Origin of the sequence: Kluyvera genomosp. 3, assembly GCF_011765685.1 — a bacterium.
Lineage (GTDB): Bacteria > Pseudomonadota > Gammaproteobacteria > Enterobacterales > Enterobacteriaceae > Kluyvera > Kluyvera georgiana_A.
Window position 1 is genome coordinate 1 of record NZ_CP050321.1, and the last position, 57,671, is coordinate 57,671.

The 57,671-nt window shown below is 53.7% G+C and carries 52 protein-coding genes (1 of these 52 running past the window's edge); 32 read left to right on the forward strand and 20 right to left on the reverse strand.

Annotation, left to right across the window (positions count from 1 at the left end; translation table 11 throughout):
- Positions 1-304: 304 nt before the first annotated feature.
- Together GY169_RS00005 and mdtD are read left to right on the forward strand one after the other, a co-directional pair.
- The gene (locus tag GY169_RS00005; RefSeq protein ID WP_167574673.1) at positions 305-1,009 is read left to right on the forward strand and encodes a FadR/GntR family transcriptional regulator; all 705 of its coding nucleotides are present in this window, start codon (positions 305-307) and stop codon (positions 1,007-1,009) included.
- 10 nt (positions 1,010-1,019) lie between these two features.
- The gene (mdtD, locus tag GY169_RS00010; RefSeq protein ID WP_064540545.1) at positions 1,020-2,408 is read left to right on the forward strand and encodes a multidrug transporter subunit MdtD; all 1,389 of its coding nucleotides are present in this window, start codon (positions 1,020-1,022) and stop codon (positions 2,406-2,408) included.
- A gap of 2 nt (positions 2,409-2,410) precedes the next feature.
- Here mdtD and rbsR read toward each other — a convergent pair whose 3' ends face one another.
- From rbsR to kup, 7 genes are all read right to left on the reverse strand, one after another.
- Entirely contained in the window at positions 2,411-3,403 is a 993-nt protein-coding gene (gene rbsR, locus GY169_RS00015) for a ribose operon transcriptional repressor RbsR (RefSeq protein WP_163449491.1), read from the reverse strand.
- Positions 3,404-3,406: 3 nt separating this feature from the next.
- On the reverse strand, positions 3,407-4,336 hold the full coding sequence (gene rbsK, locus GY169_RS00020) for a ribokinase (protein ID WP_167574674.1): 930 nt from the start codon (positions 4,334-4,336) through the stop codon (positions 3,407-3,409).
- A gap of 110 nt (positions 4,337-4,446) precedes the next feature.
- Positions 4,447-5,337: a ribose ABC transporter substrate-binding protein RbsB gene (rbsB, locus tag GY169_RS00025; protein ID WP_106930081.1), complete on the reverse strand. Its 891-nt coding sequence runs from the start codon at positions 5,335-5,337 to the stop codon at positions 4,447-4,449.
- 27 nt (positions 5,338-5,364) lie between these two features.
- Entirely contained in the window at positions 5,365-6,330 is a 966-nt protein-coding gene (gene rbsC, locus GY169_RS00030; protein WP_065357329.1) for a ribose ABC transporter permease, read from the reverse strand.
- Positions 6,331-6,335: 5 nt separating this feature from the next.
- Positions 6,336-7,841: a ribose ABC transporter ATP-binding protein RbsA gene (gene rbsA, locus GY169_RS00035; RefSeq protein ID WP_163449489.1), complete on the reverse strand. Its 1,506-nt coding sequence runs from the start codon at positions 7,839-7,841 to the stop codon at positions 6,336-6,338.
- 7 nt (positions 7,842-7,848) lie between these two features.
- Entirely contained in the window at positions 7,849-8,268 is a 420-nt protein-coding gene (rbsD, locus tag GY169_RS00040; protein WP_163449488.1) for a D-ribose pyranase, read from the reverse strand.
- A 174-nt stretch (positions 8,269-8,442) separates the two neighbouring features.
- On the reverse strand, positions 8,443-10,311 hold the full coding sequence (gene kup / locus GY169_RS00045; RefSeq protein WP_163449487.1) for a low affinity potassium transporter Kup: 1,869 nt from the start codon (positions 10,309-10,311) through the stop codon (positions 8,443-8,445).
- A gap of 219 nt (positions 10,312-10,530) precedes the next feature.
- Here kup and ravA point away from each other — a divergent pair, with 219 nt between their 5' ends.
- Both ravA and viaA read left to right on the forward strand, forming a co-directional pair.
- Positions 10,531-12,027, forward strand: a complete 1,497-nt coding sequence (gene ravA / locus GY169_RS00050) for an ATPase RavA (protein ID WP_064540571.1) — start codon at positions 10,531-10,533, stop codon at positions 12,025-12,027.
- Entirely contained in the window at positions 12,027-13,478 is a 1,452-nt protein-coding gene (gene viaA, locus GY169_RS00055; RefSeq protein ID WP_167574675.1) for an ATPase RavA stimulator ViaA, read from the forward strand. Before ravA ends, viaA begins: the two co-directional genes overlap by 1 nt.
- A 6-nt stretch (positions 13,479-13,484) precedes the next feature.
- Here viaA and asnA read toward each other — a convergent pair whose 3' ends face one another.
- Positions 13,485-14,477, reverse strand: coding sequence for an aspartate--ammonia ligase (gene asnA / locus GY169_RS00060; protein ID WP_167574676.1), 993 nt, complete (start codon positions 14,475-14,477; stop codon positions 13,485-13,487).
- A gap of 151 nt (positions 14,478-14,628) precedes the next feature.
- Here asnA and asnC point away from each other — a divergent pair, with 151 nt between their 5' ends.
- From asnC to GY169_RS00125, 13 genes are all read left to right on the forward strand, one after another.
- A complete protein-coding gene (gene asnC / locus GY169_RS00065; RefSeq protein ID WP_035893632.1) occupies positions 14,629-15,087 on the forward strand; it encodes a transcriptional regulator AsnC in 459 nt (152 codons plus the stop codon).
- Between the two features lie 88 nt (positions 15,088-15,175).
- Positions 15,176-15,625 (forward strand): FMN-binding protein MioC, encoded by a 450-nt coding sequence (gene mioC / locus GY169_RS00070; RefSeq protein WP_163449343.1) that lies wholly within the window; start codon positions 15,176-15,178, stop codon positions 15,623-15,625.
- A gap of 372 nt (positions 15,626-15,997) precedes the next feature.
- The gene (gene mnmG, locus GY169_RS00075) at positions 15,998-17,887 is read left to right on the forward strand and encodes a tRNA uridine-5-carboxymethylaminomethyl(34) synthesis enzyme MnmG (RefSeq protein ID WP_163449342.1); all 1,890 of its coding nucleotides are present in this window, start codon (positions 15,998-16,000) and stop codon (positions 17,885-17,887) included.
- A 109-nt stretch (positions 17,888-17,996) separates the two neighbouring features.
- Complete coding sequence (gene rsmG, locus GY169_RS00080; protein WP_163449341.1) at positions 17,997-18,620, forward strand: 16S rRNA (guanine(527)-N(7))-methyltransferase RsmG; 624 nt, start codon at positions 17,997-17,999, stop codon at positions 18,618-18,620.
- Positions 18,621-19,234: 614 nt separating this feature from the next.
- Complete coding sequence (gene atpI, locus GY169_RS00085; RefSeq protein WP_163449340.1) at positions 19,235-19,615, forward strand: F0F1 ATP synthase subunit I; 381 nt, start codon at positions 19,235-19,237, stop codon at positions 19,613-19,615.
- Between the two features lie 8 nt (positions 19,616-19,623).
- The gene (gene atpB / locus GY169_RS00090; protein WP_005121454.1) at positions 19,624-20,439 is read left to right on the forward strand and encodes a F0F1 ATP synthase subunit A; all 816 of its coding nucleotides are present in this window, start codon (positions 19,624-19,626) and stop codon (positions 20,437-20,439) included.
- Between the two features lie 46 nt (positions 20,440-20,485).
- Entirely contained in the window at positions 20,486-20,725 is a 240-nt protein-coding gene (gene atpE, locus GY169_RS00095; RefSeq protein ID WP_000429386.1) for a F0F1 ATP synthase subunit C, read from the forward strand.
- Positions 20,726-20,790: 65 nt separating this feature from the next.
- The gene (atpF, locus tag GY169_RS00100; RefSeq protein WP_064540589.1) at positions 20,791-21,261 is read left to right on the forward strand and encodes a F0F1 ATP synthase subunit B; all 471 of its coding nucleotides are present in this window, start codon (positions 20,791-20,793) and stop codon (positions 21,259-21,261) included.
- Between the two features lie 14 nt (positions 21,262-21,275).
- Complete coding sequence (gene atpH / locus GY169_RS00105; RefSeq protein ID WP_064540592.1) at positions 21,276-21,809, forward strand: F0F1 ATP synthase subunit delta; 534 nt, start codon at positions 21,276-21,278, stop codon at positions 21,807-21,809.
- Between the two features lie 12 nt (positions 21,810-21,821).
- On the forward strand, positions 21,822-23,363 hold the full coding sequence (gene atpA / locus GY169_RS00110) for a F0F1 ATP synthase subunit alpha (RefSeq protein WP_064540595.1): 1,542 nt from the start codon (positions 21,822-21,824) through the stop codon (positions 23,361-23,363).
- A 49-nt stretch (positions 23,364-23,412) separates the two neighbouring features.
- A complete protein-coding gene (gene atpG, locus GY169_RS00115; RefSeq protein WP_035893615.1) occupies positions 23,413-24,276 on the forward strand; it encodes a F0F1 ATP synthase subunit gamma in 864 nt (287 codons plus the stop codon).
- A 26-nt stretch (positions 24,277-24,302) separates the two neighbouring features.
- The gene (gene atpD, locus GY169_RS00120; protein WP_064540598.1) at positions 24,303-25,685 is read left to right on the forward strand and encodes a F0F1 ATP synthase subunit beta; all 1,383 of its coding nucleotides are present in this window, start codon (positions 24,303-24,305) and stop codon (positions 25,683-25,685) included.
- A gap of 20 nt (positions 25,686-25,705) precedes the next feature.
- Entirely contained in the window at positions 25,706-26,125 is a 420-nt protein-coding gene (locus tag GY169_RS00125; RefSeq protein WP_064540602.1) for a F0F1 ATP synthase subunit epsilon, read from the forward strand.
- A gap of 440 nt (positions 26,126-26,565) precedes the next feature.
- Here GY169_RS00125 and GY169_RS00130 read toward each other — a convergent pair whose 3' ends face one another.
- On the reverse strand, positions 26,566-28,743 hold the full coding sequence (locus tag GY169_RS00130; RefSeq protein WP_167574677.1) for a right-handed parallel beta-helix repeat-containing protein: 2,178 nt from the start codon (positions 28,741-28,743) through the stop codon (positions 26,566-26,568).
- Between the two features lie 344 nt (positions 28,744-29,087).
- Between GY169_RS00130 and glmU the strand changes: the two genes are divergently transcribed.
- The 12 genes from glmU (at position 29,088) to GY169_RS00190 (ending at position 44,039) form a co-directional block, all read left to right on the forward strand.
- Positions 29,088-30,461: a bifunctional UDP-N-acetylglucosamine diphosphorylase/glucosamine-1-phosphate N-acetyltransferase GlmU gene (gene glmU / locus GY169_RS00135; RefSeq protein WP_167574678.1), complete on the forward strand. Its 1,374-nt coding sequence runs from the start codon at positions 29,088-29,090 to the stop codon at positions 30,459-30,461.
- 168 nt (positions 30,462-30,629) lie between these two features.
- Positions 30,630-32,459, forward strand: coding sequence for a glutamine--fructose-6-phosphate transaminase (isomerizing) (glmS, locus tag GY169_RS00140; RefSeq protein WP_167574679.1), 1,830 nt, complete (start codon positions 30,630-30,632; stop codon positions 32,457-32,459).
- A gap of 451 nt (positions 32,460-32,910) precedes the next feature.
- The gene (locus GY169_RS00145; RefSeq protein ID WP_167574680.1) at positions 32,911-33,486 is read left to right on the forward strand and encodes a chaperone-usher fimbrial major subunit; all 576 of its coding nucleotides are present in this window, start codon (positions 32,911-32,913) and stop codon (positions 33,484-33,486) included.
- 118 nt (positions 33,487-33,604) lie between these two features.
- Complete coding sequence (locus tag GY169_RS00150; RefSeq protein ID WP_411908133.1) at positions 33,605-34,288, forward strand: fimbrial chaperone; 684 nt, start codon at positions 33,605-33,607, stop codon at positions 34,286-34,288.
- 21 nt (positions 34,289-34,309) lie between these two features.
- Positions 34,310-36,850 (forward strand): fimbria/pilus outer membrane usher protein, encoded by a 2,541-nt coding sequence (locus GY169_RS00155; RefSeq protein ID WP_167574681.1) that lies wholly within the window; start codon positions 34,310-34,312, stop codon positions 36,848-36,850.
- Positions 36,851-36,863: 13 nt separating this feature from the next.
- Positions 36,864-37,946: a fimbrial protein gene (locus GY169_RS00160; RefSeq protein ID WP_167574682.1), complete on the forward strand. Its 1,083-nt coding sequence runs from the start codon at positions 36,864-36,866 to the stop codon at positions 37,944-37,946.
- A 214-nt stretch (positions 37,947-38,160) separates the two neighbouring features.
- Positions 38,161-39,201, forward strand: a complete 1,041-nt coding sequence (pstS, locus tag GY169_RS00165; RefSeq protein ID WP_167574683.1) for a phosphate ABC transporter substrate-binding protein PstS — start codon at positions 38,161-38,163, stop codon at positions 39,199-39,201.
- Between the two features lie 72 nt (positions 39,202-39,273).
- Positions 39,274-40,233: a phosphate ABC transporter permease PstC gene (gene pstC / locus GY169_RS00170; RefSeq protein WP_064540617.1), complete on the forward strand. Its 960-nt coding sequence runs from the start codon at positions 39,274-39,276 to the stop codon at positions 40,231-40,233.
- Complete coding sequence (pstA, locus tag GY169_RS00175) at positions 40,233-41,123, forward strand: phosphate ABC transporter permease PstA (RefSeq protein WP_106930134.1); 891 nt, start codon at positions 40,233-40,235, stop codon at positions 41,121-41,123. Before pstC ends, pstA begins: the two co-directional genes overlap by 1 nt.
- Positions 41,124-41,174: 51 nt before the next feature.
- Positions 41,175-41,948, forward strand: coding sequence for a phosphate ABC transporter ATP-binding protein PstB (pstB, locus tag GY169_RS00180; RefSeq protein WP_035893601.1), 774 nt, complete (start codon positions 41,175-41,177; stop codon positions 41,946-41,948).
- 14 nt (positions 41,949-41,962) lie between these two features.
- Positions 41,963-42,688 carry a phosphate signaling complex protein PhoU gene (phoU, locus tag GY169_RS00185; protein ID WP_008500182.1) on the forward strand — a complete coding sequence of 242 codons (726 nt, stop codon included), beginning with the start codon at positions 41,963-41,965 and terminating at the stop codon, positions 42,686-42,688.
- Between the two features lie 184 nt (positions 42,689-42,872).
- Positions 42,873-44,039 (forward strand): esterase, encoded by a 1,167-nt coding sequence (locus GY169_RS00190; RefSeq protein ID WP_167577222.1) that lies wholly within the window; start codon positions 42,873-42,875, stop codon positions 44,037-44,039.
- Positions 44,040-44,172: 133 nt separating this feature from the next.
- Here GY169_RS00190 and yieH read toward each other — a convergent pair whose 3' ends face one another.
- Positions 44,173-44,838: a 6-phosphogluconate phosphatase gene (yieH, locus tag GY169_RS00195; protein ID WP_167574684.1), complete on the reverse strand. Its 666-nt coding sequence runs from the start codon at positions 44,836-44,838 to the stop codon at positions 44,173-44,175.
- A 169-nt stretch (positions 44,839-45,007) separates the two neighbouring features.
- Here yieH and adeP point away from each other — a divergent pair, with 169 nt between their 5' ends.
- Positions 45,008-46,345, forward strand: coding sequence for an adenine permease AdeP (adeP, locus tag GY169_RS00200; RefSeq protein ID WP_163447634.1), 1,338 nt, complete (start codon positions 45,008-45,010; stop codon positions 46,343-46,345).
- A gap of 44 nt (positions 46,346-46,389) precedes the next feature.
- Here the strand turns inward: adeP and GY169_RS00205 are convergent, their stop codons facing one another.
- The 10 genes from GY169_RS00205 to rpmH form a co-directional block, all read right to left on the reverse strand.
- On the reverse strand, positions 46,390-46,956 hold the full coding sequence (locus tag GY169_RS00205) for an NADPH-dependent FMN reductase (protein ID WP_167574685.1): 567 nt from the start codon (positions 46,954-46,956) through the stop codon (positions 46,390-46,392).
- Positions 46,957-46,995: 39 nt separating this feature from the next.
- Positions 46,996-47,745, reverse strand: a complete 750-nt coding sequence (locus tag GY169_RS00210) for a 4'-phosphopantetheinyl transferase family protein (RefSeq protein ID WP_167574686.1) — start codon at positions 47,743-47,745, stop codon at positions 46,996-46,998.
- 157 nt (positions 47,746-47,902) lie between these two features.
- Positions 47,903-48,862 carry an HTH-type transcriptional regulator YidZ gene (yidZ, locus tag GY169_RS00215; RefSeq protein ID WP_163447637.1) on the reverse strand — a complete coding sequence of 320 codons (960 nt, stop codon included), beginning with the start codon at positions 48,860-48,862 and terminating at the stop codon, positions 47,903-47,905.
- Positions 48,831-50,012 carry an MFS transporter gene (locus GY169_RS00220; protein WP_163447638.1) on the reverse strand — a complete coding sequence of 394 codons (1,182 nt, stop codon included), beginning with the start codon at positions 50,010-50,012 and terminating at the stop codon, positions 48,831-48,833. The genes yidZ and GY169_RS00220 overlap by 32 nt, the downstream gene beginning before the upstream one ends.
- 94 nt (positions 50,013-50,106) lie before the next feature.
- The gene (locus GY169_RS00225; protein WP_163447639.1) at positions 50,107-50,514 is read right to left on the reverse strand and encodes a GNAT family N-acetyltransferase; all 408 of its coding nucleotides are present in this window, start codon (positions 50,512-50,514) and stop codon (positions 50,107-50,109) included.
- Between the two features lie 96 nt (positions 50,515-50,610).
- Positions 50,611-51,975, reverse strand: a complete 1,365-nt coding sequence (gene mnmE / locus GY169_RS00230) for a tRNA uridine-5-carboxymethylaminomethyl(34) synthesis GTPase MnmE (RefSeq protein ID WP_167574687.1) — start codon at positions 51,973-51,975, stop codon at positions 50,611-50,613.
- Between the two features lie 78 nt (positions 51,976-52,053).
- A complete protein-coding gene (gene yidC / locus GY169_RS00235) occupies positions 52,054-53,700 on the reverse strand; it encodes a membrane protein insertase YidC (RefSeq protein ID WP_167574688.1) in 1,647 nt (548 codons plus the stop codon).
- A gap of 2 nt (positions 53,701-53,702) precedes the next feature.
- Entirely contained in the window at positions 53,703-53,960 is a 258-nt protein-coding gene (gene yidD / locus GY169_RS00240) for a membrane protein insertion efficiency factor YidD (protein ID WP_074398703.1), read from the reverse strand.
- On the reverse strand, positions 53,924-54,283 hold the full coding sequence (gene rnpA, locus GY169_RS00245; RefSeq protein ID WP_064540669.1) for a ribonuclease P protein component: 360 nt from the start codon (positions 54,281-54,283) through the stop codon (positions 53,924-53,926). The genes yidD and rnpA overlap by 37 nt, the downstream gene beginning before the upstream one ends.
- A gap of 17 nt (positions 54,284-54,300) precedes the next feature.
- On the reverse strand, positions 54,301-54,441 hold the full coding sequence (gene rpmH, locus GY169_RS00250) for a 50S ribosomal protein L34 (RefSeq protein WP_003849659.1): 141 nt from the start codon (positions 54,439-54,441) through the stop codon (positions 54,301-54,303).
- Positions 54,442-55,218: 777 nt separating this feature from the next.
- Between rpmH and dnaA the strand changes: the two genes are divergently transcribed.
- The gene (gene dnaA, locus GY169_RS00255) at positions 55,219-56,616 is read left to right on the forward strand and encodes a chromosomal replication initiator protein DnaA (RefSeq protein ID WP_167574689.1); all 1,398 of its coding nucleotides are present in this window, start codon (positions 55,219-55,221) and stop codon (positions 56,614-56,616) included.
- A 4-nt stretch (positions 56,617-56,620) separates the two neighbouring features.
- Positions 56,621-57,671, forward strand: partial view of a DNA polymerase III subunit beta gene (gene dnaN, locus GY169_RS00260; RefSeq protein ID WP_064540673.1) — the 5' portion only. The gene runs 50 nt beyond the window's last position; only the first 1,051 of its 1,101 coding nucleotides appear in the window; the start codon lies at positions 56,621-56,623; its stop codon lies off the right edge, out of view.

The window sequence follows — 57,671 nt, forward strand, 5'->3', positions numbered from 1 at the left end:
GGTGGCGTATATTACGCTTTCCTCTTTCAGAGTCAAGCGTTTAATTTCGCTTTTCTCTGTCGAGATTCTCAGGAGAATCTCGCTGACCCGGCGGCTTGTTTGCCGTTGTTCCGTGTCAGTGGGAGCGCATTATAGGGAGTTTATTCTGCCTGACAAGGGGAAATTTGAATTATTTTATCGCTCGCTATTTTTTTCATCAAATTGCTTATGAATACGCCGTAAAATGCCCAAACTGCTGTTTTTAACACCGATTCAGCACGTCAAATGGCATACTAAAGAAAGATAAATAATAGGAATGGCATTTATGTCTCTAAGCGCACAGCAACTAGCCGCTCAAAAGAACATCTCCTGGGTCCTGGCTGAGAAAATAGCCCAGAAGATATTAACCGGTGAGTATCCCCCGGAAAGCATCCTCCCCGGCGAGATGGAGCTGGGTGAAATCTTCGGCGTGAGCCGAACCGCCGTTCGCGAAGCGGTAAAAACGCTGTCAGCGAAAGGGATGCTGCTTCCTCGCCCGCGTATTGGTACCCGTGTGATGCCTCAGGCCCACTGGAACTTCCTCGATACCGAGCTGATCTCCTGGTGGCTAACGACAGATAACTTCCAGGCCGTCATGAAACACTTCCTGGTGTTGCGTCGCAGTCTGGAACCGCAGGCCTGCATGCTGGCCGCCACGCTCGGTACCGCCGAGCAGAAAGCCCAGCTCAATACCTTAATGGAAGAGATGGCGACGCTGGAGAAAACATTTGACCGCGAGCGTTGGATCGATATCGACACCTCCTGGCATGAACACATCTATGAAATGAGTGCTAACCCGTTTCTGACATCATTCGCCAAACTGTTCCACTCGGTGTACCACATCTATTTCACCTCGATTACCGAAGATGAGGTGATTGAACTGGCGAGCCACCAGGCCATTGTTGATGCGATACAAGAAGGCGATGGCCCACGGGCATACCAGGCCTGCCAGGCTTTATTAAACGCGCCACATATTCTGGCCGCAGTATAAAGGACAGCGAATGACTGAGAAGAAAGCGCGGAGTATGGCCGGGCTACCGTGGATAGCCGCGATGGCCTTCTTTATGCAGGCGCTAGACGCCACCATTCTGAATACAGCGCTGCCCGCTATCGCGCACAGCCTCAACCGGTCGCCGCTGGCGATGCAATCGGCCATTATCAGCTACACCCTTACGGTGGCCATGCTGATCCCGGTAAGCGGCTGGCTTGCTGACCGCTTCGGTACCCGACGCATCTTTATGCTGGCGGTCAGCCTGTTTACCCTTGGGTCATTGGCGTGCGCGCTTTCGACTTCGCTCGGCGAACTGGTGATCTTCCGTATTATTCAGGGGATTGGCGGCGCCATGATGATGCCCGTCGCCCGTCTGGCACTGCTGCGCGCCTACCCGCGTAGCGAACTGCTACCGGTGCTTAATTTTGTCACCATGCCGGGGCTGATAGGGCCTATTCTGGGCCCGGTGCTGGGTGGCGTTTTTGTCACCTGGGCTACCTGGCACTGGATTTTCCTCATCAACATACCGATCGGCGTTATTGGCATGCTGTACGCACGAAAATACATGCCGAACTTCACGACGCCGCGGCGACGCTTCGATCTCTCAGGATTCCTGCTGTTTGGGTTAAGCCTGGTGCTGTTCTCCATCGGCATGGAGCTGCTCGGCGAGCAGATTGTGTCAGGTTGGGTCGCTCTGATGGTGGTGCTGTTCAGTATTATTTTGCTGCTGGCCTATATCCGCCACGCGCGCAAGCATCCAACACCGCTGATCTCTCTGGGCTTATTCAGAACGCGAACGTTCTCAGTCGGTATTGCTGGTAACCTGGCGACACGCCTGGGCACCGGCTGCGTGCCGTTCCTGATGCCGCTAATGCTGCAGGTTGGCTTTGGCTATCCGGCGCTGATTGCGGGCATCATGATGGCGCCCACGGCAATCGGCTCTATCGTGGCAAAATCAACCGTCACCCAAGTGCTACGCCGGTTGGGCTATCGGAAAACGCTGGTCGGCGTCACGCTGTTTATCGGCTTAATGATCGCGCAGTTCTCATTACAATCGCCGTCAATGCCGGTGTGGATGCTGATTCTGCCGCTGTTCGTGTTGGGGATGGCCATGTCGACGCAGTTCACTTCGATGAACACCATTACGCTTGCCGATCTCTCCGACGATAACGCCAGCGGCGGCAACAGCCTGCTGGCCGTTACACAGCAATTGTCGATTAGCCTGGGGGTGGCTATCAGCGCCGCGGTACTACGCTCGTATCAAAGTATTGTCGGCTCGACGATTGAGCAGTTCCACTACACCTTTATCACCATGGGGGTGATAACGGCAGTGTCAGCGCTGATGTTTATGCTGCTGCGGCCGAAAGATGGCCGCAATCTGATAAAAGAAAAGCACTAACCTTAGACGGACCCACGCACCACCAGCTCGGGCGTCAGCTGCATACGCTGCTGTTTTTGCCCGGGCTGCGCAATACGGTGAATCAACACATCAATAGCCAGCTCGCCCAGTTCATCTTTTGGTTGGTGAATGGTCGTGAGCGGCGGCGTCATATAGCGCGCCAGTTCGATATCATCATAGCCAATCACCGCCATATCCTGCGGAATACGTAGCCCGGCCTGATACAACGCCTGATAAACCCCTACCGCCATCGCATCGTTACCAACGAAAACGGCATCCGGACGTTCAGGATGCGCCAGCAGTTTCTGCATGGCATCTAATCCGCCGCCAAACTCAAAGTTGCTGGTAATTTCATAGCCGTCCGGAATCGGCAACTGCGCATTATGCATGGCTTCCCGATAGCCCTCGAGACGCAGCCGCGCCGGGGTTTTATCCAGCGGACCTGAAATACAGGCAATGCGCGTATAGCCACGCTCGATCAAATAGCGAGTCGCCATATCGCCGCCCAACAGCGAGTTATCCTGAATCAGGTCGCTGTCGCCGTCGAATGGCGCCCAGTCCATCATCACGGAGGGAATAGACGGATAGCGCTGCATAATTTCCAGCGACGGCTGGTGCGTTTCGGTGCACAGCAGTAGCAGCCCGTCGACACGCTTCTGCATCAGCGTTTCCAGGTTGCGGTTCATCCGCTGTTCGTCGCCTTCGGTATTGCATAGCACCAGACTGTAACCACGCTCGAAACAGCTGCGCTCCACGCCGCGCACCAGCTCTGAATAAAAGGGGTTGGTACTGGCGGTAATCAGCATACCGATGGTGTGAGTCTGATTCAGCTTGAGACTACGCGCCAGCGCTGACGGGGCGTAGTTCAGCGCTTTGATGGCCGCATCAACCTTCTCGGTTATTGCATCGCTGACAAACCGGTCTTTGTTGATGACATGAGATACCGTGGAGGTGGAAACGCCCGCCAGGCGAGCAACATCCTTCATTGTGGCCAAGCATTACCCCTGCTGACGTAAAAATTCGTCGATCTCTTCACGCCAGGGCACAGAGGGCTGCGCGCCTTTGCGTGTCACGGCAATAGCGGCGGCGGCGTGCGCAAAGCGCAGCGCGTCGGCCAACGGCGTATTCTCCAGCAACGCAGTCATCAGCGCGCCGTTAAAGGTATCGCCTGCGGCGATGGTGTCGATAGCCTGCACTTTAAAGCCCGGTACGCGACGCCCTTCGCCCTTAACGCTGGCCCATACGCCGCGGCTGCCAAGAGTAATAATCACCGTGTCGATGCCTTTCGCGTGCAGTACCTGTGCGGCTTTCGCGGCGTCGTCATCGTTTTCCACCCGAACACCGGTCAGCTTCTCAGCCTCGGTCTCATTTGGGGTAATGATATCCACCAGCGACAGCAGTGTATCCGGCAGCTCGCGAGCGGGGGCCGGGTTCAATACCACGGTGGTTTGATTCTGATGGGCAATCTGAGCCGCCAGCAATACGCTATCCAGCGGGGATTCAAGCTGCATCAGCAGCGCATCTGCCTCGGCAATGCGTTCACGCTGTGCCTCGACCAGCCCAGTAGATAGTGCGGCGTTAGCGCCCGCGTGAATGCCAATCACATTCTCGCCTTCGCCGTTGACGAAGATCAGCGCTACGCCGGTCGACTCACCGGCTACCGCGCTCACGGGCGCGATATCAATGCGGTCAACCTGCAACTGTTTACGGATACGCTCACCGATATCGTCATCGCCAGTGCAGGCAATAAACGCGATATCCGCGCCGCTGCGCCCGGCAGCAACCGCCTGGTTCGCGCCTTTGCCGCCAAATGCGACCTGATAATGGCTACCGGTGACGGTTTCGCCTGGCGTCGGGAAAGATTCAAGATTGAGAATGTGATCGGCATTGATGCTGCCAAGGACGACGAGTTTGCCTGCGGTTTTCATTTTCAGAGTGTCCGGTAAGATGCGCCACCGGTATCCCGGTGGCGCGTGCCCTACTTTTCTTTATAGATATTGTCCCTCAGGCTGCAACAGCCTGAATCGCATTCGCGTTATTACTGCTTAATTACCAGCTTCAGGTCAACAGGATATTTTGCCTGTACCTTTTCGCCTTTCAGCACTTTGTCGGCGGTTTCCACGCCTTTTGCACCGATCTGATCCGGCAACTGGGCAATAGTCGCCGCCAGTTTGCCGTCATTCACCGCTTTTTCGCCATCCGGCGTACCGTCGAAGCCTACGACCATGACATCGGATTTACCGGCGGTTTGCAGCGCACGCAGCGCGCCCAGCGCCATTTCGTCGTTCTGAGCGAAGACAGCCTTCACGTCCGGATGCGCGGTCAGCAGGTTCTGCATCACGTTCAGACCTTTAGTACGGTCGAAGTCGGCAGGCTGGCTTGCCAGCACGTTGAATTTATGTGCCGCGACAGCCTGCTGGAAGCCTTCACCACGCTCGCGCGCGGCAGAAGTCCCGGCGATACCCTGCAGTTCGATGACTTTAGCGCCTTCACCGGCTTTCTTCGCAATATAGTCACCGGCGATTTTACCGCCCAGCACGTTATCAGACGCGATATGGCTCACAACCTCACCTTTAGAGGCCACGCGGTCGAGGGTAATCACCGGGATTTTAGCCTGGTTTGCCATCTTGATGGCGTTACCCACCGCGTCGGAGTCCGTCGGGTTGATCAGCAGAATTTTGGTGCCACGAACCGTTAAATCCTGAACGTTAGCCAGCTCTTTCGCCGGGTTGTTCTGTGAGTCCAGAACCACCAGGTTATAGCCCAGTTTGTCCGCTTCTTTCTGCGCGCCGTCCTTCAGGGAGACAAAGAACGGGTTATTCAGGGTAGAGATAACCAGTGCAATGGTATCTTTCGCCATCGCGTTCGCACTGACGGTGGCGCTCAGCGCAACCGCGGAAACCAGGGTAGCCAGTTTTTTCATGTTCATATCTAAGATGTCCTGTAGTGTCGTTTGTTACTGCTTTTTGTTGTCCACCAGCACCGCCAGCAAAATGACGACTGCTTTAACGATCATCTGGTAATAAGAAGAAACGCCTAACAAGTTCAAACCGTTGTTCAAGAACCCAAGAATCAGCGCACCGATAAGCGTGCCGACGATACGACCCTTACCGCCCGCCAGGCTGGTACCGCCCAGTACTACCGCCGCGATAGCATCCAGCTCATAGCCGGTACCCGCAGTCGGTTGTGCCGAGGAGAGGCGCGCCACTTCAATAATACCCGCCAGCGCCGACAGTAACCCGCACAAAGAGTAGACGATAATTTTGACTTTATTGACGCTAATACCGGAAAGACGCGTTGCCGCTTCGTTACCGCCCAGCGCATAGATATAACGACCCAGACGCGTGTGGTGCAGCATGTACCACGCCGCGAGGAAGACAATCGCCATGATCCACACCGGCGTTGGGATACCCAGCGGGCGGCCAATACCGAACCAGCCAAACACGTCAGCGTTGTCGGTAAAGCCGGTATTGACCGGACTACCGTTGGTGTAGACCATGGTCACACCGCGCAGCAGCAGCATCATCACCAGCGTAGCGATAAATGCCTGCACCCGCCCTTTAGCAACAATCACGCCGGTAACGGCCCCAATTGCGGCACCTAATGCGAGTGCGGCAGCAACCGCCACCAGCGCATTAACTTCGATGCCCACAATCGAGGCGGCGACCGCGCCGGTCAACGCCAGCAGGGAACCGACGGACAGGTCGATCCCCGACGTTAAAATGACCAGCGTCATCCCAACCGCCATGATCGCATTCACGGAGGTTTGCTGCAGGATGTTGAACAGGTTATTGACGGTAAAAAAGTTGGGGCTCATGGTCGAGACAATCGCTATCAGCACCAGCAGAGCTATCAGCGATTTTTGCTCCAGCAGCCATGCTTTAGTGAAATAGCGGCGACCCGCCACAGACTGGGTTGTCATCTTTTTTACTCCTGGTTCACGCGGTTAAGCTTGCCCACAGCGGCAGCCATTAATACTTCCTGGGTGGCCTGCTCGCGTGAAAACTCACCGCCGAGATGCCCTTCATGCATCACAATAATGCGATCGCTCATCCCCAATACTTCCGGCATCTCCGAGGAGACCAGAATAATGCTCAGGCCGTCGGCCTTGAACTGGTTGATCAGCTGATAAATTTCTTTCTTCGCCCCCACGTCGACGCCGCGCGTCGGCTCATCAAGGATCAGTACCTTCGGGCGAGTCATCAGGCCGCGCGCAATGGCGACTTTTTGCTGATTACCACCGGAGAGCAGACCGATCGCTTGCTCCATAGACGGCGTTTTGACGTTAAACAGACGGATAAAATCGCTCACCGCCTGCTGTTCGTCTTTATGCTTCAAACTACCGCCAGCACGGCTGAAATAGCGCAGCGCCGTCAGCGACATGTTCTCTTTCACCGACATGCCCAGCACCAGGCCATCACGCTTACGGTCTTCGGAAATATAGACAATGCCGTTCGCCAGACCATCCTGCGGTGAACGCGTCACCACTTCATGGCCGTCTAGCGTCACGTAGCCGCTGGTTCGCGGCAGCGCACCGTACAGCACTTTCATTAATTCGGTGCGCCCGGCGCCCATCAGCCCCGCCACACCAAGAATTTCACCTTTGCGCAGGGTAAAGGAGACGCTGTTCACGCCTGGCCCGCACAGTGCGTCCACCTTCAGGCGGATCTCACCCGGTTCTTTGTCCAGATGCGGGTACTGATCTTCGAGTTTGCGGCCGACCATCATCTCAATCAGCAGATCTTCATTCAGGCTGGCGACTTCGCGTTCGGCAATAAACTGCCCGTCGCGGAAGACGGTCACGTCGTCGCAGATCTCGAAGATCTCTTTCATACGGTGGGAGATATAGACAATGCCGCGCCCCTGCGATTTCAGCTCGCGGATGACGCGGAACAGGGATTCGGTTTCAGTATCGGTCAGGGCATCGGTCGGTTCGTCCATAATAATGACCTTCGACTCAAAGCTCAGCACCTTGGCAATTTCCACCATCTGCTGATCGCCGATAGAGAGGTCACCCACCAAACGGTCGCTCTTAAAGCGCAGATTGAGTTTAGCCAGCAGGATATCGGCCTCGGCGTACATCTTCTTCCAGTCGATTTTGCCAAAGCGATTCACAAACTCACGGCCAAGGAAAATGTTCTCGGCAATCGTCAGCTGTGGAATAAGGTTCAGTTCCTGGTGGATAATGCCGATACCGGCTTCCTGCGAGGATTTTGGGCCGTTAAAGGTGGTCTCTTTACCCAGCCATAACAAAGAGCCAGCGTCGCGGGTGTAGATCCCGGTCAGCACCTTCATCATGGTGGATTTGCCCGCGCCGTTTTCGCCCACCAGCGCCATCACGCGGCCAGCGTAGACGTTCAGCGCGGCGCCAGCTAGCGCCTTCACGCCCGGGAACGATTTATCGATCCCTTTCAGTTGTAAGAGTGCGTCCATGATGGCCTCAGAAGGTGACGCCAGCACAGAGAATGATATTCGCATACGGGGAACATTCCCCGCTGCGAATCACCGCCTGACTGTCTGCGGTTTGTTGTTTGAACTGCTCATGTGAGACGTAACGAACGTCAATGCTATTTCCCTGGTGTTGCTGCAGCTGCTCAAGGTGTTTGAGCAACGTTTCGTGAAGCTGCGGATTATGGTGTTGAATTTCCGCGGCGAGAATGGCGGCCTCGACCTGCATCTCTTGCGTCACCACGCCCAACACCTGCATGAAGGTGGGAACGCCCTGGGTTAGCGCCATATCAATGCGCGCCGTGCTACGAGGGATGGGTAAACCCGCATCGCATACCACCAGCGTATCGGTATGGCCCAAACGGGAAATAACCGACGAGATTTCAGAGTTGAGTACCGTGCCTTTCTTCATTTTGTTTTCTTGCTCCACTAGCGAAACGTTTCGCTGTCATAAGTGTAGTCTGAAGAACGCGCAGAAAACCATCACCAGGTTATAGAAATGTGATCGCCATCGAAACGTTTCGCGAACAGAGAAGAGGGGATAAAAAAACGCCCTCCGTCAAAATGAGGGAGGGCGTTGATGGCGTTAGATTTCGACCTGGGTGCCCAGCTCGATAACGCGGTTTGGCGGGATCTCGAACTGGTCCGGCGCGCGCAGCGCGTTACGCTGCAGCAGCAGATACAGCTTGCCGCGCAGGCGTAGATACCATGGCCGTTTGCCGACGATCAGCGACTCATGCGACATAAAGAACGATGTTTCCATCATCCGGCAGCTTAAACCTTCCAGACCGCAGCGGTGGAACACCTCTTCCACGTTCGGGGTTTCACGCCAACCGTAGCTGGCCACCACGCGCCAGAAGGTTGGCGACAGCTGCTCAATCTGCACGCGACGCACATTATGCACGTACGGCGCATCTTCGGTACGCAGCGTCAGCAGAATGACGCGCTCATGCAGCACCTTGTTGTGCTTGAGGTTATGCAGCATGGCAAACGGAATGACGTTCAGCGCGCGCGACATATACACCGCGGTGCCCGGCACGCGGACCGGCGGCGATTTCTCCAGCGAGGCGATCATCGCTTCCAGAGAGTTACCGTGTTCATGCATCCGGCGCAGCAGGCGGAAACGCTCGCTTTTCCAGGTGGTCATGATGGTGAGCATGATCAGCGCCAGCGTCAGCGGCAACCAACCACCGGAGACAATCTTATCCAGGTTCGCCGAGAACAGCGGAATGTCGATGCACATAAACGCCACAAACAGCAGCGCAACCAGGAACTTATTCCAGTGCCAGTTTTTACGCGCCACCGTGGTGAACAGAATGGTCGTCAGGACCATCGTCCCGGTAACCGCAATCCCGTATGCCGCCGCCAGATTTGAGGAGTGCTCGAAGCTGACAATCACAATAACCACGGAGATGTACAGCAGCCAGTTGATGAACGGGATATAGATCTGCCCCGATTCCATCTCTGAGGTATGAATAATGCGCATCGGCGACAGATACCCCAGACGCACGGCCTGGCGCGTCAGCGAGAAGACGCCGGAGATCACCGCCTGAGAGGCGATAACCGTCGCCAGGGCAGCGATAATCAGCATCGGAATCAACGCCCATTCGGGCGCCAGCAGGAAGAACGGGTTCTTAATCGCTTCCGGATGCTTGAGCAGCAACGCGCCCTGACCAAAGTAGTTCAGCACCAGTGACGGCAGCACCACCGAGAACCAGGCCAGGCGAATCGGCAGCTTCCCGAAGTGCCCCATGTCGGCATACAGCGCTTCCACGCCGGTAATCGACAGCACCACCGCGCCCAATGCGATAAAGGAGACGGTTTTGTATTGCAGGAAGAAATTCACCGCCCAATAAGGGTTCAATGCCTGCAACACTTCCGGGTTGGCGATAATGCTGCGCGCGCCGAGGCCTGCCAGCAGCAGGAACCAGATGAGCATAATCGGCGCAAACAGTTTACCGACCATGCTGGTACCGTGCTTCTGAATCGCAAACAGCAGCGTCAAAACAATAATGGAGATGGGAACCACCCAGGTATCAAGCTGGGGGGCGATGATTTCCAGACCTTCTATCGCCGACATCACCGAAATCGCCGGCGTGATGACCACTTCACCATAGAAGAAGCTGCCGCCAATCAGCCCGAGAATCACCAGTACAGAAGTCATGCGCGCGGACGTATTACGCCCCGCCAGAGACATCAGCGTCAGTATCCCCCCTTCGCCGGCGTTGTCCGCCCGCATCACGAAGGTGATGTATTTGAGAGATACCGTTAACAGCAATAGCCAGAAGATTAATGACAGAAAGCCAAAAACCGCGTCACGTTCAACGCCAAAACCGAACTGGCCAGATAAACATTCACGAAGCGTATAAAGAGGGCTGGTACCAATATCGCCGTATACCACGCCAATTGCAGCGAGTGTAATCGCTGATAAAGATTGTTTATTATCAGTGCTCATAGACTAGTCTTTCGTTTATGAAACAAATGTGTGCCTAGTCCCTTGGCCCACGAAAAGCGCACAGTATGCACGATTAGCGTCAAAATCGTACCCCTTAATCACGTCATATTAACCTGCCTCAAGAAATTGCGAGGTACTATTCAGGCTATTCACCTAAAGACTTAAACGTCTATACTCAGCCAGTTAGCTGATTAAACGGCGAAAGGACGCAAGTTAATTATGGCCCAACCACATTTATTAGCAGAAAGAATTTCGCGGCTGAGCAGCGCGCTGGAGAAAGGGCTATTTGAACGTAGTCACGCTATTCGCCTCTGCTTGCTGGCAGCCCTGAGCGGCGAAAGCGTCTTTTTACTTGGTCCACCGGGGATCGCGAAAAGCCTGATTGCCCGCCGCCTGAAGTTCGCCTTCCAGCACGCCCGCGCGTTCGAATATCTGATGACCCGTTTCTCTACGCCGGAAGAGGTCTTTGGGCCGCTCTCTATTCAGGCGTTAAAAGATGAAGGCCGCTATGAGCGCCTGACTGCCGGCTATTTACCTGAGGCAGAGATCGTCTTCCTTGATGAAATCTGGAAAGCGGGCCCGGCCATCCTGAACACCTTGCTGACCGCCATCAACGAACGTCACTTCCGTAACGGTGCCAGCGTGGAAAAGATTCCCATGCGCCTGCTGGTCACCGCCTCGAATGAATTGCCGGAAGCCGAAAGCAGTCTCGAAGCATTGTACGACCGCATGCTGATTCGCCTGTGGCTCGATAAAGTGCAGGATAAGGGCAATTTCCGCTCGATGCTGATTAGCCAGCAGGATGAAAACGACAACCCGATTCCGGCCAATCTGCAGGTTACCGACGAAGAGTACTTCCAGTGGCAGAAAGATATCGGCAACGTGAAGCTGCCGGATGCGGTGTTTGAACTGATTTTTACCCTGCGCCAACAGCTGGATAATCTACCAAATGCACCTTACGTTTCCGATCGTCGCTGGAAAAAGGCGATCCGTCTGCTGCAAGCCTGCGCTTTCTTCAGCGGCCGCGACACGATCGCGCCTATCGATCTGATCCTGCTAAAAGAGTGCCTGTGGCACGATGCGGAAAGCCGAAATCTTCTTCAACAACAAATAGATATTTTGATGACCGGGCATGCATGGCAGCAGCAGGCCATGCTCAACAAGCTGGGCGCCATCACCCAGCAGCGCCTGCAAATTCAGCAGCAACAAAGCGACAAAACCGCGCTGAAAGTCACCCGTCTGGGCGGCATGTTTAGCCGCAAACCGCATTATGAGCTGCCGCCGGAGATTCAAACGCCAACGGTGACCCTGCTGCTCCAGCAGCCGCTCAAGCTGCACGATATTGAGGTCATTCACATTACTTTCGAGCGCCAGGCGCTGGAAAACTGGCTGGAGAAGGGCGGCGAGATTCGCGGTAAGCTCAACGGTATCGGTTTTGCGCTGACGTTAAATATGGAAGTGGATGCAGCACAGCATCTGGTCGTGCGCGACATCAGCCTTCAGGGTACCCGTCTGTCCCTGCCGGGTTCGGGCTCAGCAGAAAGTATGCCGACCGAGATCCGCCAGCAGCTGCTCGCCTTAGATGAAGAGTGGCACCAGCAGCATAACCGCTTTAGCGAGCAGCAAAAATGTCTGTTCATTCATGACGAATGGCTGGGACGTATCGAAGCCAGCCTTCAGGACGTGGCCGCACAAATTAAGCAGGCGCAGAGTTAATGCTGACCATCGATACGCTCAACGTCATGCTGGCGGTCGGCGAAGAGGGGATGATCGAAGAGATGATCATCGCCCTGCTGGCATCCCCGCAGTTGGCCGTGTTCTTTGAAAAATTTCCACGCCTGAAAAGCGCCATTACCGACGATCTTCCCCGCTGGCGCGAAACCTTCAGAAACCGACTCAAAGGCACCCCGGTGCCACACGAGCTGGAAGAGGAGGTCATCTGCTATCAGCAGAGCCAGATACTCTCCACCAGCCAGTTTATCGTTCAACTGCCGCAGATTCTGGCGCTACTCACTCGCGTCCAGTCGCCTTTTGCCGCTCAGGCTCAGCAGCTGGCGGCAAATAACGCCACTTTTACCCCTGCGCTACACACCCTTTTCCTGCAACGCTGGCGCTTAAGCCTGGTGGTTCAGGTCACCTCCCTCAATCAGCAGCTGCTGGAAGAAGAGCGTGAACAGTTATTGAGCGAAGTACAGGAACGAATGACGTTAAGCGGTCAGTTGGATCCGGTGCTGGTGGAAAACGATAGCGCCGGTGGGCGGCTGTGGGATATGAGCGCCGGACAGCTGAAGCGCGGCGACTATCAGCTGATTGTGAAATACGGTGAGTTTCTCAGCCAGCAACCGGAGCTGCTGCGCCTGGCCGAGCAGTTGGGCCGTTCGCGCGAAGCCAAATCGGTGCCGAAGAAAGATTCCCCCATGGAGACTTTCCGTTCGCTGGTGCGCGAGCCCTCCACCGTGCCCGAGCAGGTTGATGGCATCCAGCAAAGCGACGATATTCTGCGTTTATTGCCGCCGGAGCTGGCAACGCTTGGCATCACCGAGCTGGAATATGAGTTTTACCGGCGGCTGGTGGAGAAACAGCTGTTAACCTACCGTCTACACGGCGACGCCTGGCGCGAGAAGGTGACCGAGCGTCCAGTCGTACATCAGGACGTTGATGAACAGCCGCGCGGGCCGTTTATTGTCTGCGTGGATACGTCCGGCTCGATGGGCGGCTTCAACGAGCAGTGCGCCAAAGCGTTCTGCCTCGCGCTGATGCGCGTGGCGCTGGCGGATAACCGTCGCTGCTACATTATGCTGTTCTCCAGCGAAGTGGTGCGCTACGAGTTAACCGGGCGTCAGGGGCTGGAGCAGGCGATCCGCTTTTTAAGCCAGCGCTTTCGCGGCGGTACCGATATGGCCAGCTGCTTCCGCGCCATTATCGAGCATCTGCAAAACCCGCAGTGGCAGGATGCCGACGCGGTGGTGATTTCCGATTTTATCGCCCAGCGGCTACCGGATGAAGTGGTCAAAAAGGTGGGGGATCTTCAGCATAAACATCAGCATCGTTTTCACGCGGTGGCGATGTCCGCTCATGGCAAACCCGGGATCATGCGCATTTTCGATCATATCTGGCGCTTTGATACCGGGTTAAGAAGCCGCCTGCTGAGGCGCTGGCGGCGTTAGATTGGGTTACAGCAGAGCGGAGACGCTTTCACGTACCTGAGACGGCCATACGCCGCACTGCACCTGGCCGATATGGGGCAGTTGCAGCAACAGCATCGTCAGACGAGACTGACCAATACCGCCGCCGATAGTCTGCGGCATTTCACCACGCAGCAGCGCCTGGTGCCACTCCAGCTGTAAACGATCTTCGTCGCCGGTGATCTGCAGCTGATGTTTCAGCGCTTTCGCATCCACGCGGATCCCCATAGAAGAGAGTTCAAACGCGTCTTCCAGCACCGGGTTCCACACCAGAATATCGCCGTTCAACCCCGTCAGGCCGGAGGCGGTCTGGGTGCTCCAGTCGTCATAGTCCGGTGCACGTACATCGTGGCGCTGACCATCGGACAATTTACCGCCGATACCAATCAGGAACACCGCCCCCAGTTCTTTGGCGATGGCGCGCTCACGGCCTTTTGCATCAAGGCCCGGATAGCGGCTCAGCAGCGTTTCACTGTGCACAAAGTGAATTTGTTCTGGCAGGAACGGTGTCAGCCCAAACTCTTTGCTTACAGCAGCTTCGGTTTCTTTAATGCCCGCCCAAATCGCCTTTACGGTACTTTCCAGCGTGCTGGCGTGGCGTTCGTCATCCCCCATCACACGTTCCCAGTCCCACTGGTCAACGTAAACGGAGTGAATCGGAGAGAGTCGGTCTTCATCGGGGCGAAGGGCCTTCATATGCGTGTACAGCCCTTCGCCCGCGCTGAAGTCGTGTTGTCCCAGGGTTTGACGCTTCCACTTCGCAAGGGAATGAACCACTTCGAACTGGGCATCTGGCAGTGTTTTCACTTTCACCTGAACCGCCTTCTCGCAACCAGACAGGTTGTCCTGTGTCCCATCCCCCACGCGGCTTAAGATCGGCGCCTGGACTTCTACGAGCCCTAGCTTCTCTTCCAGCTGACGGGAAAAATAGGATTTAACGAAACTGATCTGGCGTTGTTTTGCGATGTATGCGGTTTTCATTATTTTTACTCCTGCGTCCTGTTGCAATTGATTAAGCAACAAAACAGGCCCGCAATTCAATAATCAAACAACAAAAAGCCTTATCGACTTTTGATTCATTAAAAATAAAGGCTAAAATAGAGGTAATCATTAATCTTCATAAGAAAAACCTATGGAAAATTATCAGATCGACAATCTGGACCGCGGCATTCTTGAGGCCCTGATGGCCAACGCCCGTACCGCCTACGCGGAACTGGCTAAGCAGTTCGCCGTCAGCCCGGGCACCATCCACGTTCGCGTAGAGAAGATGAAACAAGCCGGGATCATTACCGGCGCGCACGTCGACGTCAGCCCCAAACAACTAGGTTATGACGTGGGCTGCTTTATCGGCATTATTCTCAAGAGCGCGAAAGACTATCCGTCGGCGCTGGCACGGCTGGAAAGCCTGGATGAAGTGACCGAGGCGTACTACACCACCGGGCACTACAGCATCTTTATTAAGGTAATGTGCAAATCGATCGACGCCCTCCAACAGGTACTTATCAACAAGATCCAAACAATTGATGAAATTCAGTCCACCGAAACGCTGATCGTCCTGCAGAACCCGATCATGCGTACCATCAAGCCGTGATCGCCTTTTTTAATCCCACATTTTTCCACAGGTAGATCCCAGCTCGCTCACAGCGTACAATGCGCCTTCTTTATAAAGGTGGGCGAGCATGGCAGACATCACTCTAATCAGCGGTAGCACGCTTGGCAGTGCTGAATATGTTGCGGAACATCTGGCGGAAAAGCTGGACGACGCTGGTTTTTCCAGCGAAATGCTGCATGGCCCGATGCTGGATGAGGTTCCTGCTGAGGGGATCTGGCTGGTGATCAGCTCTACACACGGTGCAGGCGACATTCCTGACAACCTGCTTCCTTTATATGAAGCATTATGCGAGCAGAAACCGGATCTCTCCCGCGTTCGCTTCGGTGCCGTTGGTATCGGTAGCCGTGAATACGACACATTTTGCGGCGCTATCGACAAACTGGAAGCTGAACTGAAGGCTTGTGGCGCAAAACAGGTTGGCGAAACGCTGCGGATCAACGTCCTTGAACATGAGATTCCGGAAGATCCGGCTGAAATTTGGCTGGGATCATGGCATCCATTGCTCAGAGATTTGTAAAGATCGTATTTTTTTATGTGGATAACTCTGGTTAAAAGCTTGGATCAACCGGTAGTTATCCAAAGAATAACCGTTGGCTAGTTTTTGAGTTGTGCATAACCCTTCACTTTGATCCCAGCTTATACGGACCAGGATCACCGATCATTCACAGATAATGATCCGTCTTAAACGGTTGATCTTAATGTCCGGATCGTACTTATCCACAAAGGTTGGCGATCCTAATAAGAGATCACAATAGAACAGATCTCTAAATAAAAAGATCTTCTTTTTAATACCCAGGATCCAGACGCTTTCTCCATCGACTAAAGTTGAGTAGAATCCACGCCCGGACTTCAATCCATTTAAAAACCGCAGTACGCGAGGCAAACCACCATGTTTTATCAGGATCCTTTTGACGTCATCATCATTGGCGGGGGTCATGCAGGCACTGAGGCCGCGATGGCCGCAGCGCGAATGGGTCAGCAGACCCTGCTTTTGACACACAATATCGACACTCTGGGGCAGATGAGCTGCAACCCGGCGATTGGCGGCATTGGGAAGGGACACCTGGTAAAAGAAGTGGATGCGCTCGGCGGCCTGATGGCAACGGCGATCGACCACGCCGGCATTCAGTTTAGGATACTAAACGCCAGTAAAGGCCCGGCCGTTCGCGCCACTCGCGCTCAGGCGGATCGCGTGCTCTACCGTCAGGCGGTCCGTACTGCACTGGAGAACCAGCCTAACCTGATGATCTTCCAGCAGGCGGTTGAAGATCTGATTGTCGAAAACGATCGTGTTGTTGGCGCTGTCACCCAGATGGGCCTCAAATTCCGTGCAAAAGCGGTCGTGCTGACCGTCGGGACCTTCCTGGACGGCAAAATCCATATTGGCCTGGATAACTACAGCGGTGGCCGCGCAGGCGATCCGCCATCTATCCCGCTGTCCCGTCGCCTGCGCGAACTGCCGCTGCGCGTCAGCCGCCTGAAAACCGGGACGCCGCCGCGAATTGACGCGCGCACCATCGATTTCAGCGTATTGGCTCAACAAAACAGCGATGACCCAATGCCGGTCTTCTCGTTCCTTGGCGAAGTGTCTCAGCACCCGCGCCAGATGCCGTGCTACGTCACGCATACCAACGAGAAAACCCATGACGTGATCCGTAATAACCTCGATCGTAGCCCGATGTATGCTGGCGTGATCGAAGGCATCGGCCCGCGCTACTGTCCGTCGATCGAAGACAAAGTGATGCGCTTTGCCGATCGTAACCAGCACCAGATCTTCCTGGAGCCGGAAGGGCTAACCTCCAACGAAATTTACCCGAACGGTATCTCCACCAGCCTGCCGTTTGACGTGCAGATGCAGATCGTCCGCTCGATGCAGGGGATGGAAAACGCGAAAATCGTCCGTCCAGGCTATGCTATTGAGTACGATTTCTTCGACCCGCGCGACCTGAAACCGACGCTGGAAAGCAAATTTATCCACGGTCTGTTCTTTGCTGGCCAGATCAACGGCACCACCGGCTACGAAGAAGCCGCGGCACAGGGGCTGCTGGCGGGTCTGAACGCCGCACGGTTGTCCGCCGATAAAGACGGCTGGGCGCCGCGTCGCGATCAGGCTTATCTCGGCGTGCTGGTGGACGATCTCTGTACGCTGGGGACAAAAGAACCGTACCGCATGTTCACCTCCCGCGCCGAATATCGTTTGATGCTGCGTGAAGACAACGCCGATCTGCGCTTGACCGAAATCGGTCGCGAGTTGGGGATGGTGGATGACGTTCGTTGGGCGCGTTTCAACGAGAAGCTGGAAAACATCGAGCGCGAGCGTCAGCGTCTGAAGTCGACCTGGGTAACGCCATCGGCGGAATCAGCAGCCGAAGTGAATGCTCACCTGACTGCACCGCTGTCTCGCGAAGCCAACGGTGAAGATCTGCTGCGTCGTCCGGAAATGACCTACGAGCAGCTGACCTCCCTGACGCCGTTCTCTCCTGCGCTGAAAGATGCTCAGGCGGCAGAGCAGGTGGAAATCCAGGTGAAATACGAAGGTTACATCGCGCGTCAGCAGGATGAGATCGAAAAACAACAGCGCAATGAAAACACGCTGCTGCCGGCCACCCTCGACTATCGTCAGGTGAACGGGCTTTCGAACGAAGTCATTGCCAAGCTCAACGATCACAAACCGGTTTCGATCGGCCAGGCGTCGCGTATCTCCGGGATCACCCCGGCGGCGATCTCGATTCTGCTGGTATGGCTGAAAAAACAAGGTCTGCTGCGCCGCAGCGCCTGATTACCGCCCAGGCGGCTCTTCTGGCGAGCATCTTACGCTCGCCCACTTGATTCATCGGCCCGGTACGCGTCATGCTACCGGGCAGTTATTTTCTGATAGGGTCATCAACGTGCTCAACAAACTTTCTCGTCTGCTGGATGAAGCAGGTATTTCGCTCACCGATCACCAGAAAAATCAGCTTGTTGGCTATGTCGATATGCTGCACAAGTGGAACAAAGCGTACAACCTGACGTCGGTACGCGATCCAAACGAGATGCTGGTGCGCCACATCCTCGACAGCATCGTAGTGGCGCCGTCGCTGAAAGGTGAACGCTTTATTGATGTCGGCACTGGGCCGGGCCTGCCGGGAATACCGCTGTCTATCGTTCTTCCGGATGCGCACTTTACGCTTCTCGATAGTCTGGGCAAGCGCGTTCGCTTCCTGCGCCAGGTTCAGCATGAGCTTGCGCTGACTAACATCACGCCGGTGCAGAGTCGTGTTGAAGAGTTTCCGGCCGAGCCGCCGTTTGATGGCGTTATCAGCCGCGCCTTCGCCTCGCTGAATGATATGGTGAGCTGGTGCCATCACCTGCCGGGTGAAGAAGGTCGTTTTTATGCACTTAAAGGCCAGTTGCCTGAAGATGAGATTACGCAGCTTCCGCCGCAGTTCAGCGTCGAATCCATTGTTGAATTGCGGGTTCCTCAGCTGGAAGGGGAGCGTCATTTGGTGATTATTGCACCAAAGAAAATTTAATATTTATCAAAAAAAGTAGAAAAAAAATGCGGTCTCTGGTGTTAACAAATTGGCGACACTACGCGCCAGTGACTCGCTTAATTTAACTCAGGTTTAACGTGTTTTTATCTTCTCAATAACCAAGCTTTTTTTGTTAATGATGAAAATAGTAAACATGGAAAATATCAGCGTGCTATAAGTCATCACGTTAGCCATTTTGTCATGTTAATAAGTTATTATGAATGTCAATGAATGGTTTTTGTTCTGTTTCTACCTGTTTTTAAAAGAGTGCTCTGATTTCGTCTTAGATATCAAAACGATGAGATGTCATCTTTTGCTACGTTGATACAGATGATGAGCGCTAAAATGTTTAATATGTGATCTCGTGCACGCTTTGTAACCACTGTTTTAGCTGTATTTGCAGTTTTGTACGATCGTTCACACTTTGGCGAAAAGTGGAAAAATAGCGTGAATGAAAAATATTTAAATATTTATTCACGTTTTGGCTACTTATTGTTTGAAATCACGGGGCGTCACCGTATAATTTGACCGCTTTTTGATGCTTGACTCCGAGCTTTAAAGAACGTTTTATACGACACGCGGCATACCTCAAAGGGAGCAGGAGTAGAAACGTGATGTCTATGTCGCTCGTGAGTCGAAACGTTGCTCGTAAGCTTCTGTTCATTCAGCTTCTGGCAGTGATAGCAAGCGGATTGCTGTTCAGCCTAAAAGACCCCTTCTGGGGCATCTCCGCCGCGTGTGGAGGCCTGGCAGTGTTACTGCCTAATATGTTGTTTATGATTTTTGCCTGGCGTCACCAGGCGCATACACCCGCGAAGGGCAAAGTGGCCTGGACGTTCGCCTTCGGCGAAGCGTTTAAGGTGCTAGCGATGCTGGTGTTACTGATTGTGGCGCTGGCGGTTTTAAAGGCGGTATTCTTACCGCTGATCGTTACATGGATTTTGGTGCTAGTGGTTCAGATACTGGCACCCGCTGTAATTAACAACAAAGGGTAAAAGGCATCATGGCTTCTGAAAATATGACGCCGCAGGAATACATAGGGCACCACCTGAATAACCTTCAGCTGGACCTGCGTACTTTCTCGCTGGTAGATCCGCATAACCCCCCAGCCACCTTCTGGACGCTCAATATTGACTCCATGTTCTTCTCGGTGGTGCTGGGTCTGTTGTTCCTGCTTATGTTCCGTAGCGTTGCCAAAAAAGCGACCAGCGGCGTACCAGGTAAATTTCAGACCGCGATTGAGCTGGTAATCGGCTTCGTTCATGGCAGTGTCAAAGACATGTACCATGGCAAAAGCAAGGTTATCGCCCCGCTTGCCCTGACTATCTTCGTCTGGGTCTTCCTGATGAACCTGATGGACTTACTGCCTATCGACCTGCTGCCGTATATTGCTGAGCATATACTGGGCCTGCCGGCGCTGCGCGTGGTTCCGTCTGCGGACGTAAACATTACCCTGTCTATGGCTCTGGGCGTGTTTATCCTGATTCTGTTCTACAGCATCAAAATGAAAGGCATCGGTGGCTTCGCTAAAGAGCTGACACTGCAGCCGTTCAATCACTGGGCATTTATTCCTGTCAACTTAATCCTTGAAGGGGTAAGCCTGCTGTCCAAACCAGTATCTCTGGGTCTGCGACTGTTCGGCAACATGTATGCCGGTGAGCTGATTTTCATTCTGATTGCTGGCCTGCTGCCGTGGTGGTCACAGTGGATTCTGAATGTGCCTTGGGCCATTTTCCACATCCTGATCATTACGCTGCAAGCCTTCATCTTCATGGTTCTGACGATTGTCTATCTGTCGATGGCGTCTGAAGAGCATTAATTTACCAACACTACTACGTTTTAACTGAAACAAACTGGAGACTGTCATGGAAAACCTGAATATGGATCTGCTGTACATGGCTGCCGCTGTGATGATGGGTCTGGCGGCAATCGGTGCTGCGATCGGTATCGGCATCCTCGGGGGCAAATTCCTGGAAGGCGCAGCGCGTCAACCGGATCTGATTCCTCTGCTGCGTACTCAGTTCTTTATCGTTATGGGTCTGGTGGATGCTATCCCGATGATCGCTGTAGGTCTGGGTCTGTACGTGATGTTCGCTGTCGCGTAGTAAGCGTTGCTTTGAATTAAGTAAGAGCAATATCAGAACGTTAACTAGATAAGAGGCATTGTGCTGTGAATCTTAACGCAACAATCCTCGGCCAGGCCATCGCGTTTGTCCTGTTCGTTCTGTTCTGCATGAAATACGTATGGCCGCCGTTAATGGCTGCCATCGAAAAACGTCAAAAAGAGATTGCTGACGGTCTTTCTTCTGCAGAACGAGCTAAAAAGGATTTGGACCTTGCACAGGCCAATGCGACCGACCAGCTGAAAAAAGCAAAAGCGGAAGCCCAGGTTATCATCGAGCAGGCGAACAAACGTCGCTCCCAGATCCTGGACGAAGCCAAAGCTGAAGCAGAGCAGGAACGTACTAAAATCGTGGCACAGGCTCAGGCAGAAATCGACGCCGAGCGTAAACGTGCTCGCGAAGAACTGCGTAAGCAAGTCGCTATCCTGGCTGTTGCTGGCGCCGAGAAGATCATCGAACGTTCCGTGGATGAAGCTGCTAACAGCGACATCGTGGATAAACTTGTCGCTGAACTGTAAGGAGGGAGGGGCTGATGTCTGAATTTGTTACGGTAGCTCGCCCCTACGCCAAAGCAGCTTTTGACTTTGCCGTCGAACACAAAAGCGTAGATCGCTGGCAGGACATGCTGGCGTTTGCCGCCGAAGTGACGAAGAACGAACAAATGGCAGAGCTTCTGTCTGGCGCACTGGCGCCAGAAACGCTCTCTACGTCGTTTATCGCAGTATGCGGTGAGCAACTGGACGAAAACGGTCAGAACCTGATTAAGGTGATGGCTGAAAACGGTCGTCTTAAAGTGCTCCCTGATGTTCTTGAGCAGTTTGTACACCTGCGCGCCGCGAGTGAAGCTACCTCTGAGGTAGAAGTCATTTCCGCTAATGCGTTGAGTGAAGAGCAGCTCGCGAAAATCACCGCCGCGATGGAAAAGCGTCTGTCACGCAAAGTTAAGCTGAATTGCAAAATCGATAAGTCTGTAATGGCAGGCGTTATCATCCGTGCGGGTGATATGGTCATTGATGGCAGCGTACGCGGCCGTCTTGAACGCCTTGCAGACGTCTTGCAGTCTTAAGGGGACTGGAGCATGCAACTGAATTCCACCGAAATCAGCGAACTGATCAAGCAGCGCATTGCTCAGTTCAATGTTGTGAGTGAAGCTCACAACGAAGGTACTATTGTTTCTGTAAGTGACGGTGTTATCCGCATCCACGGCCTGGCCGATTGTATGCAGGGTGAGATGATTTCCCTGCCGGGTAACCGTTACGCTATCGCACTGAACCTGGAGCGCGACTCCGTTGGTGCTGTAGTTATGGGTCCGTACGCTGACCTTGCCGAAGGCATGACCGTCAAGTGTACTGGTCGTATCCTGGAAGTTCCGGTTGGCCGTGGCCTGCTGGGCCGTGTGGTTAACACTCTGGGTGCACCAATCGATGGTAAAGGCGCGCTGGACAACGACGGCTTCTCCGCCGTTGAAGCTATCGCACCGGGCGTAATCGAACGTCAGTCCGTCGATCAGCCGGTTCAGACCGGTTATAAATCCGTTGATGCCATGATCCCAATCGGTCGTGGTCAGCGTGAACTGATCATCGGCGACCGTCAGACCGGTAAAACCGCGCTGGCAATCGACGCCATCATCAACCAACGTGATTCCGGCATCAAGTGCGTCTACGTGGCAATCGGCCAGAAAGCGTCCACCATTTCTAACGTGGTACGTAAACTGGAAGAACACGGCGCGCTGGCTAACACCATCGTTGTTGTGGCAACTGCGTCTGAATCTGCTGCACTGCAATACCTGGCGCCGTATGCCGGTTGCGCAATGGGCGAATACTTCCGCGACCGCGGCGAAGATGCGCTGATCATTTATGATGACCTGTCTAAACAGGCTGTCGCATACCGTCAGATCTCCCTGCTGCTGCGCCGTCCACCAGGACGTGAAGCATTCCCGGGCGACGTATTCTACCTCCACTCTCGTCTGCTGGAGCGTGCTGCGCGTGTTAACGCCGAATACGTTGAAACCTTCACCAAAGGTGAAGTGAAAGGGAAAACCGGTTCTCTGACCGCGCTGCCGATTATCGAAACGCAGGCTGGTGACGTTTCCGCATTCGTTCCGACCAACGTAATTTCCATTACCGATGGTCAGATCTTCCTGGAAACCAACCTGTTCAACGCCGGTATTCGTCCTGCGGTTAACCCGGGTATCTCCGTATCCCGTGTTGGTGGTGCAGCTCAGACCAAGATCATGAAGAAACTGTCCGGTGGTATCCGTACCGCACTGGCACAGTATCGTGAACTGGCAGCATTCTCCCAGTTCGCATCTGACCTTGACGATGCAACCCGTAAGCAGCTGGACCACGGTCAGAAAGTAACTGAACTGCTGAAACAGAAACAGTATGCGCCGATGTCCGTCGCGCAGCAGTCTCTGGTTCTGTTCGCGGCAGAACGTGGTTATCTGGCGGATGTAGAACTGGCGAAAATCGGTAGCTTCGAAGCCGCTCTGCTGGCTTACGTCGACCGTGATCACGCTCCGTTGATGCAAGAGATCAACCAGTCCGGTGGCTATAACGACGAAATCGAAGGCAAGCTGAAAGGCATCCTCGATTCCTTCAAAGCAACCCAATCCTGGTAAAGTCTGACGGCCTGTCTTAGGGCAGGCCGTAGGCATTGAGGAGAAGCTCATGGCCGGCGCAAAAGAGATACGTAGTAAGATCGCAAGCGTCCAGAACACGCAAAAGATCACTAAAGCGATGGAGATGGTCGCCGCTTCCAAAATGCGTAAATCGCAGGATCGCATGGCGGCCAGCCGTCCTTATGCAGATACCATGCGCAAAGTGATTGGTCACCTTGCGAACGGTAATCTGGAATATAAGCACCCGTACCTGGAAGAACGCGACGTTAAGCGCGTGGGCTACCTGGTGGTGTCTACCGACCGTGGTCTGTGCGGTGGCTTGAACATTAACCTGTTCAAGAAACTGCTGGCGGATATGAAGGCATGGACCGAAAAAGGCGTTCAGTGCGACCTCGCAATGATCGGCTCTAAAGGTGTGTCCTTCTTTAATTCCGTAGGTGGCAACATTGTCGCTCAGGTTACCGGTATGGGCGATAAACCAGCCCTGTCCGAACTGATCGGTCCGGTAAAAGTGATGTTGCAGGCCTACGACGAAGGTCGTCTGGACAAGCTTTATATTGTCAGCAACAAATTTATTAACACCATGTCTCAGGTGCCGACGATCACCCAGCTGCTGCCGTTACCGGCTTCAGAAGATGATGATCTGAAACGTAAAACCTGGGATTACCTGTACGAACCCGATCCGAAAGCGCTGCTGGATACCCTCCTGCGTCGTTATGTCGAATCTCAGGTCTATCAGGGCGTGGTAGAAAACCTGGCCAGCGAGCAGGCCGCACGTATGGTTGCGATGAAAGCCGCGACCGACAATGGCGGCAGCCTGATTAAAGAGCTGCAGTTGGTATACAACAAAGCTCGTCAGGCCAGCATTACTCAGGAACTCACCGAGATCGTCGGTGGTGCATCCGCGGTATAACCAGGTTAATTCGTAGAGGATTCAAGATGGCTACTGGAAAAATTGTCCAGGTAATCGGCGCCGTAGTTGACGTCGAATTCCCTCAGGATGCCGTACCGCGCGTGTACGAAGCCCTTGAGGTACAGAATGGTAATGAAGTGCTGGTGCTGGAAGTTCAGCAGCAGCTCGGTGGCGGTATCGTGCGTACCATCGCCATGGGTTCCTCCGACGGTCTGCGTCGCGGTCTGGAAGTTAAAGACCTCGAGCACCCGATCGAAGTTCCGGTAGGTAAAGCAACACTGGGTCGTATCATGAACGTACTGGGTCACCCGGTAGACATGAAAGGCGACATCGGTGAAGAAGAGCGTTGGGCTATCCACCGCGCTGCACCTTCCTACGAAGAGCTGTCCAGCTCTCAGGAACTGCTGGAAACCGGTATCAAAGTTATCGACCTGATGTGTCCGTTCGCGAAGGGCGGTAAAGTCGGTCTGTTCGGTGGTGCGGGCGTAGGTAAAACCGTAAACATGATGGAGCTGATCCGTAACATCGCGATCGAGCACTCCGGTTACTCTGTGTTTGCGGGCGTAGGTGAACGTACTCGTGAGGGTAACGACTTCTACCACGAAATGACCGACTCCAACGTTATCGATAAAGTATCCCTGGTGTATGGCCAGATGAACGAGCCGCCGGGAAACCGTCTGCGCGTTGCTCTGACCGGCCTGACCATGGCTGAGAAATTCCGTGACGAAGGTCGTGACGTACTGCTGTTCGTCGATAACATCTATCGTTACACCCTGGCCGGTACGGAAGTATCTGCACTGCTGGGTCGTATGCCTTCAGCGGTAGGTTACCAGCCGACTCTGGCGGAAGAGATGGGCGTTCTGCAGGAACGTATCACCTCCACCAAGACCGGTTCTATCACCTCCGTACAGGCGGTATACGTACCTGCGGATGACTTAACTGACCCATCCCCAGCAACTACCTTTGCTCACTTAGATGCAACCGTAGTACTGAGCCGTCAGATCGCATCCCTGGGTATCTACCCTGCGGTTGACCCGCTGGACTCCACCAGCCGTCAGCTGGATCCGCTGGTTGTTGGTCAGGAACACTACGACACCGCGCGTGGCGTTCAGTCCATCCTGCAGCGTTATCAGGAACTGAAAGACATCATCGCCATCCTGGGTATGGATGAACTGTCTGAAGAAGATAAACTGGTGGTAGCACGCGCTCGTAAAATTCAGCGCTTCCTGTCCCAGCCGTTCTTCGTAGCAGAAGTATTCACCGGTTCTCCGGGTAAATACGTTTCGCTGAAAGACACCATCCGTGGCTTTAAAGGCATCATGGACGGCGAATACGATCACCTGCCGGAGCAGGCGTTCTACATGGTCGGTTCCATTGACGAAGCAGTGGAAAAAGCCAAAAAACTTTAACGCCTTAATCGGAGGGTGATATGGCAATGACTTACCACCTGGACGTCGTCAGCGCAGAGCAACAAATGTTCTCTGGTCTGGTCGAGAAAATCCAGGTAACGGGTAGCGAAGGTGAGCTGGGTATTTACCCGGGCCACGCCCCGCTGCTCACCGCCATTAAGCCTGGTATGATTCGCATCGTTAAACAGCACGGCCACGAAGAGTTTATCTATCTGTCCGGCGGCATTCTTGAAGTGCAGTCTGGCACCGTGACCGTACTGGCTGATACCGCGATTCGCGGCCAGGATCTCGACGAAGCGCGAGCTCTGGAAGCGAAACGTAAGGCCGAAGAGCACATTAAGAGCTCTCATGGTGACGTGGATTACGCTCAGGCGTCTGCGGAACTGGCCAAAGCGATCGCTAAACTGCGCGTTATCGAGTTGACCAAAAAAGCGATGTAACACCGGCTTGAAAGTCAAAAAGCCAGTCTGGTCTCCAGGCTGGCTTTTTTTATGCTTTGTTTTAATTTAAATGAAACTGAAAAGGTATTTTAAATATTTTGTGATTTGAGTCACAAAACTGTTGATCGATAAAATCCGGAGGAGTAGACTTTGTTTTGTGAGTTGAGTCACAAAAAATATCACTACTATCGCAGGATAAAAATCATGAAACTGATCAACAAAATCATCGCTCTCTTCAGCTCTATGAACATCTCTTTCGGTACTTTCAACCTGTAAGGTTGATGACCGCACTGGCCGCCCACCTGTAGGTCAGATGCTGTTCTGTGATGCGCTGTACCGCTAACGAAAACGACAACACATGCGGTGTAAACAGAACCCAAAAATGAAGAAGGTCGCCTTACGGCGACCTTTGTATTTTGACCAGTAGTACAAACTACGCCTTAATCCTTATTCAGGAAATCACCGGTCTTAAAGCTGCCGTCCGCATTACGCTCCAGCGGCTGTGGTAATGTCAGCGACTGGAAGTCTTGCGCACGCAGTTCCTTCCCTTCCGTGTTCACGCTTTTGCCCTTCTCGATGAAGTAGTTCGTGGCATCAATGTTGCCCACCACCGCATCATCATATTTCCCCGGCTGGCTGCGCAGCGAAATGTTGTCGCTGAATACACCCTGCGTAGATGCATCGCCATAAGGGCTTGGACGGAAGATAAAGTTAAAGCGCTGGTTGTCGACGGCGACGTTATTGACCACCACCAGCTTGCCTGGGTTGAAGTTATCGGTGAAGCCATCAAGATGGTTGCCGATCGCGATACTGTTGCGGATTTCGTGCGCCACCGGCTGCCCTTCGCCGCCCAGCTTGAAGCCGTTGCTGGTGTTGTCGCGGGCGACAGAGTTCTCGATTACCACCACGCCGTTGGCGCCGTCCTCAATCTTATTAAACAGATCGAAGCCATCATCAATGTTGTTGTGTGAGTAGCATCCTTCCAGTCGGTTGCCTTCACCCACGCGCATCTTCACCGCAAAACCGTCAGCGTTGATCTTGCCTGGATCCTCGTTGCTGTGGGACTCCGAGTTTACCACGCGGTTATAGCTTGCCCACAGCGGACGACCAATCTTATCGACCGAGGAAATTTGAATCCCGGTATCATCATTGCGATAAGCCGTTACATTCTCGATCAGGTTATGGCTGCCCTGAATACGCAGGCTCTTCCCGGTGATATCCACGCCGCGTAGCGTCCAGTAGTTACCGTCCAGCAGCATACCGTGGATAACCGCTTTACCGTTGGCTTCCAGCGTTTTACGACCATTCTCAAGACCGCTGGCTGAAAGCGGAATGTCGGTCTTCGGATAGTCACCTGCCGCCAGCACAATTTTTCCGCCCGGCGCGACCAGATCGATGGCTGTTTGCAAATCCATTGGCGCGTCGGCGGTACCTTTTGCATCTGCCTTGCCGTTTGCTGCCGCGTACAGCGTGCTGGTGGAAATACCTTTCTGCTGGTTAACGGTCAACTGCTGCTCAACCGGCGTCCGGTCTTTACCGCTGGTGGGGGTAAAGGTCACCTGGAAGGTATTGCTTTCTTTCAGCGTGGCGGGCTGAGTGAACATCTCGCCGGCCTTCACCGCTTTATTCTCCCCGATCACCACTTCATTGTGCCGAACGGTAAACAGCCCGTCGTAGTTGGCACGCGCTTGAAGCGTGTACTCTGGCGTCAGGCTCTTACTGCCTGAAGCGACCTGCATCACCACCGGCCATGATTTGGCGACGAACGGTTTAGAGGCCACGGTTTTCGCCTCAGAGGTGGTCAGCGAAGCGTCTTTAACGGTAATTTTGGCATTACGTGACGCAAAGAAGCCCACGTAATACTGTTTTTTATCCTGCACGGAGATCATATCTGCGTGCGGCACGCGCTCAGTCACCCACTCTTCACTTCCCTCCGGCGCCCAGGCGGTAACGAAGCCGTCATTTGTCCGTTCGAGCTTCAGGCGGAACGTCGGCGACTGACGCAGATCAACCCCTTCCTTGTAACTGACTTTCTTAATCTCGGATCCGGCGTTACCCCATGGTTGGGTTATACCGTTACGTGCGATCGCCTGTAGCTTCACGCGGTAATCATCTTTCTTGTCCTGGGTCATAATGGCGTTCATCACCATATTCGATGCCGCAGGAAACTCTTCATAGCCTTCTTTCAGCGGTTCCTGGCGTGGGATGCCGATGATATCGCGCACCAGTAGCCCCGCGCCTTCCTGTGCGGCCGGTTTAGCGCCGTTTTCCGGGCCAAACTGATCGACGGTTACCGTGGCCGATAGCACAAAGTTCTCATCGCTCGGTAACGTGGTGTAGAAGAAGGTCAAACCGTCGTGCGAGTTGGCGATTTTGCCGCCGCGACTTTCGATGGTGATAGGTTTACTGAGGTCGGCAATTTGCTGTGATGTCAGCGTCTTACCATCGATAGTGACGTTGTTTACGCCCACTTTCTCCGGAAGAACGTTGGAGGAGAAGTTAACGTCAGTAGACTGCCCAAAAGCGATCGCCTTCCATTGCTGGGGCGTCTGGGCCTGCGCCGCGAGAGAAAGCGCTGCACTACAAAGGGTAAGAGCCAGAGGTATCTTCTTGTTCATATTATCTTCCTGAATGGTTGATCGACGTAATTATCAACAAATTAAAACGTTGTTTCTTTTTTGCTCGTCACAATAATGAGTAAATAAAACGCCGTTTTGAAATGGTTAATCCTTTATTCAGGTGATAAAAAAACAAGATAAGCAGTGAGATAGCGCAGAATATGGCGCTGGGTCTGATTTCTTACAAGACAAATAGATTTGATATAGACGAAAATAAGGACAGAAAGTCAGGACGTAAGGGGATGTTGAACGTTTTATCAGCAAGCCATTTCATGCTGCAAAATATGTAGAATTTTCAACAAGAACCCGGTTTACTTCATACTTAATCTACAGACAGGATACCTATGTCTAACCGTACCATGAGCGTTGTGATCCTTGCCGCTGGCAAAGGCACGCGTATGTATTCCGATCTTCCTAAAGTGCTGCACACCCTGGCTGGCAAGCCGATGGTGCAGCATGTCATTGATGCCGCGAATCATGTTGGCGCAAACCAGGTTCACCTGGTGTACGGTCACGGTGGTGATTTGCTTAAGCAAGCTTTATCCGACGATAACCTGAACTGGGTGCTGCAGGCGGAACAGCTGGGCACCGGTCATGCGATGCAGCAGGCTGCGCCGTACTTCGCGGATGATGAAGACATTCTGATGCTGTACGGCGACGTGCCGCTGATCTCCGTTGAAACACTGCAGCGTCTGCGCGAAGCCAAGCCGCAGGGCGGAATAGGTCTGCTGACGGTGGTGCTGGACGATCCGAGCGGCTATGGGCGCATTACCCGTGAAAACGGCAAAGTGACCGGTATTGTCGAGCACAAAGATGCCACCGAAGCACAGCGTCAGATTCAGGAAATTAACACCGGTATCCTGATTGCCAACGGCGCGGATCTGAAGCGCTGGCTGGCGAAGCTCGACAATAACAATGCGCAGGGCGAGTTCTATATCACCGATATTATCGCCATGGCGTATCAGGAAGGGCGTGAAATTGCCGCGGTACATCCGGCGCGTATCAGTGAAACCGACGGTGTGAATAACCGTCTGCAGCTCGCCCGCCTTGAACGTATTTATCAGTCTGAGCAGGCTGAAAAGCTGCTGCTGGCGGGTGTAATGCTGCGTGACCCGGCGCGTTTTGATCTGCGCGGTACCTTGTCTCACGGGCGCGATGTCGAAATTGATACTAACGTTATCCTTGAAGGCAACGTGGTGCTGGGCAATCGCGTCAAAATCGGCGCGGGCTGTGTGATTAAAAACGCTACCATCGGCGATGACTGTGAAATCAGTCCGTACAGCGTGGTGGAAGATGCGCATCTGGAAGCCGCCTGCACCATCGGGCCGTTTGCGCGTCTGCGTCCGGGCGCTGAACTGCTGGAAGGCGCTCACGTCGGTAACTTCGTCGAAATGAAAAAAGCGCGTCTGGGTAAAGGCTCGAAGGCCGGTCATCTGACCTACCTCGGCGACGCGGAAATTGGCGACAACGTGAATATCGGTGCGGGGACCATTACCTGCAACTACGATGGCGCGAATAAGTTTAAAACCATTATTGGCGATGACGTCTTTGTTGGTTCCGACAGCCAGTTGGTGGCGCCGGTCACCATTGGCAAAGGCGTGACGATTGCCGCCGGGACTACCGTCACCCGCAACGTCGCGGATAACGAACTGGTCCTGAGCCGCGTACCGCAGGTACACAAGCAAGGCTGGCAGCGTCCGGTGAAGATTAAGAAGTAGGCCTGATAAGGCGTAGCCGCATCAGGCAACAAAGGCGAGGAGATAACATAATCTCCCGCCCACCATGCAGTACCTATAAAAATAACCCCACTCTCTACAAGGCTCGGGGCGCCCGGTATACGGGCAACAGGTTGACCGACAACGCGTAAAAAATCGGAACATAAACTTATGTGTGGAATTGTTGGCGCAGTCGCGCAACGTGATGTAGCTGAAATCCTTCTCGAAGGTCTCCGTCGTCTGGAATACCGTGGATACGACTCTGCGGGTCTGGCGGTGGTGGATGCAGAAGGTCATATGACCCGTCTGCGTCGTCTGGGAAAAGTCCAGATGCTGGCTCAGGCTGCGGAAGAACAACCGCTGTCCGGCGGCACTGGTATTGCCCACACCCGCTGGGCAACCCATGGCGAACCGTCGGAAGGCAATGCGCATCCGCATGTGTCTGAACACATTGCGGTGGTGCATAACGGCATCATCGAAAACCACGAACCGCTGCGCGAAATGCTGCAAGCGCGCGGCTATGTCTTCGTTTCAGCGACCGACACTGAAGTGATTGCTCACCTGGTGCATTGGGAGATGGAACAGGGCGGTACCTTACGTGAAGCTGTGCTGCGCGCTATTCCACAGGTGCGCGGCGCTTACGGTACGGTCATTATGGACTCCCGCGATCCGAGCACGCTGCTGGCAGCGCGTTCCGGTAGCCCATTGGTGATTGGCCTTGGGATGGGCGAGAACTTTATCGCTTCTGACCAGCTGGCGCTGCTGCCGGTAACCCGTCGATTCATCTTCCTGGAAGAGGGTGATATCGCGGAAGTGACCCGCCGTACCGTGGCTATCTTCGATAAGACTGGCGCGGAAGTGAAGCGTCAGGATATCGAATCAAACGTGCAGTACGATGCCGGTGATAAAGGCATCTACCGCCACTACATGCAGAAAGAGATCTACGAGCAGCCGAACGCGATCAAAAACACCTTAACCGGGCGTATTAGCCACGGTCAGGTGGATCTGAGTGAGCTGGGGCCGGAGGCCGATGCGCTATTGGCGAAAGTGGAGCATATCCAGATTATCGCCTGTGGCACTTCCTACAACTCGGGAATGGTGGCGCGCTATTGGTTTGAATCGCTGGCCGGTATGCCGTGCGATGTTGAAATCGCATCGGAATTCCGTTACCGCAAATCCGCCGTGCGCCCGAATAGCCTGGTCATTACCCTCTCGCAGTCCGGTGAGACCGCAGACACCCTGGCTGGCCTGCGCCTGACCAAAGAGCTGGGTTACCTGGGCTCGCTGGCGATTTGTAACGTGGCGGGCTCGTCGCTGGTGCGCGAATCCGACCTGGCGATTATGACCAAAGCGGGCGCTGAGATTGGTGTGGCCTCCACCAAAGCGTTTACGACTCAGCTGACCGTTCTGCTGCTGTTGGTGGCAAAAATGGCCCGTCTGAAAGGTCAGGATTCCGCCGTTGAGCAGGATATTGTGCACGGTCTGCAGGCGCTGCCAAGCCGTATCGAACAGATGCTGTCGCAGGACAAACGCATTGAGCTGCTTGCAGAAGATTTCTCCGACAAGCATCACGCGTTGTTCCTTGGCCGCGGCGATCAGTACCCGATCGCGCTGGAAGGCGCGCTGAAGCTGAAAGAGATCTCCTACATTCATGCGGAAGCCTACGCCGCCGGTGAGCTGAAGCACGGCCCGCTGGCGCTGATTGACGCCGATATGCCGGTGATTGTCGTCGCACCGAACAATGAGCTGCTGGAAAAACTGAAATCCAACATCGAAGAGGTTCGCGCGCGCGGCGGTGAGCTGTATGTCTTTGCCGATCAGGACGCGGCGTTTACCGATAGCGACAACATGCACATCATCGAGCTACCGCATGTGGAAGAGGTTATTGCACCAATCTTCTACACCGTGCCGCTACAGCTGCTGGCTTATCACGTGGCGCTGATTAAGGGCACCGACGTTGACCAGCCGCGTAACCTGGCGAAATCAGTCACCGTAGAGTAAATGTGTCACCTAAAAGGCTGCTGAACGATCGGCAGCCTTTTTTTATAACCTTTGTTCTATATTAATACTTGGTTACAAATATTCTTGTTTGCTTATTTATTTGTTTAACTAACTTTACATTCAACTTCGTTTTTGTGGTGAATGAATCTATTTTGTTAAATTGGATAAAAAAAGAGCCATTTTAGACGAGTGTTGAATAATGGTATTGATAAATTCCTAAATATATAGGCTGGTGTATTTAAAATCACCTTTTTTGTATATAATGGAAATTAATATTTAATAAACAACACATATCCCATATTCATCTATTAATATTAAATGAATATCTAATTAAAATATTTTTATTGTAATCCCTATTCTTGGGTGTATTCTTCGCCGCCGTAAGGATGGTGTGTTTTATTTTTGAAATATAAATAAAACACAAGGATATAATATTATTAATGGGGTTGTAATGAAACTTAATTTAATTGCAGGCGCTTTGGTTCTGTCTTCTACCGTATTCGCTGGTAATGTTCTCGCATCTGATGGCACCGTGCATTTCCGTGGTGAAGTCATTGATAGCACCTGTGAAGTCACTGCTGATACTGCCGATCAGAACGTTGATCTGGGTAAAGTTAACCGCACCGCATTTAGTGGGGTTGGCAGCACTGCAGCGCCAACAGAATTCCATATCGATCTGGACAAATGCCCGGCGACATATACAAAAGCGGCCGTTCGTTTTGATGGCACCGAAGCTTCTGATGGCAATGGCGACCTGGCTGTAGGTACTCCGGCTACCGCTTCTGCACCTGGCGATTTCACTGGCACTGGTACCGCGACAACCGCTACCGGCGTAGCAATCCGTATCTATAACCGTGCTGATAACTCTCAGGTTCAGCTGTACAAAGATTCTGCGTATAGCAATATTGATGCGACTGCGGGTACAGCTTCAATGAAGTTTATTGCGCGTTATATCGCAACCAGCGCTACAGTCACCGCAGGTACCGCTAACGCGGATTCTCAGTTCACAATTGAATACGTGAAATAATACAAACATCAATTCTGTTGATTTGTTTTATTAATTAAATGACGCCTGTCATTAAGGCACTCTTTTGTCTGGAGTCGCGGGCGTCTTTTTGCTCTTTTCTGGGATGATTAAATATATGATGACACGGCTAATTAAATTTGTTTTTTCTATAGTTGTGCTTTTTTATACCATGCAATCTTTTGCCGGGATTGTGGTAGGGGGAACCCGCGTTATTTTCCCAGGTAACGCGCCTGATACCACTATCTCTATTTATAATAAAGAAACGACATTACCTTATCTTATCCAGGTGTGGGTTGATCCGTTTAATAAAGACGATAAAAGCAAACCACCTTTTACGGCAATCCCACCGGTCTCTCGTCTGGAACCTGGACAGGAAAAAGTGCTGCGTATTGTGAAAATCGCCGGTGAATTACCAACAGACCGGGAGTCTGTTTTCTGGTTGAATGTTAAAAATATTCCGCCATCAAGTGATAAAAAAGATACCAGTACGCTGGAAATTGCCATTAAAACAAGAATCAAATTATTCTGGCGTCCAGCCGGCATCAACTTAATTCCAGAAAAAGCTATTGCAAAAGTCAAATGGCATAAGCAAGGTAGCCAGTTGGTAGTGGAGAATAAAAGCCCTATCCATATTAATATTATGGACGTTGTTATTGATGGTAAAAACATTCCTCTTAATATGATTCGCCCTTTTGAAACACTGACGCTGGATTTACCTGCAGGCGTTTCCGGTCATTCTGTAGTCTGGCGCTTTATTAATGATTATGGCGCGATTAGCGAACCAGTAAAACAAGCACTTTAACCTCCCGATAAGGATATCTCGATGATGCGTTCGCGTCTTTGTCTCGCGCTGGTTTCGAGCGCCTGTCTGGGAGTTGCTACCCATGCTTTTGCCAGAGACAGTCTGTTTAATCCAAAGCTTTTAGAAATCGATCATCCGGTCGATGTTGATATTCGTCAGTTCAACCGTTCGAATACGCTCCCGCCTGGCGATTATAAGGTCGATATTATCGTTAACGGGAAGCTGTTTGAGCGCCGGGATGTCAAATTTGTGCAGGATAAACCAGATGCTGAACTACATCCCTGTTTTGTCGCTATTAAGGATGCTTTATCCTCGTATGGTGTCAAAGTTGATGCTGTAAAATCATTGCAGACTGTCGATAATAAAGCTTGTGTAAATCCTGTTCCATTAATTGATGGTGCTATCTGGTCATTTGATGCCAATAAGTTAGCGCTAAATATTTCCATTCCACAGATTTATTTGAATACTGCGGCGTATGACTACATCAGCCCCTCCCGTTGGGATGAGGGCATTAACGCGATGATGGTCAACTATGATTTTTCCGGCACGCATACCATGGAGTCGAATTACGACTCCGAAGAGGATGATACTTATTATCTGAACTTGCGTAACGGAATTAACCTGGGCGCCTGGCGGTTGCGTAACTACAGCACGCTGAGCGCGACGGGCAGTAATACGGAATATCATTCAATTAGTAGTTACGTCCAGCGGGATATTGCCGCGCTGCGCAGCCAGATTATGGTCGGCGACACCTGGACAGCGAGTGATGTGTTTGATAGCGCCCAGATCCGCGGGGTCAGACTCTATACCGACGATGACATGCTACCGTCGAGCCAGAACGGTTTTGCGCCAGTGGTGCGCGGGGTGGCGAAAAGTAACGCCACCGTGATTATCCGACAGAATAAATATGTCATTTATCAATCGGCAGTGCCGCAAGGCGCTTTCGAAATCACCGATCTGAATACCACCAGCGGTGGCGGCGACCTCGATGTGACCATCAAAGAAGAGGATGGTAGCGAGCAGCACTTTACCCAGCCATATGCATCACTGGCGGTTCTCAAACGTGAAGGCCAGACTGACTTTGATATCAGCGTGGGGGAAATGCGCGATGAAAGCGGATTTACTCCCAATGTTATTCAGGCGCAGGTGCTGCGTGGTTTGCCGTGGGGCCTCACACTCTATGGTGGGACGCAGATAGCGAATGACTATGCCTCCGCAGCGTTCGGTATGGGTAAAGATATGGGATCGTTTGGCGCCGTATCCGTTGATATGACTCATGCGCGCTCGCACTTTGATGATGGCGATGATGAAAGCGGCCAGTCATACCGTTTTCTGTATTCCAAACGTTTTGATGATACCGACACGAATTTCCGTCTGGTGGGGTATCGCTATTCAACAGAAGGCTACTACACCCTCGATGAATGGGCGTCTCGACAGGATAATAGTTCTGATTTCTGGGTGACCGGTAACCGACGAAGCCGTGTAGAAGGGACCTGGACGCAGTCGTTTGGTCGCGGCTGGGGGAATATTTATCTGACGGTCAGTCGCCAGGAATACTGGCAGACCGATGAAGTTGAACGCCTGGTTCAACTGGGTTACAGCAATAACTGGCGACAGATATCATGGAATGTGTCGTGGAACTACAGCGATTCCATCAACCGTTATTATGGCAATGACCATTATGACGATGATGATAACAACGACGACAACAATCATGAACAGGTCTTCATGTTATCAGTGTCTATTCCGCTCTCCGGCTGGATGGAAAATAGCTACGTCAACTACTCGATGACGCAGAACAACCATAACAACAGCACGATGCAGGCTGGCGTCGGCGGTACGTTACTGGAAGGGAACAACCTCTCTTATAACATACAGGAATCATGGATGAGTACGCCGGAAGATACCTACAGTGGTAATGCCAGTATGGGATATGACGGTACTTATGGTTCGGTAAACGGCGGCTACGCCTGGAGCCGTGATTCGCAGCGCCTGAATTATGGCGCGCGTGGCGGTATTTTGGTTCATGGCGACGGCGTAACCTTCTCTCAGGAGTTGGGGGAAACTGTCGCGCTGGTAGAAGCGCCGGGGGCAGATGGGCTATCGGTTGAAAATGCGACCGGGGTCTCTACCGACTGGCGTGGGTATACGGTGAAAACGCAGCTCAACCCTTACGATGAAAACCGTGTGGCGATTGACAGTAATTATTTTGCCAAAGCCAATATTGAGCTGGATAACACCGTGGTGAACCTGGTCCCAACGCGCGGCGCGGTAGTGAAAGCGGCGTTTGTGACGCATGTTGGTTATCGTGTGCTGTTTAATGTGACTCAGTCAAATGGCAAGCCTGCGCCATTTGGCGCAATGGCGACCGCCCAACTGGACTCTGGAACGGTAAGCGGCATTGTTGGAGACAACGGCGATCTCTACCTGGCGGGAATGCCCAAAAGCGGTGATTTTTTATTGGCATGGGGCGAAGGTGGCACCAGGCAGTGTAAGGCGTCTTACCAGATAACCGAACAAGCGACCAATGGATTAATACAGGTGCCTGTAACCTGTCAGTAAATGGATGGATACGATGAATCGATGGCACTACGCCGGTATGGCGCTACTTTTTATGGGATCGGCTTCTGGATATGCCGCAACCTCGGGAACATGTGAAACCACCACCGGTACCCATGTATTAAGCCTGACCTTTCCGCTGACGCAAATTGCGGCGGATCACAACGTATCAGGAACTACATTACTTGATGTAGCTGATGCCACCGCAAGCGATACTTACAGCGTGAAGTGTACGTGCGATACCGCTCACCGTAATGGGACTTACCATGAGATTTATTATACTGGCGATCCCGCGCCGGGCATGGTGTTTAGCCATACCTACAATGGACTTTCTTTTTACTATCTTAATGAGTATGTGGATGTTGGGACGAAGATTTACATTCTGAATGCTGGTTATACCGGCGTGCCGTTCGAAAATGTGTCGAATCAGGTACCGAATACAACAAATCATACCTGCGGGGGCGCAAGTACTTCTGCTGTTGGGGTTAAATTAGATACAGGAACGGACTCGCATCTTTCTTTCCATATTAAAAAGTCGATTAACGGGACGGTTGTTATTCCGCTCACGGATGTTGCTGTACTCTATGCCGGGCTGTCCAGCTCGTCTCCACGCGGAGATATCATTGCCAAAGTCAGAATCCAGGGAAGCCTGGTGGCTCCCCAGTCCTGTACCATTAATGGTGGTCAGGATATTACCGTTGATTTTGATGCGATTCCGGCCTCTGAGTTTTCATCAACCATCGGCCAGGCGATAACGACGCATAAAATCACGAAAACCGTCGATGTTTCCTGCACCGGTATGGAAAATGAAAGAACCCAGGGAGTAGACGTTTCCTTTGATACCACCACTCCGGGTGCTGATGGCTCGCTTATCGCCACCAGTAACGAAGACGTAGGAATTAAAATCTACAATAAGAACAACGTGCCCATTGATGTGAAAGGCGGTATTCTGCCGACGGATATGGGGACAACGACGCTGCTGGGGCGTAAAAATGGCTCGGTAACCTTTTCCGCCGCCCCGGCCAGCCTGACAGGCGAACGCCCGCAGCCCGGCACTTTTACCGCCAGCGCCACGCTGACGATTGAATTTACCAACTAAACTTCTTTTGCGGCTGTTTATGACAGCCGCTGTCATATTTCTCTGCCGACATGCTTTTTTTACTCTAAAAATAGTTTTTAAAATCAAAGTATTGTCAGTTCTTTTTTCTTGTCATCAAACTGTCATAAACCTTACATATAACTGTCACCTGATTGTCCTATTTTGCTCCTCGTAGCCACTAAACAATCATTTACGGATTCTTGCAGGAGACATTATGAAAGTTATGCGTACCACTGTCGCAACTGTTGTCGCCGCGACCTTATCGATGAGCGCTTTCGCAGCAAATGCAGCGGCAAGCCTGACAGGCGCGGGTGCAACTTTCCCTGCGCCGGTGTATGCCAAATGGGCGGATACCTACAACAAAGAAACCGGTAATAAAGTCAATTACCAGGGTATCGGCTCCTCCGGTGGCGTAAAACAAATTACCGCTAACACCGTCGATTTCGGCGCATCCGATGCACCGCTGTCTGACGAAAAACTGGCTCAGGAAGGCCTGTTCCAGTTCCCGACTGTCATCGGCGGTGTGGTGCTGGCCGTTAACATTCCTGGCCTGAAATCCGGCGAGCTGGTGCTTGACGGTAAAACGCTGGGCGACATCTACCTGGGCAAAATCAAGAAGTGGGATGACGAAGCCATCACCAAACTGAACCCAGGCGTTAAGCTACCTTCTCAGAACATCGCCGTTGTGCGTCGTGCTGACGGTTCCGGTACCTCCTTCGTGTTCACCAGCTACCTGGCGAAAGTGAACGAAGAGTGGAAATCGAAAATTGGTGCGGGCTCTACCGTAAACTGGCCGACCGGCTTGGGCGGTAAAGGCAACGACGGTATCGCGGCGTTCGTACAGCGTCTGCCAGGCTCTATCGGCTACGTTGAATACGCTTACGCTAAGCAGAACAACCTGGCTTACACCAAACTGGTTTCTGCCGACGGCAAACCGGTTAGCCCAACCGAAGACAACTTCGCTAACGCCGCTAAGGGCGTTGACTGGAGCAAATCTTTCGCGCAGGACCTGACTAACCAGAAGGGTGACAACGCGTGGCCGATTACCTCCACCACCTTTATCCTGGTGCACAAAGAGCAGAAGAAACCTGAGCAGGGCGCTGAAGTGCTGAAGTTCTTTGACTGGGCATACAAAAACGGCGGCAAGCAGGCGAACGAGCTTGATTATGCTTCTCTGCCGGAAAGCGTGGTTGAGCAGGTTCGTGCTGCATGGAAGACCAACGTAAAAGACAGCAGCGGTAAAGCGCTGTACTGATGACGGTCGCCCGGCGGGAACGCCGGGCTGCTGTAAATGTCGTGGCGGATTTTAAACTGGAAAGAGTGATTTATGGCTGCAACTAAGCCTGCTTTTAACCCACCGGGTAAAAAGGGTGACATGATATTCAGCGCGCTGGTAAGACTGGCTGCGCTGATTGTGCTATTGATGTTGGGCGGGATTATCGTCTCTCTCGTTATCTCCTCGTGGCCCAGTATGGAGAAGTTCGGCTTCGCCTTCCTGTGGACCAAAGAGTGGGATGCGCCTAACGACATTTACGGCGCGCTGGTACCGATTTACGGTACGCTCGTGACCTCCGTTATCGCCCTGCTGATCGCCGTTCCGGTGAGTTTCGGCATCGCTCTCTTTCTGACCGAACTGGCGCCAAACTGGCTTAAACGCCCATTAGGTATCGCGATTGAACTGCTGGCGGCCATTCCCAGTATCGTTTACGGCATGTGGGGCCTGTTTATCTTCGCGCCGCTGTTCGCGACCTACTTCCAGGAGCCGGTCGGCAATATCCTTTCTAACATCCCGTTTGTCGGCGCGCTGTTCTCCGGCCCGGCCTTTGGTATCGGTATCCTGGCGGCTGGGGTTATCCTCGCCATCATGATCATCCCCTATATCTCCGCCGTAATGCGTGATGTGTTCGAACAAACCCCGGTGATGATGAAAGAGTCGGCCTACGGCATTGGCTGCACCACCTGGGAAGTTATCTGGCGTATCGTTCTGCCGTTCACCAAAAATGGCGTGATCGGCGGCGTGATGCTCGGCCTGGGCCGCGCGCTGGGTGAAACCATGGCGGTCACCTTTATCATCGGCAACACCTACCAGCTCGACAGCGCGTCTCTGTATATGCCGGGTAACAGCATTACCTCCGCGCTGGCGAATGAATTCGCCGAAGCGGAATCCGGCCTGCATGTCTCTGCGCTGATGGAACTGGGTCTGATCCTGTTTGCGATTACCTTTATTGTGCTGGCGGCATCGAAGTTCATGATTATGCGTCTGGCGAAGAATGAGGGGGCACGCTAATGGCAACGCTGGAAATGCAAAACACCGCTGCGCTGGCTGAGTCCCGTCGCAAAATGCAGGCCAGACGCCGCATGAAGAACCGTATCGCGCTGACGCTGTCGATGGCGACCATGATCTTCGGCCTGTTCTGGCTGGTGTGGATCCTGATGGCGACCATCACTCGTGGTATCGACGGGATGTCCCTGGCGCTGTTTACCGAAATGACCCCACCGCCAAATACCGCAGGCGGCGGTCTGGCGAACGCCCTGGCGGGCAGCGGCCTGCTGATTCTGTGGGCGACCGTGTTTGGTACGCCGCTGGGCATTATGGCGGGTATTTACCTGGCCGAGTATGGCCGTAAATCCTGGCTCGCCGAAGTCATTCGCTTTATTAACGACATTCTGCTTTCCGCACCGTCGATCGTCGTGGGCCTGTTCGTCTACACCATCGTCGTGGCGCAAATGCAGCACTTCTCCGGTTGGGCGGGCGTGATTGCGCTGGCGCTGCTGCAGGTACCGATCGTTATTCGTACCACTGAAAACATGCTCAAGCTGGTGCCGGATAGCCTGCGTGAAGCCGCTTATGCGCTGGGTACGCCTAAGTGGAAGATGATCTCCGCGATTACGCTGAAAGCCTCTATCTCCGGGATTATGACCGGTATCCTGCTGGCTATTGCGCGTATCGCCGGTGAAACGGCGCCGCTGCTGTTCACCGCGCTCTCGAACCAGTTCTGGAGCACCGACATGATGCAGCCTATCGCCAACCTGCCGGTGACCATCTTTAAATTTGCGATGAGCCCGTTTGCGGAGTGGCAGCAACTGGCCTGGGCCGGGGTGCTGATTATCACGCTGTGCGTATTGCTGCTGAACATTCTGGCGCGCGTTATTTTCGCGAAGAAGAAACACGGTTAATTTTTTACGGCGCGGCCAACGACGGCGGCGCTGGATGAGGAAGAGATTGAGATGAGTATGGTTAACACGACTCCGGGTAAAATTTCAGTTCGTGACCTGAACTTCTACTACGGCAAATTCCATGCCCTGAAGAACATCAACCTGGATATCGCCAAAAACCAGGTGACGGCGTTTATCGGCCCGTCGGGCTGTGGTAAATCAACGCTGCTGCGTACCTTCAACAAGATGTTTGAGCTGTACCCGGAGCAGCGTGCGGAAGGCGAAATCCTGCTGGATGGCGACAATATTCTCACCAACACCCAGGATATCGCGCTGCTGCGCGCCAAGGTTGGGATGGTGTTCCAGAAGCCGACGCCGTTCCCGATGTCTATCTACGACAACATTGCTTTTGGCGTGCGTCTGTTTGAAAAACTGTCGCGTACCGACATGGATGAACGCGTGCAGTGGGCCTTGACCAAGGCCGCATTATGGAATGAAACCAAAGATAAACTGCACCAGAGCGGGTACTCTCTCTCTGGTGGTCAGCAGCAGCGTCTGTGCATCGCGCGCGGTATCGCGATTCGCCCGGAAGTGCTTCTGTTGGATGAGCCGTGTTCAGCCCTTGACCCGATCTCCACCGGGCGTATCGAAGAGCTGATCACCGAGCTGAAAGAGGATTACACCGTCGTTATCGTTACCCACAACATGCAGCAGGCTGCACGTTGTTCCGACCACACGGCGTTTATGTACCTGGGCGAGTTGATTGAGTTCAGCAACACGGACGATCTGTTCACCAAGCCCGCTAAGAAACAAACAGAAGATTACATCACCGGTCGTTACGGTTGATTCAGGAGCGCGTTGTGGACAATCTGAACCTTAATAAACATATTTCCGGCCAGTTCAACGCAGAACTGGAGAGCATTCGTACCCAGGTGATGACCATGGGCGGCATGGTTGAGCAGCAGCTTTCTGATGCCATTACCGCGATGCACAACCAGGATAGCGAGCTGGCGAAGCGCGTCATTGAAGGCGATAAGAACGTCAACATGATGGAAGTGGCGATCGACGAAGCCTGCGTGCGCATCATCGCCAAGCGTCAGCCAACCGCCAGCGACCTGCGCCTGGTGATGGCGATTATTAAAACCATCGCCGAGCTGGAACGTATTGGCGACGTGGCGGATAAAATTTGCCGCACTGCGCTGGAGAAATTCTCCCAGCAGCACCAGCCGCTGCTGGTCAGCCTGGAGTCGCTGGGCCGCCACACCGTGCAGATGCTGCACGACGTGTTGGATGCGTTCGCGCGCATGGATCTCGACGAAGCGGTGCGTATTTACCGTGAAGACAAGAAAGTTGACCAGGAATATGAAGGCATCGTGCGTCAGCTGATGACCTACATGATGGAAGACTCGCGCACCATTCCAAGCGTGCTGACCGCGCTGTTCTGCGCGCGCTCTATCGAGCGTATCGGCGACCGCTGCCAGAATATCTGCGAATACATCTTCTACTTCGTGAAGGGGCAGGATTTCCGTCACGTGGGCGGCGATGAGCTGGATAAGCTGCTGGCGGGCAAAGATCCGAAAGAGTAATCGCTGAATTCTGCGCCACAAAACCTGTCGTCTTCGCTGAAGCGGCAGGTTTTTGCTTTCTGGCTTTAGCTCTTAGCGCTATTGCCCGTAAAACTGGCGGAATATCACACCGCGCGTTTCCCTATCCCGGTTACCCTGAACGTTCTGCTTCAAACATGGATAAGGAAATAACGTGAAACGACAACTGAGTTGTGCAGCTTTTCTCATCTCCAGCGTGCTGGGATGCGCCTCTTTATCTGCAGTGGCCGCGCCGTTACCCGCTACGCCGAGCCAGGCGATTCCCGTCAGCCAATACATCACACAGGTTAATGCCGACAAAAGCATCACCTACCGCCTGTTCGCGCCAACGGCAAAACGGGTGTCCGTTGTAACGGGCTCCACGCCAGACAGCTTTGTCTCGCATGATATGACCAAAGATGAGCAGGGGATCTGGACGTGGCGAAGCGATGTCCTGAAGCCCAATCTGTATGAGTATTATTTTGATGTCGATGGTTTCCGTTCGATTGATACCGGCAGTCGTTACCCAAAACCGCAGCGACAGGTGAATACCAGCCTGATTCTGGTGCCGGGGAGCATTCTGGACGATCGTGCGGTCGCGCATGGTGATGTGCGAACGCTAACCTATCACTCGACGGCGCTCAGTGCCGAACGCCGCGTTTATGTCTGGACACCGCCGGGATATACCGGCAGCGGCGAGCCGTTACCGGTACTCTATTTCTACCATGGCTTCGGTGATACCGGGCTGTCGGCGATTGACCAGGGGCGAATTCCGCAGATGATGGATAACCTGCTGGCAGAGGGAAAAATCAAACCTATGCTGGTGGTTGTGCCGGATACCGAAACTGACGTACCAGAAGCGGTTGCCGAGAATTTCCCGCCGCAGGAGCGAAGGAAATCATTCTATCCGCTGAATGCGAAGGCGGCGGACAACGAGCTAATGCACGATATTATTCCGCTGATCGGCGAGCGCTTTAATGTCCGCAAGGATGCCGATGGCCGCGCATTGGCAGGGCTATCGCAAGGCGGATATCAGGCGCTGGTCTCCGGAATGAATCATCTCGACAGTTTTGGCTGGCTGGCCACCTTCAGCGGCGTGACAACCACAACGGTACCGAACGCTGGCGTTGAGGCACAGTTCAATCATCCGCAGGCCATCAATAAACAACTGCGTAATTTCACCGTTGTGGTGGGCGAGAAAGATAGCGTCACCGGGGCGGATATTGCGGGTCTTAAGAAAGAGCTTGAGCAGAAAGGTATTAAATTCGATTACACGGTCTATCCGGGATTGAATCATGAAATGGATGTGTGGCGTCCGGCTTACGCCACGTTTGTGCAGAAACTGTTTAAGTGACAGGTAGCCGGATGAGGCGTTGAACGGAAATGCCGGATAGCGGCGCTTTGCGCCTTATCCGGCCTACCAATCTTTCCTGGTGCATATGTAGGCCCGATAAGCGTAGCGCCATCGGGCAATCACACAGACACAGTTATTGCGTAATATCCCACCCGCGCGCCTTCCACAGCCCCGGCAGCTCCGCCAGATCAGTAAACGTCGTCACCTTCGGGTGGTCAATCGGCTTATTGTGCGGATCGGCGCAGAAATAGAACACTTCCATCCCCGCATCAATGCCTGACTGTGCCCCTGCGCTGGAGTCATCTACCAGAATGCAGTTCTCTACGTTTACGTTCATCGCTTTTGCCGCGTGGTGCATCAGCGCCGGGTCCGGCTTCCAGCGCTGGATGTCGTAACCGCTAAACAGTTTGTCTTCGAAATGATGCAACATACCGAGCTTGCCCAGCGAATGCTGCATTTTGCTGACCGGGCCGTTCGACACGATGCACATCGGAATCGCAACGGAATCGACCAATGCGTTAGCCCCGGCAATCACCTCCAGCTCCGAGTCGAAAAGGCGTGCGACCTCGGCGCGATAAACCGGTTCTAAATCCGCCCGGGCAAGGTTCACCCCGTGCTCGGCGTTGATAATGTCGATAATCTCGTAGAGCTTTACGCCCTTGAAACGTTTAAAAATCTCTTCCAGATCGAGCGTGATGCCAAATGTTTTGAACATGTGGACGTAGGCCCGTGAACAGATTACTTCGCTGTCGACCAGCGTACCGTCACAGTCGAAAAAAACCGCTTCAACTCCGGACATGTCATTTCCTTTTTAACAAGTTTAACGTTTACGTAATGCTGAATTGAGAGACGCAATCGTTGCCGTATAAGCAAAATCAATGAAAAAAAACATCTCACAACCGCGCCTATTGTCGCATTTTGGTATAGGATAGCGACGAATTTTCCTTCCTTGTCTGCGGAAATTGATAATGAGTCAACAACACACCACCCCGGCTTCCGGCCAGGGGATACTGGAGCGCGTGTTTAAACTGCGCGAGCACGGCACGACGGCACGCACCGAAGTGATCGCCGGTTTCACCACCTTCCTGACGATGGTCTACATCGTTTTTGTAAACCCGCAAATTCTTGGCGTGGCCGGAATGGACACCAGCGCGGTGTTCGTGACCACCTGTCTGATTGCGGCGCTGGGCAGTATCCTGATGGGCGTATTTGCTAACCTGCCGGTGGCGCTGGCGCCTGCGATGGGTCTGAACGCCTTCTTCGCGTTCGTGGTTGTGCAGGCTATGGGGCTGCCGTGGCAAGTGGGCATGGGCGCCATTTTCTGGGGCGCTGTCGGCCTGTTGCTGTTGACCATTTTCCGCGTTCGTTACTGGATGATTGCCAATATCCCCGTGAGCCTGCGCGTCGGTATCACCAGCGGTATTGGTCTGTTCATCGGCATGATGGGCCTGAAAAATGCGGGCGTGATTGTCGCAAACCAGGACACGCTGGTTTCCATTGGTAACCTGACTTCACACAGCGTGCTGCTGGGTGTGCTGGGCTTCTTTATTATCGCCATTCTGGCTTCGCGCAATATTCACGCGGCGGTGCTGGTCTCTATCATCGTGACCACTCTGCTGGGCTGGATGCTGGGCGATGTGCATTACAACGGTATTGTCTCCGCGCCGCCGAGCATTACTACCGTCGTGGGCCACGTCGATCTGGCCGGGTCGTTTAACCTCGGTCTGGCGGGCGTTATCTTCTCCTTCATGCTGGTGAACCTGTTCGACTCCTCCGGTACCCTGATCGGCGTGACCGATAAAGCGGGCCTGGCGGATGCGAAAGGTAAGTTCCCGCGCATGAAGCAGGCGCTGTTTGTCGATAGCGTCTCCTCGGTGGCCGGTTCCTTTATCGGTACCTCTTCCGTGACGGCATACATCGAATCTTCCTCCGGCGTTTCCGTAGGCGGCCGTACCGGCCTGACGGCGGTTGTCGTGGGTATTCTGTTCCTGTTGGTGATTTTCCTGTCGCCGCTGGCGGGTATGGTGCCGGGCTACGCAGCCGCGGGCGCGCTGATCTACGTTGGGGTGCTGATGACCTCCAGCCTGTCACGCGTGAAGTGGGATGACCTGACCGAAGCCGTTCCGGCGTTTATTACCGCCGTAATGATGCCGTTCAGCTTCTCCATTACCGAAGGTATCGCGCTGGGCTTTATCTCTTACTGCGTGATGAAAATCGGTACCGGTCGTTTCCGCGACCTCAGCCCGTGCGTGATTGTTGTCGCACTGCTGTTTGTGCTGAAGATTGTGTTTATTGACGCACACTGATGAAATGAACCCTCGCCCCATCGGGGTGAGGGTTTTTAACGAACTTACGCTTTAACGCGCTGAATATACTCGCCAAATGCGGTCAGCTGACCGGTCAAATGATCTAACGTTCCCTGCTCAATCACTTCGCCCAGCTGCGGGTCGACCTTGTTCTGAATCACGCCGCCCATAAACTCCGGCTTGTTCATCACCATCGCATCGAGGAACACCAGAATCTGACGCAGGTGATACTGGCAGCGCGCGCCGCCGATAGCGCCCATTGAGCTGGTCTGAATCAGCACCGGTTTACCTGACAGCGGCTGGTCCGGCAGACGCGACAGCCAGTCGATGGCGTTCTTTAACCCGCCCGGGACGGAATAGTTATATTCAGGGGTGACGATGACCACGCCATCGGCCTGGCGGATCTGCTCAGCCAGCGCTTCAACGCTCTGCGGGAAGCCTTCATCTTCCTGGAGATCGGCATCGTACAGTGGAATATCGCCAATTGACGGCAGCGCGGAAACGCTCATGCCCGCCGGGGCGATCTTAGGCAGGGTGCGTGCCACCATGCCGTTGAATGAACCTTTGCGCAGGCTTCCCAATAACGTAACTACTTTCAACGTTTCTGACATGACTACTCCTTTGCATCATGAGGCTGTTTTCCAGCCGAATCAGTTGAGTATAAGCGCTTTCTCTGCCGGTAGGCTGGTGAATCTCATCAACCTCGCCGCCGGTTCGTTGGCTCGCGTTTGCGCGTCGGGCAGGCTGCGCCAGCCGTATTTACCGTCGAACTCCCACACTTTCAGCTTTTCAATCGCCGGCGAAGCGCATAGCGACCACACCAGCACGTCTTCCGCATCGCAGATCGCTTCGAGATGGTCGGTATTGGCTGAACGCAGGCGACCGGAACCCGGCAGTAGCTGGAGCATTTGCGGGGAATCGTGGTGCACGTCGCCTGACATTTTGAGCACGCTCTGGCGCAGCGTAATCAGCTGGGCACGCGCTTCATGCGGATCATTTTGGTTGTTGATCCACAAATTTTCATTACTGGTAAAACGGTAGTTTTCCATGATGGTGGCCTGCGGGGTGTTGCGCAGCACGCGCAGTAGCTCCATATCGAGACCGCAGTGCCCTTCGGTGGTCAGCGCGACGCCGACGATGTTACCCGCATAGGCGATGGAAAAATCAGGTAGATGGCTATCTTTGAAATACGGTTTGCCGTCTTCAGGCGTGACGATTTCCGGTAATTCACTGATGCCGTAAAGCATAAACAGCAGCTCGGCCAGCAGCGCGCGCGAAGCCAGATAGCGCGTACGGCGGTGTGCCGGCAGCTGGCGTGCGATGTTATGACTGGTGGAGGACAACCGTACCGATAGTAGATGCCCGTCCTTAAGGATCCCTCTTGCAAAGTGCGTCGCCATTTTTCGCTCCGTGATTAATGGACTGTGGTGATGAGGAGAGTATCATTTACGACACTGATGATCAGGTTTTACTGCCTAAAAATGCGATTGAAAAGGGGTATTACGAGACTTTTACACTTTTCCCTAACTGAAATGGACTATTTTTACGAATAATCAATCAGGAAACAGCGAGATATAAGGCTTTAAGCGTTTCGCGCAGCCAAATTATTTTCGGGTTGTGACTATTTCGTTTATGCCAGAGTAGGGTAAACGGCACCTGCAATTTGTCCCGTTGCGCAGCATCGAAAGGCAGAGGGCGGGCCACCAGAGGTAGCTGGTGGAGCTGATTATAATACTGGCAGTAGCGTGGCGCAGTGGCCAGCATGGTGTGATCCGGCTGAGCGGCCATAAACAGCGACTGTTCGAACCCCGGCAGGCTTAGGGCGATATTGCGCTCACGCCCCATTTCCTGGAGCACATCATCCAGCGCCCAGGTATCACTCTGTTCCCAGCAGATGCTGATGTGCGGATAGCGTAGAAACGTTTCCAGATTCCACTCTTCCTGTAGTGCGGGATGATCCTCGCGCAACCACACCCACGGCAAATCGGTAAACAGCACCTCGTAGTCGATCGACAGCGGCAGCAGACTCAACAGTTCGCGGGATCGTGGATGGCTTTCGCGGCCGGTGAAGCCAATATCCACTTCGCCGCGAATGATGGCATCCAGGGAATCATAGTCCCAGCTACGGACTTTGATCGTTGCCTGGGGATAACGTTGATAGATCTGTCTGGAGAGTGCGTTGAACATGATCATGATCAGCGGCGACTCGGCCACCAGATCGAATTTCAACCCGCGCGGCGTTTCATGATGCGGCTTATCGAGCAGCTGATTGCCCATCTGCATCCACTCCGCCAGGCTCTGCTCCATGCTGAACATCAGCGGTGTTGGCGTCAGCCCTAGCGGGGTGTTCACAAATAACGGATCGTCGAACCAGGCCCTCAGCTTTGCCAGCGACTTGCTCACCGCCGACGGCGTGACGTTCATCCGTTTGGCGGTTTTGGTGACGCTGCGCTCCTGCATCAGGAGCTGCAGGCAGAGCAGTAGATTAAGATCGAGACTGGTGAGCGATTTCTTCATGAGCAGGCGCGGACCGGTTAGGGGCAACTGAGATAATCAGCATGATGCTCACTATGCTACAGCCAATCAGAATCCCGATCAGCATATTCAGCGCATCAATACCGAGGATAGCCGCCAGCCAAATCCACAGCGACGAACCGCAAACCTGCGCAATACCCAGCGCAGAGCTGGCGACGCCTGCACGCAGCGAGAACGGACCCAACGCCTGGCTCATCGCCACGCCGAATCCCACCGAGAAGCCCGCACAGATCAAGGTCAGCCCAAAGAGGGTGAATGCGTGCGTCGTGGCAAGGATTAATACAATGCCTGCAGCCATGAATAGCGCTTGTGAGGTGAGCATCAGGGTGCGGGGTTTAAACAGGCTCAGAGCGAACGGCGTAGAGAACGAGACCGCCATGCTGATACCTGCGGTCATTGCCATGGTCGTCGCGTATTCGCCGCGGTCGAAGCCCATCACTTCCATCAGCAGCACCGGAGAAGTATTCACGAAGGTCAGAATAACCGACACGCTGAGGGTGGTTATCGCCAGACGACTGAGGAAAAAGCGGTTTACCAGCGACTCGACGCCATCGTTGGATTTTGAAGAAGCAGCCTGCGCATTCGGGCGCGACTCACGCAGAATAAACACGGACAGCAGACACACGACCACGCCCATGCCAATCATGGTGTAGAACAGGCTCTGCCACGGGTATTTGAGCATAATCAGGTGCCCCATAACCGGTGCCAGTACCGGCACGATGCAGGTAATACCGTTCAGCAGTGATAGCACCTTGGCCCGGCGACGATCGTCGAGCGTATCGCGCAGAATAGCGAATGCGACCACGTAGCAGCAGCCCGCGCCGATACCCTGAATAAAACGACCAACCAGAAATGGCGTGCCGCTCTCCGCTAACGCGCAGAGGCCGGAAGCCACGATGTAAATCAGCGCACCGATAATGGCGACGGGTTTACGTCCGGACTGGTCGGCCACCTTGCCGGCAAACAGCATCGCGGTCGCCATCCCCGCCAGATAGACCGAAAACGCGATATGCAGTTGCGCCTCGCTGGCCTGCAAATCAGCCGCAATGCGGGGCAACCCGACCAGGTACATATCGATACCGGCGGGATAAAGTAAAACTAAGGCAAAACTACAAAGAAGAAAGCGTGTCATGGCGGCCTCACAAAAAGTGTGGCGCTAAGCATACGGGGTGTCGCGCGAGGCGACGAGTTGCCATTTGGACAACAGTGATTGCCTGAAAGGAAATCTACTTCCAGACTCTCGCCATCCCTTCGCTTTCCGGACGGACAGATTCAAAGCCAAATTTGGCGTACAGCTCCGGAACATCCGCCACCAGAGTCACATAAGCGCCTTTAAAAGCGTTAGCGTCCAGCCAGGCGATGAGCGCTTCCATGATCTGCCGACCCAGGCCTTTTCCCTGATGATCAGGGTCCACCGCGATGTCCACGATATCAAAGTTCAGCGCGCCGTCGCCAACGATGCGACCCATGCCGACTGGCGTACCTTGCCAGAGGATATGCACGCCGTAGCAGCTGCGCGGCAGACCGGCCTTTGCGGCATCCAGCGGGCGGGGGGACAGGCCGGAAATTTTGCGCAGACGGCAAAAGTCCTCAGCGGAGGGAACGGTGGGGATTAAGGTATATTCAGCGACCATCTCGATAACCTTTTAATGAGGGGTTATCTGGTTTTAGCAGTTGGAAGACGGAAAGTAAAAACCCGAATTCACTGGCGCGAATTCGGGTTTGATTGCTTACTTACCGATACAGAAGCTGGAGAAAATCCGCCCCAGCAGATCGTCGGAGGTAAATTCCCCGGTGATCTCGCTCAGGCACTGCTGAGACAGCCTCAGCTCTTCTGCCAGCAGTTCACCGGCCCACGCGCCTAACAGCTGCGCCTTGCCCTGCTGAAGGTGCTCAGCGGCGTCGGAGAGCGCCTGCAGGTGGCGACGACGTGCCAGGAAGCCGCCTTCCATGTTGTTTTCGAAGCCCATACTCTGTTTGAGATGGTTACGCAGTACGTCGACGCCTTCGCCGGTGCGCGCGGAGAGGCGCACAAGTGAGTAGTCATTCACTTCGCTCAGACCCAGCGTCTCGCCGGTAATATCCGCTTTGTTACGCACCACGGTAATCGGCAGATTTTTCGGCAGACGGGCGATAAAGTCCGGCCAGATCTCCGCCGGGTCGGTGGCGCTGGTGGTGGTGCCATCAACCATAAACAGCACGCGGTCGGCCTGCTCAATTTCCTGCCACGCGCGCTCAATACCGATACGCTCCACTTCATCGTTAGCGTCGCGCAGACCCGCGGTGTCGATGATATGCAGCGGCATGCCGTCGATGTGGATGTGCTCGCGCAGGACGTCGCGGGTGGTGCCGGCAATATCGGTCACAATTGCAGCTTCGCGGCCCGCCAGGGCGTTCAGCAGGCTCGATTTCCCGGCGTTCGGGCGACCGGCAATCACGACCTTCATCCCTTCACGCAGCAGGCTGCCCTGACGCGCTTCGGCGCGCACCGCGTCGAGGTCGGCAATCACATCGTTGAGCTGCGCTTCGATTTTCCCATCGGAAAGGAAGTCGATCTCTTCGTCCGGGAAGTCGATAGCCGCTTCTACATAGATGCGCAGGTGAGTAAGTGCTTCCACAAGGTGATTAACACGTGCTGAGAAGGCACCTTGTAGCGAGTTTAGCGCGGAGCGGGCCGCCTGCTCGGAGCTGGCGTCAATCAGGTCGGCAATCGCCTCAGCTTGCGCCAGGTCGAGCTTATCGTTGAGGAACGCACGCTCGGAGAACTCTCCCGGGTTGGCGATACGCACGCCCGGCAGCGTCAGAATGCGTTTCAGCAGCAGGTCGAGGATCACCGGGCCGCCGTGGCCCTGTAGCTCCAGCACGTCTTCACCGGTAAAGGAGTTCGGGCCGGGGAACCACAGCGCAATGCCCTGATCCAGCGCGCTGCCGTCGACGTCTTTAAACGGCAGGTAGTCGGCATAGCGCGGCTTTGGCAGCTTGCCCAGCACCACCTGCGCCACATCGCGCGCCTTCAGGCCGGAGATACGCAGAATGCCCACACCACCGCGTCCCGGTGGGGTGGCCTGGGCGACGATAGTGTCGTTTTGGCTCATGGTTTTTCTCAACTGTGATGCAAATAAAAAAGGCGGTCATTCGACCGCCTTCCATTTTAGCTTGTGCTTAACACCGAATCAGGATTTTTTCTTCTCGCGGCTATGCAGGCCACGTTTTTCCAGACCACGGTAGATCAGCTGCTGCTGAATAATGGTGACCAGGTTGCTGACGATATAGTAAACCACCAGGCCAGACGGGAACCACAGGAAGAACACCGTGAAGATGACCGGCATAAAGGTCATGATCTTCTGCTGCATCGGGTCGGTCACGGTGGTCGGAGACATCTTCTGAATGAAGAACATCGTCGCGCCCATGATGATCGGCAGGATGTAGTACGGGTCTTGTGCAGACAGGTCGTGGATCCACAGGATAAACGGCGCATGACGCAGTTCAACCGAGGCGCTCAGCATGTAGTACAGCGCAAGGAAGATTGGCATCTGGATAATCAGCGGGAAGCAGCCACCCAGCGGGTTAACCTTCTCAGCTTTATACAGAGCCATCATTTCCTGGCTTTGACGCTGTTTGTCATCGCCCAGACGCTCACGCATGGCCTGAATCTTAGGCTGCAGCATACGCATCTTCGCCATGGAGGTGTACTGCGCTTTGGTCAGCGGGTACATGATGCCACGAACGATAAAGGTGATAACGATGATGGAGAAGCCCCAGTTGCCCAGGAAGCTATGGATCCATTTCAGCAGTTTGAACAGCGGCTGAGAGATGAACCACAGCCAGCCGTAGTCAACGGTCAGGTCAAGGTGCGGCGCAACGGCAGCCATTTTGTCCTGAATTGCCGGGCCAACCCACAGGGTGCTGTTCAGCTTATCTGCCTGGCCTGGTTGAACCAGAACCGGCTGAGATTTGTAGCCGATAGCCACTACACCGTTACCGAGGTTGGCGGTGTAGAAGTTATTCGTACCGTTGTTTTCTGGAACCCATGCAGTCGTGAAGTACTGCTGCAGCATGGCAACCCAACCGTTTTTAGTGTTGGTGTTCAGGTTCTCGTTATCGATGATGGTATCGAATTTGTATTTTTCGTACTTGGAGTCAGACGTTGAATACGCTGCGCCACGGAACGTGTGCATGGTAGACAGGCCGCCGGTCTGCGTATCACGCGCAGTAGGCAGGGCCGCAGTCTGCTTCAGCTGACCGAAGGTAGACACTTCCAGCGGTTTGTCGCTGGCGTTCTTCACGTCGTAACCCACGTTCACCGCATAATCACCGCGTTTCAGGGTGAAGGTTTTGGTGAAGACGTTACCGGCTTTATCGGTGTAGGTCAGCGGAATGACGATTTCGTTCTGACCATCGGCCAGTACAAACGCATCTTTATCGACGTTATACAGCGGACGCGGGCCGTTAGCCGGGTTGTCCGGGCCGTCACGACCGGTTAAGCCGCTCTGTGCCTGATAGACGAACTGTGGCGTGGTTTCCAGTAACTGGAACGGTTCGTTAGACTTCAGCGCTTTCGGGTATGCCGGAAGCAGCGCTTGCTCAATATCACCACCGCGAGTGTTGATAGTCAGCTCAAGCACATCAGTTTTAACCGTAATCAGTTTTCCTTGGCCACTGGCCGGTACGCCCTGGTCGGCGGCGCTACCCGCTGCTGTGGTCGTAGTCTGCGTGGTCTGCTGCTGGGTCTGAGGATTGTTATCCTGCTCCCAGGCTTGCCAGATCATGAAAGACACGAACAACAAAGCGATGATAAGAAGATTGCGTTGCGAATCCATCGTTAGTGTTCTCTGGTATCAAATGGTCCAGGCGGGACGGGGTCGTCACCACCAGGGTGTAAAGGGTGGCATTTTAATACGCGTTTCACTGTCAACCAACTGCCTTTTATCACTCCAAACCTGCGCAATGCCTCAATTCCGTATTGAGAACAGGTTGGCGTGAAACGGCAATGCGGCCCGAGTAGCGGACTAATCAGGCGCTGATAGACCCGAATCAGGCCTATCAGGAGCCGGGATACAGGCGACAGTGACGGCGCCATAACTTTTCCAACGCTTCCGAGAGAGCACGGTTATCGAGGTCGGCAACCCCCTTCTTCGCCACCACCACGAAATCCATTGGCGGGAGTTCATGTTGACGCAAACGAAAACTTTCACGCGTCAGACGTTTAATCCGATTGCGTTCATGTGCGCGTTTAACGTTTTTCTTGGCGACGGTAAGACCGATGCGGGGATGCCCCAGCGAATTCAGGCGGCCGAGGATGGTGATTTGCGGCGTGCCAGCCCGTTGTGGCTGCTGGAAGACGAATGTGAAATGATTGGGAGTTAACAAACGTAACTCCCTGGGAAATGCTAGCTTAACCACTCGAGGGGTTAGCTTTATTACTTGGAAACGGTCAGACGAGAACGGCCTTTAGCACGACGACGTGCCAGAACCTGACGACCATTTTTAGTAGCCATACGAGCACGGAAGCCGTGAGAACGGTTGCGCTTCAGTACAGACGGTTGAAAAGTGCGTTTCATGGCGATTTCTACCTAAACTTGAATAAATTCAATGGCTTTATTGGATATCCGAACGAAAATCGAACGACGGATGCCGAAGCCATGGGTGATTAAAGAGGCCGGATTGTAATAATTGTACACTCCGGAGTCAATTCTCTTTCCTTATTTACCGCGTAAAAAACCGCGTTTGACCGCTGTTTTTTGCCCGGCAAATGGGCAGCGTCCCTCACCGAAATTCGAGCGGTACACGCCGGGTGGGGGATTATACGGGCTGCCGATTAAAGCGCAAGGATCATCCTGGATCTTTGTTAGATCATTTAAGCAGAAATTTGTCGCTAGTCATTAATTTTTCCAATATGCGAAGGAAATCGTGCCTTCTCTCTGCCGGGATCGTTTACACTTAGCGCTTCTGGATCCTCCCTGTGGATAAATCGGGAAGAATCTGTGAGAAACAGAAGATCTCTGGCGCAGTTTACGCTATGATCCTCGGCCCGATCGCGATCGGTGGATCGTAAAAGGGGAAAATAACCGCGTTCTTTCAGCACAGTGTCTGAGAGAGGCCGTTGAAAACCGCAGATAGCGGTTCGCGCGTCACCCGCTTGCATCGGGTCTTTTCGACGTGTGCCAAAAATCACGAATTTTTAATCTTATACACAGCATCGTTCGGGCTGCATTTGCGCAGCGGCTGAATGAATCCCCGACAGCATTGCGTTTCGCTGACGGCAGGATCGTCAGGAGGTAGCCTGCAGGTTTGCCTGGAGGATGATGTGTATCGACTTTTTTCGAGTGGAGTCCGCCGTGTCACTTTCGCTTTGGCAGCAATGTCTTGCCCGATTGCAGGATGAGTTACCAGCCACAGAATTCAGCATGTGGATCCGCCCTTTGCAGGCGGAACTGAGCGATAACACGCTGGCTTTGTACGCGCCAAATCGTTTTGTACTTGATTGGGTAAGAGATAAATACCTCAATAACATCAACGGTCTGTTGAATGATTTCTGCGGTGCGGATGCCCCGCAGCTGCGTTTTGAGGTGGGCACCAAGCCCGTGACCCAAACGTTAAGAGAGACGGCCAACGTCAGCGCTCCGGCGCAAACCGCCCAGGTGCACGCGCCGCGCGTCGCCCCGGCACCGCGCGCAGGCTGGGATAACGTCCCGGCGCTCGCTGAGCCTTCTTACCGCTCCAACGTCAACGTTAAACACACCTTTGATAACTTCGTCGAAGGTAAATCGAACCAGCTCGCCCGCGCGGCGGCGCGCCAGGTGGCGGATAACCCTGGCGGCGCTTATAACCCGCTGTTCCTGTACGGCGGTACCGGTTTGGGTAAAACGCACCTGCTGCACGCGGTGGGCAACGGCATTATCGCCCGTAAACCGAACGCCAAAGTGGTGTATATGCACTCCGAGCGTTTTGTCCAGGACATGGTAAAAGCCCTGCAAAACAATGCGATCGAAGAGTTTAAACGCTACTACCGCTCCGTTGACGCGCTGCTGATCGATGACATTCAATTCTTCGCCAACAAAGAGCGCTCGCAGGAAGAGTTCTTCCATACCTTCAACGCCCTGTTGGAAGGTAATCAACAGATCATCCTCACGTCGGATCGTTATCCGAAAGAGATCAACGGTGTAGAAGATCGTCTGAAGTCCCGCTTTGGCTGGGGCCTGACGGTGGCGATCGAACCGCCTGAGCTTGAGACCCGCGTCGCTATCCTGATGAAAAAAGCCGACGAAAACGACATTCGTCTGCCCGGTGAGGTGGCGTTCTTCATTGCCAAGCGTCTACGCTCTAACGTGCGTGAGCTGGAAGGGGCACTGAACCGCGTTATCGCCAACGCCAACTTTACTGGCCGGGCGATCACTATCGATTTCGTGCGCGAAGCGCTGCGCGACCTGCTGGCATTGCAGGAAAAGCTGGTCACCATCGACAATATTCAGAAGACGGTGGCGGAGTACTACAAAATTAAAGTGGCGGACCTGCTCTCCAAACGACGTTCTCGTTCGGTAGCGCGTCCGCGCCAGATGGCGATGGCGTTGGCGAAAGAACTCACCAACCACAGTCTGCCGGAGATTGGCGATGCGTTTGGTGGCCGTGACCATACCACCGTGCTGCACGCCTGCCGTAAGATTGAACAGCTGCGTGAAGAAAGCCACGATATCAAAGAAGACTTTTCCAATTTAATCAGAACATTGTCGTCGTGATCCTATGAAATTTACCGTAGAACGTGAACATTTATTAAAACCGTTACAACAGGTGAGTGGCCCGTTAGGCGGGCGTCCGACATTGCCGATTCTGGGTAACCTGTTGCTGCAGGTCGCGGACGGCACGCTGTCGCTGACCGGTACCGATTTGGAAATGGAAATGGTAGCGCGCGTGGCGCTGCTGCAGGCACATGAACCGGGCGCGACTACCGTCCCGGCGCGTAAATTCTTCGATATTTGCCGCGGCTTGCCGGAAGGTGCGGAAATCGCCGTCCAGCTGGAGGGCGACCGTATGCTGGTGCGCTCTGGCCGTAGCCGCTTCTCGCTCTCTACGCTGCCTGCCGCCGACTTCCCGAACCTTGACGACTGGCAGAGCGACGTGGAATTCACGCTGCCGCAGGCCACGATGAAACGCCTGATTGAAGCCACCCAGTTCTCGATGGCCCATCAGGATGTGCGTTATTACTTAAACGGTATGCTGTTCGAAACCGAAGGCGAAGAGCTGCGTACCGTGGCGACCGACGGCCACCGCCTGGCGGTCTGCTCTATGCCGGTGGGCCAGTCCCTGCCGAGCCATTCGGTGATCGTGCCGCGTAAAGGCGTCATTGAACTGATGCGTATGCTCGACGGCGGCGATACGCCGCTGCGCGTGCAGATCGGCAGCAACAACATCCGTGCGCACGTTGGCGACTTTATCTTTACTTCCAAGCTGGTTGACGGTCGTTTCCCGGATTATCGCCGCGTATTGCCGAAGAACCCGGATAAACATCTGGAAGCGGGCTGCGACATTCTCAAACAGGCCTTTGCCCGCGCGGCGATTCTCTCGAACGAGAAATTCCGCGGCGTGCGCCTGTACGTCAGCGAAAACCAGCTGAAAATCACCGCCAATAACCCGGAACAGGAAGAAGCGGAAGAGATCCTGGATGTCACCTATCCAGGAACCGAGCTTGAAATCGGTTTTAACGTCAGCTACGTACTGGACGTGCTCAATGCGCTGAAGTGCGAAAATGTGCGCATCATGCTGACTGACTCCGTGTCCAGCGTACAGATTGAAG

Bases quoted from the DNA above. Each gene is read 5' to 3' on its own strand.
- GY169_RS00005 (WP_167574673.1), top strand. From the start codon at position 305: ATGTCTCTAAGCGCACAGCAACTAGCCGCTCAAAAGAACATCTCCTGG.
- mdtD (WP_064540545.1), top strand. From the start codon at position 1,020: ATGACTGAGAAGAAAGCGCGGAGTATGGCCGGGCTACCGTGGATAGCC.
- rbsK (WP_167574674.1), bottom strand. From the start codon at position 4,336: ATGAAAACCGCAGGCAAACTCGTCGTCCTTGGCAGCATCAATGCCGAT.
- rbsB (WP_106930081.1), bottom strand. From the start codon at position 5,337: ATGAACATGAAAAAACTGGCTACCCTGGTTTCCGCGGTTGCGCTGAGC.
- rbsC (WP_065357329.1), bottom strand. From the start codon at position 6,330: ATGACAACCCAGTCTGTGGCGGGTCGCCGCTATTTCACTAAAGCATGG.
- rbsA (WP_163449489.1), bottom strand. From the start codon at position 7,841: ATGGACGCACTCTTACAACTGAAAGGGATCGATAAATCGTTCCCGGGC.
- rbsD (WP_163449488.1), bottom strand. From the start codon at position 8,268: ATGAAGAAAGGCACGGTACTCAACTCTGAAATCTCGTCGGTTATTTCC.
- kup (WP_163449487.1), bottom strand. From the start codon at position 10,311: ATGAGCACTGATAATAAACAATCTTTATCAGCGATTACACTCGCTGCA.
- ravA (WP_064540571.1), top strand. From the start codon at position 10,531: ATGGCCCAACCACATTTATTAGCAGAAAGAATTTCGCGGCTGAGCAGC.
- viaA (WP_167574675.1), top strand. From the start codon at position 12,027: ATGCTGACCATCGATACGCTCAACGTCATGCTGGCGGTCGGCGAAGAG.
- asnA (WP_167574676.1), bottom strand. From the start codon at position 14,477: ATGAAAACCGCATACATCGCAAAACAACGCCAGATCAGTTTCGTTAAA.
- asnC (WP_035893632.1), top strand. From the start codon at position 14,629: ATGGAAAATTATCAGATCGACAATCTGGACCGCGGCATTCTTGAGGCC.
- mioC (WP_163449343.1), top strand. From the start codon at position 15,176: ATGGCAGACATCACTCTAATCAGCGGTAGCACGCTTGGCAGTGCTGAA.
- mnmG (WP_163449342.1), top strand. From the start codon at position 15,998: ATGTTTTATCAGGATCCTTTTGACGTCATCATCATTGGCGGGGGTCAT.
- atpI (WP_163449340.1), top strand. From the start codon at position 19,235: ATGTCTATGTCGCTCGTGAGTCGAAACGTTGCTCGTAAGCTTCTGTTC.
- atpB (WP_005121454.1), top strand. From the start codon at position 19,624: ATGGCTTCTGAAAATATGACGCCGCAGGAATACATAGGGCACCACCTG.
- atpE (WP_000429386.1), top strand. From the start codon at position 20,486: ATGGAAAACCTGAATATGGATCTGCTGTACATGGCTGCCGCTGTGATG.
- atpH (WP_064540592.1), top strand. From the start codon at position 21,276: ATGTCTGAATTTGTTACGGTAGCTCGCCCCTACGCCAAAGCAGCTTTT.
- atpA (WP_064540595.1), top strand. From the start codon at position 21,822: ATGCAACTGAATTCCACCGAAATCAGCGAACTGATCAAGCAGCGCATT.
- atpG (WP_035893615.1), top strand. From the start codon at position 23,413: ATGGCCGGCGCAAAAGAGATACGTAGTAAGATCGCAAGCGTCCAGAAC.
- atpD (WP_064540598.1), top strand. From the start codon at position 24,303: ATGGCTACTGGAAAAATTGTCCAGGTAATCGGCGCCGTAGTTGACGTC.
- GY169_RS00125 (WP_064540602.1), top strand. From the start codon at position 25,706: ATGGCAATGACTTACCACCTGGACGTCGTCAGCGCAGAGCAACAAATG.
- GY169_RS00130 (WP_167574677.1), bottom strand. From the start codon at position 28,743: ATGAACAAGAAGATACCTCTGGCTCTTACCCTTTGTAGTGCAGCGCTT.
- glmU (WP_167574678.1), top strand. From the start codon at position 29,088: ATGTCTAACCGTACCATGAGCGTTGTGATCCTTGCCGCTGGCAAAGGC.
- glmS (WP_167574679.1), top strand. From the start codon at position 30,630: ATGTGTGGAATTGTTGGCGCAGTCGCGCAACGTGATGTAGCTGAAATC.
- GY169_RS00145 (WP_167574680.1), top strand. From the start codon at position 32,911: ATGAAACTTAATTTAATTGCAGGCGCTTTGGTTCTGTCTTCTACCGTA.
- GY169_RS00150 (WP_411908133.1), top strand. From the start codon at position 33,605: ATGACACGGCTAATTAAATTTGTTTTTTCTATAGTTGTGCTTTTTTAT.
- GY169_RS00155 (WP_167574681.1), top strand. From the start codon at position 34,310: ATGATGCGTTCGCGTCTTTGTCTCGCGCTGGTTTCGAGCGCCTGTCTG.
- GY169_RS00160 (WP_167574682.1), top strand. From the start codon at position 36,864: ATGAATCGATGGCACTACGCCGGTATGGCGCTACTTTTTATGGGATCG.
- pstS (WP_167574683.1), top strand. From the start codon at position 38,161: ATGAAAGTTATGCGTACCACTGTCGCAACTGTTGTCGCCGCGACCTTA.
- pstC (WP_064540617.1), top strand. From the start codon at position 39,274: ATGGCTGCAACTAAGCCTGCTTTTAACCCACCGGGTAAAAAGGGTGAC.
- pstA (WP_106930134.1), top strand. From the start codon at position 40,233: ATGGCAACGCTGGAAATGCAAAACACCGCTGCGCTGGCTGAGTCCCGT.
- pstB (WP_035893601.1), top strand. From the start codon at position 41,175: ATGAGTATGGTTAACACGACTCCGGGTAAAATTTCAGTTCGTGACCTG.
- yieH (WP_167574684.1), bottom strand. From the start codon at position 44,838: ATGTCCGGAGTTGAAGCGGTTTTTTTCGACTGTGACGGTACGCTGGTC.
- adeP (WP_163447634.1), top strand. From the start codon at position 45,008: ATGAGTCAACAACACACCACCCCGGCTTCCGGCCAGGGGATACTGGAG.
- GY169_RS00205 (WP_167574685.1), bottom strand. From the start codon at position 46,956: ATGTCAGAAACGTTGAAAGTAGTTACGTTATTGGGAAGCCTGCGCAAA.
- GY169_RS00210 (WP_167574686.1), bottom strand. From the start codon at position 47,745: ATGGCGACGCACTTTGCAAGAGGGATCCTTAAGGACGGGCATCTACTA.
- yidZ (WP_163447637.1), bottom strand. From the start codon at position 48,862: ATGAAGAAATCGCTCACCAGTCTCGATCTTAATCTACTGCTCTGCCTG.
- GY169_RS00220 (WP_163447638.1), bottom strand. From the start codon at position 50,012: ATGACACGCTTTCTTCTTTGTAGTTTTGCCTTAGTTTTACTTTATCCC.
- GY169_RS00225 (WP_163447639.1), bottom strand. From the start codon at position 50,514: ATGGTCGCTGAATATACCTTAATCCCCACCGTTCCCTCCGCTGAGGAC.
- mnmE (WP_167574687.1), bottom strand. From the start codon at position 51,975: ATGAGCCAAAACGACACTATCGTCGCCCAGGCCACCCCACCGGGACGC.
- yidC (WP_167574688.1), bottom strand. From the start codon at position 53,700: ATGGATTCGCAACGCAATCTTCTTATCATCGCTTTGTTGTTCGTGTCT.
- yidD (WP_074398703.1), bottom strand. From the start codon at position 53,960: ATGGCGCCGTCACTGTCGCCTGTATCCCGGCTCCTGATAGGCCTGATT.
- rpmH (WP_003849659.1), bottom strand. From the start codon at position 54,441: ATGAAACGCACTTTTCAACCGTCTGTACTGAAGCGCAACCGTTCTCAC.